Below are 57,671 nucleotides of genomic sequence, written 5' to 3' on the forward strand. Positions count from 1 at the left end.
CAGTGTCCGCCCGGCCCGGCCACAAAATAAGTCCGGTGGCCGCATGGGACAGCCCCATATAGCGCAGCAACTGGTCATTGATCTCGCGTTGCTGCTGGGGATTTAGGCGGTCAAGGGGGCGGTATTTGACATCGGCCACCAGCGCCCGCCCATCATCGAACACGGCCAGCAGATCGGGGCGCAGCAACTGCAAGCCTTGTCCGATGCCCCGGAAACTGAGTTGAGGATTGAGGGTGACCGTGACGCCGTTGCCCCGAAACGTCCCGGTAAAAAGACCTGTGCTGTCTCGCTGGAATTCACCGCTGCTTGCGCCGAGGGCCTGCGTCAGGCGGGCCAGCGCCCAGAGTTCGTACAGTTCGGCCATGCGGGTGTGGCCGTCCGGAATGCCGGTGGCATGCGGCGACCACTGGCGCACCTGTTCGGCCAGCGACGCGGCTTGGCGGGCGAGTGGGTCGGGCAGTGTGGCAACGGTACGGCCTCCCAGAAGCCGAACAGCACCGTTGGGGGCAAGCTGCCCGCCCGCCCGTTTTCCGGCCAGGGTGGCTTTGGCCACAGCAAAACGCGTCAGCAGCAGTGTGCGCTCGGCGGGCTGGGGCAACCGCTGAGCCGCAGCACTCAGGGCGTCCCACAAGTCCAGCAGGGCAGAAGTAGCCGCTGGCGGCCAGGGCGGGGCAAGGTCGCGGGCCACATGACCGGGAAACCCGCCCCGGCCCCAATGCTCGAAGGTAAGATCCCAATCGACCCGGTCAGGCACGTGGCCATCTCCTTGCACGCGCTGTCCGTGCCCCTGCACCAGTTGGGGCCGCCGCCGCGCCAGTTGCCACAGCTGCCACGCCTGCCCCGCCCACTCCAGCAATTTCGGGGCTTCCGGGCCTGAGCCTGTGGGGGTTGTCAGTTGACTGCCAGCCGACAAGAGACCCTGCGGAAAATTAAGCCGCTGGCCCAGTTCCGGCAGGGCGTCGGCCATTCGGCCCAGCGCCGCAAAAGCCTGTTCCGGTTGTTCGTGCAATTTGGCCGGATACACCAATACCGGATGCCGCACCCGGCCCGCGTCCGACTCGGTGGTAAAGGTCAGGCGGCCCACCCAGTCGGTCAGGCGCACCTGCACGCCGTACGGCGTGAGACTTTCTATATAGGGCAGGCGTTGGCTGTTCTCGCTTTTGCCCGCGCCCGGCTTGTCCACCTGCGGCTTCTCCAAGGGCTGACCGTGCAGGCCCACAAAACTGATGTGGCCTCTGGTAGGCAAAAAGACCCCACGTTCTTCGGCAACGTAAGCTTCAGGGGTGGGCGGGGCAGGGGAGAGGGCGGCAGGCAAGCTCAATGAACCCACAGACTAGCGCACGGGGCTAGGGCAACGCCCACCGCTGACCGTTCGCCGCAGTGAAGGCACACACCTCAAAGCTTTAAGACGCGTCTCCAATCCGGCACTTGCCGTCTGATTTTCATCCAAAGTCAGCACCAGCGTTTGTTAAAGCTGGTGCTGGAGTCGCTGGTGCGAGGCATCGCCGCGACCTTGCTCTCCACTTTCCGCACGCCATTGGCCCAGTACAGCCCTTTGATCACGTATCCAAATTGAGCAGGCCGCCAAGTCATGTCCTTATGACATCTGAGGGGCTATTCATGTTTATCAGCAACATAAATGGGCTGCCAGAAGGCCCACGCTGAGCCGAGCGTGCTGCCAAAACATACTTTTACGTTTGAGTAACGAGCCAATAGGCAGCATGGCATTCATAAGGGCTTTGGACAACCCCCCGATTTGCCGGGCCATCCAAGTTGAGCTTGAGGAGCGATGAATGCCGAGCGACCCCAATACATTATTTTTCTACAGAGCGAGAGCCGTTGCAGACAGTGTTGCTGGCTTTTCCTACGCCGCCCCGCTGCCCACCCTGTGCCCTGGGTTTCTTTTGGTTTCCAGCAGGAGAACCCGATGGATATGAGGAACCATGAAGTGGGGAGTGCGCTGGGCCTGTCTACGGTTCGTAGCCTTGTCCGTCCGTTGGCCCTGATAGCCAAGCGGGCGCTGGATTTGGCCTGCGTGCTGATTACGGCACCGATGTGGCTGCCCCTCTGCGGCCTGGTTGCGGCCCTAATTTGGCTGGAAGACCGCGCCGACCCACTGTTTAAGCAAGACCGGGTGGGCCTGGGCGGCTCGCTGTTTCCCACTTGGAAGTTTAGAACCATGCGCCCCAACGCCGAACAGCTGCTCCAAGACACTCTGAACCAAAATCCAGAGCTGCGGGCCGAATGGGAGGCCAATCACAAGCTGCGGCACGACCCACGCATCACCCGAATTGGCCGCCTGCTCCGCAAGACCAGCCTTGATGAGCTGCCTCAATTGATCAACGTGTTGCAGGGCCAGATGTCGCTGGTCGGCCCCCGGCCCCTGCCCGTTTACCACGCCAAAGAACTTCCCCTCTATGTGCAGTTGACGCGCCAGCGGGTGCGCCCCGGCATGACCGGACTGTGGCAGGTGTCGGGGCGTTCGGCGTCAGGCAACCGGGGCATGGAACAGTGGGATCCCTATTACGTGCGGCATTGGTCGCTGAAGCTTGACCTGATTATTCTGGTCCGCACCGTCAAAGTCGTGTTGGGGAGTACTGGAGCTTATTAGCCGCTAGAAACGTTTAGAGGTCGCCCTGCAAGTCGGGCGACTTTTGTTTTGCGTTGCTGAGCCTCCCTTTCCACATTTAACCTGCAATGTGCAGAAGGCTGAACCGGCTGATAAATAGGCCACGGCCTTAATGATGTTCTTAAAACCGCCTTAATCAAACGCATTTGCCAGACGCCCGAAACGTTAGGTTAGCGCCCCTTTCGCCACACTCGCTCATGCATCCCCATGAGGGGAGTAAATGCTCTTGGAGGAACCTAAATGGGTCAACGAAATTCGACAGCGCACGGGCCTGTGGCGCAACAGTTAACGGACGAGTCTCCATCCGTCTCAAATCCATTGGCTCAGCACTCACCGCGCCGATTCTCTTCCCGCAGGGCAGCGCGGTTCGGTCTGCTCTGGCTCATCGGGGCCACGTTGGTCGCGTGTTCTTCGCAGCCTTCCACTGGCACTGGAACTACAGGCCCAGATGCCACTTATCCCTACGCCAGCGGCACCGACTATTCCTGGTCTGACGAGTCCGATGCCAATGACCCCTATCCTGGCGGCTTCGGTTATCCCTGGCGCGGCGTGGGCCTGTCGGCACTCGATACCCCCACCGATACGCAGCTCAGCGACATGACGTGGACTTCAGCCACCAACGGGTACGGGCCAGTAGAAATCGACAAGAGCAACAACACCAATACGCCTGGCGACGGCCTGACCCTCACCATCGGCGGCAAAACCTTTGCCAAAGGTCTGGGTGCGCATGCCAAATCAGACGTGCGGTACGCGCTGGGCGGAGCCTGCACAGTCTTTACCGCTCAAATAGGTCTGGACGACGAAGTGGGCGACCGGGGCAGCGTGGCCTTTCAGGTCTGGAACGGAGTGTCCACCCTGCTCTACGATTCCGGCACCATGCGCGGCATAGACGCGGCCAAGCCCATCAGTGTGAATGTCAGCGGTGTGCAGAGCCTCCGTATTGTGGTAACTGACGCGGGCGACGGAATCGACTACGATCATGCCGACTGGGCCGACGCCAAAGTGACGTGCAGCACGGCTCAGCCTTCCGGCGACAAGCTGTTGAGCGAGTTGACGCCCCTGTCGGCCACCAACGGCTACGGGCCAGTGGAAATGAATGCCAGCAACGGCGAACGTCCGGCAGGCGATGGCCGTCCTCTGACCATTGGCGGCACGGTGTACCCCAAAGGCGTTGGCGTTCATGCGGCTTCGCAGTTGGTTTACGCCCTGGGCGGCACCTGTTCCACCTTTAGCGCCGAAGTGGGCGTCGACGATGAAGTGGGCGACCGGGGTAGCATTGTGTTTCAGGTCTTGGCCGATGGAGCCTTGCTGTTCGATAGCGGCGTGATGACCGGCAAAGACCCGGCACGTTCGGTGGATGTGAACGTGGCAGGCAAGCAGCAACTCACCTTGCGTGTGACTGACGGCGGCAACGGCGTCGATTTCGACCACGGGAATTGGGCTGCTGCGAAAATCAATTGCTCCACCGTGCAGCCTGCGGTCAGCAGCGTCACTGTCAGCCCAGCCCCCGTCAACGTGAACGTGAACGGAACCCAGCAACTCAGCGCCGAAGTCAGTGGACAGGGCAGCTACAACCCCGGCGTCACCTGGGCCAGCACCAACACTGCCGTCGTCGCGGTCAGCCAAACCGGTCTGATCACGGGGGTCACTGCAGGCACGGCCACCGTCACGGCCACCTCCACCTTCGATCCCAGTAAGTCGGGCAGCGCCCAAATTACAGTCAACGCGGCCCAAGCTCTGCCTGCGGGCGGCATTCAGGTCAACTTCCAGCCCGCCAACGCCATCAAGCCCGTGGGCTACACCGCCGATGCAGGCGCGGCCTACGACGCGGCACGCGGCTTTGGCTGGATTACACAGGCCAGCGTAGGCACAGGCGCGGGCGTCCCCATCGACATCACGCCCAATTCACGCGACCGCGCCCTCGTGGGCGTAGATGCCCGCCTGAATACGATGATGCACATGCAGTTTCCGGACAGTGTCACCAACGCGACGGCGGTTCGCACGCCCGCCGCGTGGGAATACGCGCTGCCCAACGGCGTCTACAGCGTCACCGTCAGCGTAGGCGACGCCAGCAACAGCTTCGACAGTGCCCACCAGATCAACATCGAAGGCAAGCTCGCCATTGCCCGTTTCGTGCCCATTGCCGCCCGCAAATTCACGTCCAGCACGCTGCTGGCCACCGTGACCGACGGACGGTTGACCATTGACGCGACCGGCGGCTCCAACACCAAGCTGAACTACGTGGTCATTCAGCCCGGAGACCGTCCCAGCGTGCGCGGCTACTCTCCGCAAGATCACCAGACCATGGTCGACCCCGGCGTGTCGGTCACCGCCGACGTGAACTTGCCCAACAATGCCATCGACCTGAACACCCTCACCTCTGCAGCGGTGCACCTGATCGATCCGGGCACCAGCCAGATCATTCCCGCGACTGTCAACACATCGGGCGGCGGCGACGCGGTGGTCATCAAGCCCACCTCCGCGCTTCAGGCCAACTCCCGCTACATCTTCGAGATCACCTCTGAGCTCAAAGACCTCAATGGCGCGGCCTTCTTGCCCCTGCGTTCCTCCTTCGTGACCGGGGCGACGTCTACCGACACCAGCGGCGTGGCCTTCGAGCAAATCGCGCTGCCCAACGTACCTGTCATGCCCTACACCACCGTCGAAATGGGACCGGACGGCAAGCTGTACGCCGCCACCCTGACCGGAGAAATCCTGCGTTTCGGCGTTCAACCGGACGGCACAGTTACTGCGCCGCAGGTTATTACGTCCGTACAAACGGCCAACGGTGGGCCGCGTACCATCATCGGCGTGAAGTTTGACCCGGCGGCCACTGCCGACAACCTGATCATGTGGATCAGCAACAACCACTTCTGGGATGGTGGAGCCAATTCGCCCGACTGGAGCGGCAAGATCACCAAGCTCAGCGGCCCCAATCTGGAAAACGTGCAGGACTACGTGGTGGGCCTGCCCCGTTCTATCCGCGACCACCAGACCAACAGCATCTCGTTCCGTCCCAACGATGCAGGCGCGTTGTACGTGCTTCAGGGCAGCAACACGGCTATGGGCGCACCCGACAACGCTTGGGGCAACCGCCCCGAACGCCTGCTCAGCGGCGCGTTGTTGCGCGTCGACCTGAACAAGATTCCTTCGCCGCCCATCAGCGTCAAGACTTCGGACGGCGGCCTGTACAACCCTTACGCTGGTGGCGCACCTGTCACCATCTATGCCAGCGGCATCCGCAACGCCTACGACATGGTGTGGCATACCAACGGTCAACTGTACGTGCCCACCAACGGCTCGGCGGCAGGCGGCAACACCCCGGCCACTCCAGCCACCTTGCCCGCCGCCTGTAATACCCGCTCCGACGGCCCTTACACTGGCCCTGCCGTCCCCGGCCTGACCAGCGTAACCGTGCAGCACGACTTCCTGTTCCGGGTTCTGCCTGGCGGCTACTACGGCCATCCCAACCCTCTGCGCTGCGAGTGGGTGCAAAACGGTGGCAACCCCACGGCAGGCACCGACAAGGCCGAAGTCGCTGCCTACCCGGTGGGTACCATGCCTGACCGCAACTGGCGCGGCTTCGCCTACGACTTTGGCGAGCATGCTTCGGCCAACGGCGTGATCGAGGAATATACCAACGCCCCTACATCCGCCCTGCGGAACAAGCTGCTGGTCGTGAGATACAGTGCGGGCAAAGACATCGTGGTGCTGACGCCCGGTGGCCCCAATCTGGACATCATCACCGCCCAGACCTTCGTGACCGGCCTGAACAACTTCACGCCCAACCCACTTGACCTGGCCGAAAACCGGTCGACCGGACACCTGTACGTCGCCCAACTCGACGAGCAGACGGGCGTAGGCAAGTTGACCTTGGTGCGGGTCAAATAACCTGACCTGACCGCCTCCCTCTCGCCCCGCCCACCGCGCCGCCACTCACCTTCTCGGGAGTCGCGGCGCGGGTTTTTACAGCAGTGAACTGCGCATGGGTTGCTTATACCCTGGACCCTTAGACAGACCCCTGTACACGTAAGGAGGTTTCCCCTATGTCAACCCTTCGCAACACTTGGCCCAAACTGCTGTGTCTCACGCTGATGCTGGGCGCGGGCTGTGCTCCAGCAGCTCTGAACGTGGCGCAGGTCGCCTCACCATCGGCCACGCTGCCCCAAGTCCTCCACCTCGGCAGTGCGGCTCTGGCCCTCGCGTACTCTCCGGATGGGCAACTGCTCGCCACAGGAAACGGCGCGGGTCAGATCAGGCTGCGGCCTCAAGCTTCAGGAGTGGCCCCCCGCACTCTCCCGAACCAGAGTGCAGTGACAGCCCTCGCCTTTAGCCCCAACAGCCAACTGTTGGCCTCGGCAGGCAGCGATGGCCGTATCCGCATTTGGGATATAGGCACAGGCCGCTTGCGCTTTACGCTCAACCCAGACACCTATTACGTCACGTCGCTCGCCTTCAGCCCCGATGGACAGCAGCTTGCCAGCGGCAGCGGCGACAATACGGCCTTGTCGGGCGCGGGCAACAGCGTGAAGCTATGGGATGTGGGCAGTGGCCGCTTGCAATCCTCCCTCCTGGGCCACACCGACGTTGTCACTGCCGTCGCCTACAGTCCCGACGGAACCGTGTTGGCGAGTGCCAGCCGCGACAACACTGCCCGGCTGTGGAATGTGGCTGCCCGCCGCGAAACTCGCACCCTGCGGGGCCACACCGATGACCTGACGGCGGTCGCGTTCGCGCCCAGTGGCAAACAGCTCGTCACGGGCAGCGCAGACACCACCCTCAACGTGTGGACGCTGCCGGGCGGCGAGTTGGCCCGCACCCTGCCGAGTGCCGCTCCCATTGCCGCCCTCGCGTTCGCGCCCGGTGGAACCGCCATCGCCGCGGCAGGAGAAGACCGTGTGATCCGGCTCTGGAATGCCAGCACTGGAGTCGGCATGCGGGTTTTCCTCGGCCATACGGCCCCCATCCGGGCGCTGACGTTTGCACCGGGCGGCGCAGTCTTGGCGTCGGGTGGCGGGTTGGATAAAACAGTGAGGGTCTGGCAGTGGAGTGGAGGAGAGTAGACGTGCGAAAGTTGCTGATACTGCCGTCCCACGATGAATCTTCCCAGCAACGTGCCAACTCAATCTTTTGAGGCCGGGATGAAGACTTGGGCGATCATCAAGAAGCTGAAATGAATAAGCTTCACGGACAGCTCAACGAATACTGAAAGTCCAACAATCAGAAAAGAGGCGTCTGGGAGCAACTCCCAGACGCCTCTTTTTGTCCTGCTCTAAGCTCCTGCACTATTGCGTGATGGTCTCTCCACCAACCCGTTCGCGGGGCAGCGCTGCGGGAGCCGGAGCCACCGCTGCCCTACCCAGCCGGGGCCGAGTATTCAGCAGCACGCCCAGGACACGGGCACGGGCTGTCCGGGCAGCGTCAAAGGCGGCAGACACGTCGTCCAGAGACGTAGAGCCGGGAACCACAATGAACACCAAGCCGTCGGCAGCCGCAGCCAACGCCACCGCGTCGGGCGAGGTCAGAAGGGGTGGGGTGTCAAAGAGAATGGTGTCGTACTGGGTACCAACGCCGTCCAGCAAGTGGTGCAGGCGGGTCTGATCCAGCGAACCGTCGGGACGCCCAGTGACGCTGGCAGGCAACAGGTCGATCTGTTCGGTCACGGCTACCGGGCGGTCTGCTTCTCCGGCCAGAGTTGGCCGCTGGGCCGACTGGTTCTGAAGACTCTGCCACAGCCCAGCTTGTGCGGCGCGGCGGCTGTCAGCGTCGACCACCAGCACGCGCTCGCCACTCTGGGCAAGGCTGAGGGCCAGAGCCACGGTGACGCTGCTGCGCCCCTCGGCTGGCCCGGCGCTCGCCACGACTAAGCGGCGAGGTTTCCCGGTGCTAGCGCCCAACTGCGACAGCACATTCACGCGCAAAAAGTTGATGCCGGTTCGCCAGCCGCCCGAATGCAGCGCGGTCAAGAGGCCTGAGCCAGTTGAGGCTCCCGGTACACTGGGCAAGCGCCCCAGCACCGGAACACCCCAGCCCAGCAGGTCTTGTTCGCTGTACACGGTGCGCCGACGTCCAGCCCACAGCAGCGCCGCGCCGCCCACCAACAGGGAGGTGAGCAAGGCGGCCAGTGCCGCACTCCTTGCCGGACGAGGTGAGGCGGCCTGGCGGGGAAGTTCCGCACTTGCCAGCGGCGCGAGGCTGCCCGTCGTGGACTGTTCCAGTGCCGTGACCTGTGCCAGATTTTGCAGCACCTGTGCCCGCGCTGCCCTCAGCGTTTGGCGTTCCAGCGCGGCTCGGCGGGTGTTGCCAACAGTGGCAGGGGCGGCCTGCAACTGGGTATCGAGGGCCTCGAATTGGCTCTCGAAGCTGGTTCGCAACTGGTTCAGGCGTTGCTGGGCGCGGCCTGCATCCCAGCCCAACAGGGCGGCGGCTCCGGCATTGGCCAGGATCTGTGCGGACTGCGGGGTGGTCGCCGACGCCTCTACTTCAAACACGCCGTCTAATTGTCCGGTGCCCTGCGCCTTCACACTCAAGACTTTGCCAAGGTCGCCGCGCACCTGTGAAGTCAGAACATTCAACGTGCTGGGTGGAAGGGTTTTGCCCCGCGCCCGTAGCTCGTTCAGCAACCGCTGACGGACGTTACTTCCTAACAGAGCTTCTTGCAGCGCGCCTCTCGGAAGCGATGGGGCCACGAACACGCTGGGATTCAGCAAGCTGCTGCCGCCGTCGTCTCTGACCGTAATGAGGCTGGCGCTGGACTCGTAGACAGGCGTTTGTTGAGCCGCCAGCAGGTAGGCTGTGCCTGCGGCGAGGGCGGCGCTGGTTGCAATAATCCCTGCACTGCGCCTCAAGATCGTGCCCAAGCGCCGGAAATCGTTGTCGGTGTTCAGGGGCGCTGTCTGAGGAACAAGCGTTTGGTCTGCAGAGAATTGCGGTAAAGAGGTCTGCTTTGAAGGAGTCAAGTCGCTCACCTCAGCACCCCAATTCCAAGCTGCTGGCATCCGACAGCACGAAGCGGTGAATACGCGGAATGGCTCCGTGACCGATCACGCGGGCCTTCACTCCGATCAGGCACTCTTGCAGGCGCACACTCATGTTGCAAATCTCGGCATCTTCGTCAATCACACTGTACTCCACTTCGGCATTGCGAATCAGGCTGCCGCGTCCCACGCTCGTGTACGGCCCCAGATATGCGTTTTCAATTCTGGCCCCAGCCGCAATGGTCACTGGCCCCATGATGACGCTGTTGATGACTTCTGCGCCGGGTTCCACGACCACCGCTCCGGTCAGGCGCGAGTCGGTGACTGTGCCCAGCACGCAGCCCTTTAAGCCGCGCAGCAGCAGACGGTTGGCGTCCAGCAGGTCTTCGGGCTTGCCGGTGTCTTTCCACCAGCCCTGCACGCACTCGCCCAGCACATTGCCGCGCTCTTGTATCAGTTCGGCAATCGCGTCGGTAATTTCGTACTCGCCGCGTGCGCTGGGTTTCAGCGTTTCCAGCACATCAAAAATCACGGGCGAGAAGCAGTACAGGCCTGCTACCGCCAACTTGCTGGGCGGCACTTTGGGTTTTTCCACCAGTTTCGTAATATGGCCGTTTTCGCCCATCACGGCGACCCCGAAAGCGGTGGGATCGTCCACTTCCACGAGCGCGACCACCGCGTCGGCGTTGCGGCGGTGAAACAGTTCGATAAAGCGCCCCACACCCTGCTCAAAGAGGTTATCTCCGAGGTACACGCAAAAGTTGCTGTCTCCGATCCACTCGCGGCAGACCTTCACAGCGTGCCCCAGCCCCAGCATTTCATTCTGGTAAATGAAGGTGATGTTCACGCCCTCCAGGTCGCGCACCGCACCCTCAATGGCCTTGCGGGTCAGGTCGGACACCACGATGCCGATATCCCGGATGCCCGCTTCCGACAGCGTAGAAATGGCGTGGCAGATGATGGGCTTGTTGGCGACCTTTAGCACGGGTTTGGGCCGGGCGTAGGTCAGCGGGCGAAGGCGCGTGCCCAATCCAGCGGCAGGAATAATGGCCTTCATGGGGAGGGCGGAACGGCGGCCTCCCGCTAAAGCAGTAGGGTCTGAATAAGCAATGTTTGACATAAGTCCTCCGGAAACGCGGCAAGTTCGCCTGAGTAGGATTGCCTGAATTGGATTGAAGGATTCGGGCGGGAATGCAGGAACAAAAGAGACTGCCGCGCCCGGTGACGGACTGCGGCAAGTTCTGATTCCGCTTGGTTGTAGTGTGCCCCTCTGGGCGTTACGGCATCGACAAAGAAAAGATTTTTCTAAAGATTTGCTCTACAACAGCGGGGATGCCGCTCACTGCTGGCTCAGCGTGCGCGGGACGAATTCACTGTTGTCTCCAACAGTTTTGGCTATGCCTCCAGAAACGCCGCCTCTAGCAACGTCCCGCAGTACAGCTTCCCACTGCGGCACACTCTGGGCTGGCGCAAAAGCCTCGGCACGGCGCAGGCCCAGCACCGTAAAATGGTGCCGCACGGCAGGCTGGGTCAACATCCGGCCCAAGGCTCCAGCCAGCGCGATGGCGTCGTCGACGGGTACCAGCAGGCCGTTCCAGCCACCCTCTAGAAGCTCGCCGGGGCCAGAGGGACAGTCGGTGGCGACCACGGGTGTGCCGCACGCCATCGCCTCCACGATCACGCCGCCCAGCCCTTCGTAGCGGCTCGAGAGGGCAAAGACCGAAGCGTGCCCCAGCAGTGGATAAGGATTGGGCAGATACCCTGGTAAATGCACGCTGTCCTGCACGCCTAATTCTTCAATCAAGCGTTCAAGAGCCGAGCGTTCCTCGCCCTCGCCTGCAATGACCAGGTCGTGCGCCACGCCCTGCCGAAGCAGGTGAGCGTGGGCACGAATCAGGGTGTCAAAGCCCTTTTGGGCGGTCAGGCGGCCCAGCCCCAGCACGGTAGGCCGAGTTCGCATAAACGCGGCCCAGTCGGGTAAGGGATGATCCTTGTAGGCCCGGACGCGCTCTAAATCTATAGGGTTGTACACCACGCTCAAGCGTTCGGAGCGCAAGGGTTGCAACCGGGCCAGCGTCTCCCGCGTGCCCTGCGACACAAACACCAGCCGGGGCAGTCGTGTATAGATCAGGCGCGAGAGGACACGGTGCCAAGCGGGTTGCTCGGAAAAGGTGTGACTGAGGTCGTTGCGAACCCAGGCCAGCGCGGGCGTGCGGGTCAGCAGACTTGCCAGCCCCGCAAAATAAGTAGGCATCAATTCCACCGCGCCCACGATCACGTCTGCCCCCCGCGCCGCTGCCAGGAGCGTAGTCGGAACCTGCGTCACCGCGTGCCGAATGCGCTGCCCCGGCCCCAGCGCCACCGTCACCGGCACGCCGGGCGGCAACTCGCTTTTTAACGCATCCTCAGAGCGCAAAATCCAAATTGACGGTTCGAAGTGCTGGCGGTCTAGTCGGGAAATCAGCCCCAACGTCACCCGTTCTGCGCCGCGCCCATACAGTCCCTCCAGCACAAACAGCACCCTGATTTTGGAGGAGGGAGGACGGTGCACAGCGGGCGATACGACGGACGGCACAGCAAAAGACGCGGTTGCTTGCTGCGCCTGCTCGGTCATGGGCGGATGCCCGTCCAGGTCGTCGCGTAGGCACCGGACGGCAGCGCTCCTGTAGCCACCACCAGTTGCCCATTGATCACGTCGGCCACAGGCGATTGCCGGGGCGCGGGCAGCGGCGTCAGGGCAGTCCAAGTATTGGCTGCCGGATCGTACTCGCTGATATTCGACACCTCTGCCGAGTTCTGGGTCACGCCAGAAATGACCACGATTCGGCCATTCATGACCACTGTAGACGCGTTGATATGGCCAATTGCCAAAGGCAGGCTGGCCCGCGCCGTCCAGGTATTGGTGGCAGGGTCGTACATATGCACGGCGCTCTGGTTGCCTCCGTACTCGTCGCCTAGATGCTGGCCGCCCAGTGCGTAGATTTTGCCGTTCAGCACGGCCCCGGCAAGGTGGTTGCGTGGGTTGGGCAAGGGCGCAGCCGCCGTCCAAGCTGTGCCGCCATCCAGTTGCAGCACCCAGTGTTCAGGCGAGTCGCGCCGATACAGGTCGCCGTTGGTCACGTCACGCTCGGTACCGCCAAAAAAGTGCAGGGTACGCCCCAGCCTGACCAGTGCGCCGCCGCCCCGTGCGCCGGGCAAATTCGGGCCTGCGCTCCAAGTGTCGGTGCTCACGTCGTATTTCCAGACATGCGCCGTTTGTGGGCCGGGGTGATTGCCCACGAAGCCGCCCGCCACATAGATCGTTTGACCGTCTACAGCCACCGCCCCGTGTGTAATTGGTTCGGGGATATAGCGGGCGCTACTCCATGTATTGGTTGCCGGGTCGTACGCCTGCACTCTGGAATTGGTCTGCAAATTGCTGTCGAAGCCGCCGAAAATATACAGTTTGCCGTTCACAGCGGCCCCCTGCGCTTCCGATACTGCTTTGAGGGCGTCGGCCTTCTGTGTCCAGCTCACGGCGGTCGCCGATTGCGGGCGCACATTGCTGATCACGAACACGTAATCCTGATAATCGCCGTTGACGGCAGGTTCCATGGCCACCAAATAAGAGTTGGACACAGGCTGTCCAGCCCTGTTTTTGAGTGGGTACACCCGCACGGCGTGCTTGAGTGGCCCCATGTTGAGGTTGTCTTGGGTGTACGTCGTTTGAGGCGCGTAACTGGTGCGGCCTGCAAACAGCCCGAAGGTCGCGTCGCCCGGATCGAAGCTGGCCAGCGTGCCCGACGTGAGCGCCGGATTCAAGGTCTGCTCCTGCCCGGTGGCAATTGTGCCCACCGTGTTCAGGGCCGTACTGCCCGACACCACGTAGCCGAACGGCAACAAGTCGTCCGGCGAGTAACGGGCTACCGCTTTCATGGTCACGGGGCCAGTGCCGGCTTTGCGGAACAGTTGCGCGGCCACTTCATCACCGATCAGATTGCTGCCCGTGCCCAACAGCAGGGCCGAACTGCCAATATTGATGCTGTAGCCGAGCGTGTTGACCACTTGCTGCAAGGGGGGTTCCAGATCGCCCTGCAGGCCAGATGCGCTCAGGCCGTACAGACTGACCGCAGTGGGCGCATTGCCCTCAGAGGCCACTTGCAGCGAGGCGCTCAGCGATCCCACGCTGCTCAGGGGCGCAAAGCGGACGCCCACGTTGACATTCTGGCCTGCCGCCAACGTAAGGGGCAGGACGGGTGCGTCTACCACGCCAAAGGCGGCGGCATCCTGGCCCGCCACCGTCAAGGCCGTGATTGTGACTGCCGCCGTGCCCGTATTGCTGAGCGTGACCCGCTGTGCCGCGGAGGTGGCGTTGCGCGTCGTGCTGAACACAAGTTCGCTGAGGTTGGAAGATACGGTGCCGACAGTGGTCGGCACCGGAATAATTTCGAGGGCGCTGATCTTGGCGTTTTCGATCTGCCGCACGAAGGCCAGATTCAGAACCCCGTCGGTGACGGTAGAAGGCAGGCTTTTAATCAGTGCCCGGCCCGCGCCGCCCGCTTCGGCAAAAATATCAAAACGGTTCAGAACCGTCTGACCTTCCACCTTCACGTCGAAGACCCGCTGACCCGCTGCCGTTTTGTTCAGTTCTGCAAAATGCAGGCGCACCTGATACTTGCCGTTTGCCACCGGAACTTTGTACTCGAACGCAGTTTCTCCAGCAGGAACGCCGTCGGTCAAGCCGCCTGTCCATTCGGTCTGGTACAGGGCGGCATTGGCCGGGGCCACGACGCCCGCAATGGTGTCAGACTCGCTGTAGGCGAATCCGCCCGTCACGAGGCCGCCGCATGAGGTCACGGCGTTGCAGGCCTGCCACTCCACGCCGTCCACCGTTTGGGCTGGGCCGCCCGCATTGATCCGGACAACGCCGGACTCCGAGCCGCACGCCACCACTGGATTGCCCCAGTCGGCGTGATCGTAGTCGAGGCCGTCGCCTGCGTCGGTGACCACCAGCCGCAGGTCTTGAACCCCAGACACAGCCACACTAATAGTTTTGGCCGCGTCTGCGCCGCGCATGGTGCCGGAATCGTAGAGTTTGGTCGCCGTGCCGCTCGCCGCGGAGCCGCTCCATATCTGGAAGACCACGCTGCCTCTGTCGCCCACCTCATCGTCTAGGCCTATGCCCGCCGTAAAGGTGCTGCACTGACCGCCCAGCGCAAAAGTGACGCTGGAATTGGCGTGTACGCCCAGCCCACGCGTATAGGTTTTGCCCGCGATGGTCAGGGGACGCCCGTCGCTTGACAGTTTCTCGCCGTTGCTCTGGTCGCGCTCTATTGGCCCCCACCCGCTGTTGGCCGCCGTCCAAGGCTGGCCGCTCAGGTTATTGTCGCCTGCGCCGAGGGCCAAGGCCTGCACCCCGGCAGGGGCCGGGTCTGTCCAGGAGTGGTCTTGGCCGTCGTACACGAAGTCTACGGGGGTTGCTGCCGTAGCTGGGGTGCCCGTTCCGCCGCTCGAAACTGGCCCAGACTGCGTACAGGCGGACAGCGATAATAGGCCGCCCAGCAACCAACGCCGCCAGTTGCGGGAGGTCAGGGTGGTAGAAGCACGGAAGACTTTGGAACGGTCAGCAATCGCGTGGTCAGGAGAGAATGGGGTCATTGAAAAAGCCTCCAGAAAATAGTGAACTCGGCGTGTGGTGAGGGAGCAATAACGAGGGTAAGGGGGGGGTCATTAAGACAAGTCCGAATTAGGTGCGCCAAAGTTAATCCAGTAGCCTACCCAGCGCAGCAACGCAGAGCTGCATCTAGCGCCCCAGAGTGGGTTGAATTTCGCCCGCCCTTGCCCGCGCTTGCCACTGCGCCCGGCTATAGATGTCAAGTAGCAATTGGCCATTGCGCTCGGCGGTGTACTCATTCAGGTAGGTTTGCCGGGCCACATGGCCCATCTCGGCGCGGGCTTCGGGGTGATCCAGCATCCAACGCACCTGCGTAGCCAAATCCTGTGGGTCACCGGGGCTAAAGTGGCGGCCCGTGCGGTCATGCTCTACGATTTCGGCCATTGCACCGATTCTGCTCGCGACCACCGGGAGCCCCGTCGCAAGAGCTTCTAGCAGCGTAATGGGATAGCCTTCATACCACTCGGAAGGAAAGACCAACATAGTGGCATCTTGCATCAGTTGAACCACACTCGCTTTTTCTTGCCTGCCCAGATAGGTCACGCCCTCGTAGGCATCGGCGGCAGCCTGGACTTCGGGAGCCAGTGGCCCGTCGCCCACGATGATGAGGGGCAAGCGGGTGTGCAGCGTCTTCCATGCTTCTAGGAGCGTCAGCACACCTTTTTCGGGAGGTAAGCGGCCCACGAACAGCGCGTAGCCCCCGCCGTGCATGCCTACTCCTGGATCATCGGCCAAGAAGTTGGGCTTGACTAGAACCCGCGATTCGGGCAGGCCGCCTTGTACGTGTAGCCCCCGCGAAAATTCGGTCAGTGCTATGTAGACGTCCACCATCCGGCGGTAGGTACCCAGCATGCGGTGGGTGGTCAGCATGCCCGCCGCCACACCAGAGGCGGCGCGGCTGCCCCGGTAACAGGCATGCTTGACGCCGGGCCAGGGCAGCGTTTTACCCAGACAGTCGTGACAGGTTTTCCCGTCCCGGTGAAAGTTGTAATTGACGCACATTAGACGGAAGTTGTGGAGGTGCTGCACCACTGCCGCGCCGCTCGACTTTACGCCCCAGTAAGCGGCAGGCGAAATGATTGGAAACGTGTTGTGGAAATGCACAACGTCGATGCCCTGATCCCTGACGATTCCAGCCAAAGCGCGGGCTGATGCCGGATTCCAAACCGTGTGCAAGGCGGCACGAGCCGCCGAAACGCCTTTGAGGTCGTCGTTATGGACGCTATATCGGGTGACCTCTATGCCGAGGCGTTCCAGCTGCTTAGTTTCGGCCCGGAAAACTTCATCCTCACCGCCTGCCTGCTGATAAAAGTTGTGAGCGACAAGAACTTTCATATGGTGCCTCCAGTGACGACTTCTTGGCGGTATAGATCTAAATAAGCCTTGGTCATCCGATCCATACTGAAGCGGGCGGCGGTGGGGGCGATCAGGGCGAAGGCCCGCTCGCGGTACTGGGCCGGTGCCTCAATGACTCGTGCCAGCGTGCGGGCAAATCCTTCTACGTCCTCGGCGCTGACAAGCAAATCGTGATGAGGTGGAAATAATTCTTGCAGACCGTTAATGCGGGCAGCTACCAGGGGAGTTCCCGCCAACACGACTTCTATTCCGAGGAGTGACAACCCCTCATGGCGCGAAGGCATCAGCACTACGTCGTAGTCGGCGAGCAGAGCTGAAAGCTGCGGTATAGGAGGAGACACCTTCACGGGCCAACGCCCCTCTTGCCGCTCTGCCCAATGGTGTAGTACAGGTGCAAATGTGCCCTGTCCATACATCTGTATTTCGGCGGCAGCAGTTGTCAGTTCGGCGGCGCGTTCCAAAATAGCGGGCAGCAAGTCAGTTCCTTTTTGAGCCTCAAACCGCCCTGCAAACAGCACCCGCGCTGGCCCTGGAAGGCGCTGGGCGGGTGCTTTGGCCCGCTCCATCACGCCATTGTAAATGACGCCAGTTTGCGCTTCTGGCAATAGCCCCAGTCCATGCCTGGCCCGAAAGTCGTGCAGTCCCTCAAGGCTGGCAGGCGACACGCCTACCGATTCGGCATGTTCGAGACGGCGTTCCACCCATTGACCGATCCGCACCCATTTGGGCCAAAGGACCGTGTTGTGAATCGTGCGGATCACGCGTAGACCTGGATTCTCTGATCCGAACAGCAAGCTGGCCGCGTAGGCGGCGTCCGGAATATCGGTGTGCAGATGCACGATGTCGGGCCGCACCCGCCGTAGCAAGCGTCTCAGAGCCAGCCCAGCGTGAATCATACCGCCGCGTTTCATGTCCAAAGTGGTGCCGCTATAAACCGGAATCTGTAACTGCTCCAGCCGGGTTTGCATTGCTCGACCCACAGGTGTCTTGGTAATGCCCCTCACCGCAAAGACCGAGAAGTCGCAATGCCCACTCAATTGTTCGGCCAGTGTGAGGGCGACTTCTTCCGAGCCACCTAAATCTAGGTGGTGCACGATATGCATGATGTGGAGCCTTCTCACCGCAGGATCCCGCTGGGGCTGAGTATTGACGGCATGCTGACTGGTCATATGAACCTACTCTGCACAGGGAGTGTCTGCACCGTTTGTGCTGCCCACTGCGGCCTCAATCGCCGCTGCGTTTCGAGAAGTGCAAGGCCAAATCCGAATAAACTCCAAAACCAGATGCCCCCTTGCGGCCCTTCCAAGTAGACGTCGAAGCTAGCATTGACCATAAACGCGGCCCAGTACGCTAAGACCCACACATTCAGGCGCACCCACAGGTCTTGTCCGGCCCGCTTGGCCAATTGGTACGCCCGCAGCAGCGCGGCCATGAAAGCCAGTTGCAGCAGCGCCCACACCACCACGCCCGGCACCCCGGAACGCGCCAAAATATTCAGGTGGCCGTTGTGCGGACTACGCAGCGTGTTGCCCTCCAGTTGGTAGCCGTCGTCGTCGGCCAAGTTGATGCCGTAGCCTTTCCCCGTCCAGAAATAGGGGCCGTTTGCTGTGTAATTCACGATATCTGTCCACCACTTAAGTCGCCAGCCGCGTGAGCCGTCACGGTCTCCATCTCCAGTTTGTCCCGTGATGCCTTGTAGGTTGAGGAGCAAGGCTTCGGCGGAGATGGTATTGCGCTCTTCGCCTAGGTTGATGCGCCCCCCAAAGGTAAGAAGTGCGGTGAGCGCCAAAGTGAACAGCAGGGCAGGCTTGCCCCAGCGAGCCTTCACGCGCGCACCGAAGCGCAGCACGAGCACAATCAATACCGCTGCCGCAATCGCCACGATGCCTGCCCGTACCCGGAACAAGGGAATCAGGGCCGCCGCTAGCCAGAGCATCCACCACAGCCATTCTTGCCGCGTGCTGGTCACTGCGTTTAGCCGAGCTGTGACGGGCCGGAGCAGTTGCGGCAGTCCCAGCATCATTAGAGTGGCAATGCCAGCCAAATGCACAGCGATGTCACCGCCCTTTAAGTCAATCAGGAGCGCTTGACTTCCGGGAATGCGGGGCAACGCCCTAGGAAACAGTTCGAATATAAACGTAGCTATAGGCGTCCAGACCAGAAATACGGGTATGAACCTCAAGTACGTGCGGGCCGCATTCAAGGTTAGACCCGTGTGAAGAAGCAGGGCAGCCACCGCTAGCCCAAACAGGCCGTAGCCCCACAACACGGCGTCGCGCAGGGCGTCTAGGGCGTACGTTCCAACCTGCGTCACGGTGGCGGCCAGTCCGATTAATAAAAAGGCCACCAGAACGTACGTGATTTTGGACTGGACAAGCTGCTTGCCACTCAACGACACCAACGTCGCCACAATACAGACGGCCAAAATCATTTCTCCGACAAACAGTGGGGCCACGCCCAAATAAGCAAAGCCGCGGCCCATCATCGCGTATCCCAAAAGGCACACGCCCAGCCAAGTTAGTGCCAGCCGGGGCAACTGTGCCCGCACTGCCAACGCTGCGGCGAAGGCAAACACCAGCAGCGCGGCGAGAAAGGCCAGCAGAGGATTCCAAACGGCCAACGTACCAACTGCCGCTGCGCCCAACATCAGGCCTAAACCTCCCAAAACCAGCAGCAGAGGGGAAGCAGAGTTGAAAGACGAGTAGAGGCCTGTGTACAGCTGGGTTGACGAAGCGTCACGGGCTGAAGGCAATGGGCGTAGGCGCAAAACGGGGCACTCCTTTAGAGCTAATGTGTGGGAACGATTGGCGAAGCTGCGTCTAGGACCATGAGGTGCGCTGACACAGGACACGCTCAGAAACTACCGCTCAAGGGTAATCAGAGTGCGCTAACGAAAAATAAAAGAAGTGATCTTGATGAAGAGCAAAACAAGGTTCGCAGGCGTCTCTGCAACGAAACATTGACGCTTGTTGTTTCAGTCTGGGCTGTCCAACACTCTGGGTCTGGGTGCCAGTCTCATTTGCACAGCCCACAGCGCTGGGTAGAGGTAGTGGAACGCGCACAGGTCGGTTAAATCGACGCAGTACCTCTACAGCCGATAACTGCTGTGAGGCATAAAAAGAAGGAAGGGGGAGACGATGGCGGGAGTGAAAGAAAGGTTGGCGGGGGAACGGAGGGCTGTAAGACGGCGCATGGGGGCCGGAGCCATGGGGTTGGCATTGGCGCTGATGGCCTGTTCGCAAAACACGCCGCAGACTCAGCTGGGGCAAGACGACCCTTATGCGGGGGGCAAGAGTTATCCGTGGAGTGACCGTCTGGATCTGCCGAGCGCAGATCCGTATGCAGACGGCAAGAGTTACCCGTGGACGGGTATCCGCACGTCTGCTGCCGGGGTGCAAGCTCAGGCGTTGGGGAGTGGTGACAATTTCCTCTCCGACCTGACCTGGACGAGTGCCACCAACGCTTGGGGGCCGATCGAACAAGACCGGAGCAACGCCGAGCAGGCTGCGGGCGATGGGCGGCCCCTGACCATCGGCGGACAAGTCTTTGCCAAGGGGCTGGGGGTGCATGCGGCGTCTGAAGTCAGCTATACGCTGGGTGGGATGTGCAATACCTTCACGGCATCGGTGGGCATAGATGACGAGGTCGGCGACCGGGGCAGTGTCGTCTTTCAAGTCTGGAACGGCACGGCCACCAAACTGTACGACTCTGGGACGGTGCGCGGCACCGACCCGGCCAAGCCGGTCAGCGTGAACGTGGCGGGTGTTCAGAACTTACGTCTGGTGGTGACCGATGGCAGTGACGGCATCAGTTACGATCACGGGGATTGGGCGAATGCCAAAGTCAGTTGCTCGGCCGAGGAGTCCAGCGGCGTCAAGCAGCTCTCTGACCTGACGTGGACAAGCGCCACCAATGCTTGGGGACCAGTAGAGCGCGACCAGAGCAACGGCGACCAGGGGGGAGGGGACGGCAAGGTCTTAACGGTAGGCGGTGTCACGTTCGCCAAAGGGCTGGGCGTGCATGCCAGTTCGACCTTAACGTATGGGTTGGCCGCGCGCTGCACTACATTCACAGCCCAAGTTGGCCTAGACGACGAAGTCGGTGACCGGGGAAGCGTAGTTTTCCAGATTTACGGCGACGGCGTTAAACTTTATGAAAGCCCCGTCCGGCGCGGCATTGATCCGGCCCTGCCCATCAGCGTTGCGGTGGGCGGCGTGAGCGATCTGCGTTTGGTGGCCACCGACGCAGGCGACGGCATCTACTATGACCACGCCGACTGGGCCGAAGCCAAAGTCAGTTGCACCGACGACACCACGCCGCCAGCCGTGCCCAGCACCCTCACCGCTTCACCTCAAGTGGGCGGCATCGTTCTGGACTGGGCCGACAACACTGAACCAGATCTCGCCGGCTACCGCGTTTACCGCTCACCCTCGGCCAACGGGCCGTTCGGTCTGCTCACGCCCCAACCCATCATGCCTTCAACCTATAGTGACCCTGCGCCAGAGGGCGTGCGATCATTTTATCAGGTGGTTTCGGTTGACAAGGCGGGGAATATGTCGCCTCCGGCCAGCACCGATGCCACGCGCCCCAGTAGTGGCGGCAGTCCTGTGCTGACCGTCGAAAATTTAGATGCCGTTCCCTTCTTTAACCGCCTCGTGTTTAGCCGGATTGGCAGCCTGATGGCTCCGCCCAGCAACGGCGTACATGACCGCGTGACTTTGCGCCTGAAAAACACTGGAAGTTCTGTGCTTCGTGTATCCGATTTGCCGATCTCTGGGGCTTGGGCGCTCGACCCAGCTCCGACCCTGCCTGCCGACCTCGGGCCCGGCAGCTTCCTTGATGTGCGGCTGCGTTTTGTGGCCGAATCTATCAAATACCAAACCGGCACCCTGACCGTAACCTCCAACGACGCGAGTAAGCCTGCCCTGCCCGTTCAGCTCGTGGGCCTGTGGCAAAGCGTGTCCGAGGGCGACCAAGAACCCAATGTGTTCCAGATTCGGGATGCTCTCGGCTACAGCCTAAGCTTTGTGGGTGGAGAACCCACTGTTGACCAAAAAGGACTGGTGCGGGCGCAGGGCGACGAAGTGCTCTCGGCCTACTGGCAACGGGCCGATGAAACCCAGCCGGTCAATGTGCGCCAGCTGGCGGCTTACCACACACAGGGCAACACGGCGTCCCTGTTCTGGCACGACAAGCGCGACAGCACTTCTAATGTCGTCCTGACCCACGCGGGAATAGACGGCCAGACCGTACTGCCCCGCCTGAATGGGTCGTTGGCCCCTGGCGGCGCTTCTTTTAGCCCGGCTGCTGGCACCACCTTTGGCCTACGGGTCGACGATGAGTGGAGCGATTCCCGCCGCAACAGCCAAACGGCTGACCGCAACAACGGCTGCGCCCGCCCCTGCGGTCAGCACATCCGCCTGTGGCCCACCAAAGACCGCGCTGGCGTGCCGATTCCCAACACCTACCTCTTGATCATGGATTACGCGGGCATCAACTACGACTACAACGACAACATGTACCTCGTGAGCAATATCAAGCCCGCACCGATCCTGTTAAACGTAGGCGGCGCGACCTTCACCGATCCTCTGACCGGCAACGTCTGGTTGTCTGACCGCGACCAGAATGGCGACGCGCCCTTTACGCCTTCCACGGCCATTGATGAGGGCAGCGCCAGCAGCACTTACGACGTTGCAGGCACCAACAACGATCTGCTGTACCGCACCTACCGGGGCAATGTGGGCAGCGCTACCCCGCAGCAATCGCGCCAGATCAGCTTTGACATTCCGGTCAACAACGGCACCTATGTTGTCAAGCTGCACTTTGCTGACCTGTTCTGGACGACTCCCGGCAACCGCATCTTTGACGTGAGCGCCGAAGGCGTGCTGCGCGTATCCAATCTGGACATTGTGGCTCAAAGTGGCGGCGGCAAAACCGCACTGGTGGTGCCGCTCAACAACGTGCAGATCACCGATGGCAAGCTGACACTCAACCTGAAAGCCAGCGTCGATTTCCCGGCCATTTCCGGTATCGAAATCGTTCGTTAAAGGCGTGGGGCGGGGCTGCTGAATTCTTGGGCAGCCCTGCCCTGCCTTTTCGTCTCTGCTGTGACCCGATAAGGAGCCGTATGAGCAACAAAGTTGTGCTGGGCACATTGGCTACGCTGACCGTGCTGATGGCTTGCTCACGCCCAGATGGAAGCCAGTCTCAAGTGCCCGACCCTTATGCGGGGGGCAAGAGTTATCCGTGGAGTGACCGTCTGGATCTGCCGAGCGCAGATCCGTATGCAGACGGCAAGAGTTACCCGTGGACGGGTATCCGCACGTCTGCTGCCGGGGTGCAAGCTCAGGCGTTGGGGAGTGGTGACAATTTCCTCTCCGACCTGACCTGGACGAGTGCCACCAACGCTTGGGGGCCGATCGAACAAGACCGGAGCAACGCCGAGCAGGCTGCGGGCGATGGGCGGCCCCTGACCATCGGCGGACAAGTCTTTGCCAAGGGGCTGGGGGTGCATGCGGCGTCTGAAGTCAGCTATACGCTGGGTGGGATGTGCAATACCTTCACGGCATCGGTGGGCATAGATGACGAGGTCGGCGACCGGGGCAGTGTCGTCTTTCAAGTCTGGAACGGCACGGCCACCAAACTGTACGACTCTGGGACGGTGCGCGGCACCGACCCGGCCAAGCCGGTCAGCGTGAACGTGGCGGGTGTTCAGAACTTACGTCTGGTGGTGACCGATGGCAGTGACGGCATCAGTTACGATCACGGGGATTGGGCGAATGCCAAAGTCAGTTGCTCGGCCGAGGAGTCCAGCGGCGTCAAGCAGCTCTCTGACCTGACGTGGACAAGCGCCACCAATGCTTGGGGGCCAGTAGAGCGCGACCAGAGCAACGGCGAGCAGGGGGCGGGAGATGGTCGGCCCCTTACCATCGGCGGGCAGGTCTTTACGACGGGACTGGGCGTGCATGCCAGTTCGACCTTAACGTATGGGTTGGCGGGGCACTGCACGGTGTTTACGGCTCAGGTGGGCATAGATGACGAGGTCAGCGACCGGGGCAGTGTCGTCTTTCAGGTCTGGAACGGCACAGCGGCCAAGCTGTATGACTCTGGCACGGTGCGCGGCATAGACGCGGCCAAGCCGGTCAGCGTGAATCTGGCAGGCGTGCAAAGCCTGCGCCTCGTGGTCACCGATGCAGCCAACGGCATCGACTATGACCATGCGGACTGGGCCGATGCCCGCCTGACCTGTGGGGGGGACAGTACCGCTCCGGCTGCTCCGAGCGGTCTCAGCGCGTCGCCGCAAGCAGGCGGTACGGCGGTGGGCGGCATCATGCTGGACTGGGCCGACAACACCGAACCTGATCTGGCTGGCTACCGCGTTTACAGGGCCGCGCAACCCGGTGGACTGTACAGCCTGATCACCCCCCAAGGCCTCACCGCATCCTCTTTTACCGACGCCTACGCCCCCGAAAACGCGGCTTCGTACTACCGGGTCGTCGCCACAGATACGAGCGGCAACGCTTCAGGAGCGGCTCTGGCCAATGCTTTGCGCCCCCCGGCTCCTGTCACCAGTACCTACACTTATTCCGCGCTTGCCAACCAGCCCTACAGTGTGGCGGAATCTCAGGGACGGATGCTGAATGGCAGGCTGTACACCTTTGGCGGTTTCGACAGCTTGAAGGGATGCTGCACCCCCACCAACCGTGCTTACCTGTATGATCCGGCTACCTCCCTCTGGACGCCGCTGGCCCCCATGCCCGACAAAGGAGCCACGCACGCGGGCCTGACCACCGATGGAACCAGTCTCTATTACGCGGGTGGCTACCTCGCCGACAGCGCTTGGAGCGGTCAGATTTTTGGTAGCAAAGCCGTGTGGCGCTACGATCCGGCCAGCAATACCTACACCCATCTGCCCGATTTGCCCCTAGAGCGGGCGGCCGGACAGCTGGAATATCTGGACGGCAAGCTGCACTACTTCGGCGGCACCAACCTTGCCCGCACCCAAAATGTGGGCGACCACTACGTGCTAGACCTGACAGGCGCGGCCTCGTCGTGGACAGTGTCGGCCCCCTTGCCCAATCCGCGCCACCACATGGGGTCTACCGTGCTGGGCGGCAAAATCTATGCGGTGGGCGGCCAGCACGGACACGATCAGGCGTCGGTGACGCAGGCGTCGCTGCATGCCTACGACCCGGCCACCAACACCTGGACAGCCCTGCAGAGCTTGCCCCGCGCCCGCAGCCACATCTCCAACACCACCTTTGTGCTGGCTGGGCGGTTGGTCGTTGCTGGCGGAGAATCCGCGCACGACCGCCCCATTTCGGATGTCAGCGCCTACAATCCGGCCACCGACACCTGGACGGCCCTCACACCCCTTCCGGTGCCCCGTTCCTCCAGCGTGGCTGGCCCAGCCGGACAGGGCTTTGTGTACACCGGCGGCAATACGCAAGGCGGTTGGCTGGTCCTGCCCTGAACCAAAGCATGGGCCAGAGCACCAACTAAGAACATTAACAGGAAGGAGTCGTCACCTTGGACTCCTTCCTGTTTCTTTCCTGCCCACAAGCCCGGTTTACAAATTGCCCCTCAGCCACACCAGCGTGGTTGCCCAAGCGTTCTCAGCGGCGTCGCGTTTGTAGTTGGCTCCGGTGTCGTTGTGAAAGGCGTGATTGGCCCCCGGATAGATCAGGAACTGGTGCTTCACGCCTGCTGCGGTCAGTGCAGCTTGGGTGGCCGCCGCGTTATTGGTGATTCGAGGGTCGTTTTTGCCGTAAATGCCCAGTACCGCCGCCTTGATTTTGGGCACTTCTGCAAATGAAGGAGAGGGGCCGTAAAACGGAATCGCGGCTTTCAGGTCGGGCAGTTTGGTCGAGAGCAGCCACGTCATGCCGCCGCCCCAGCAAAAGCCCAACATTCCGAAACGGTCGACCTGTGCGCCCGGCTGCGTTTTCAGAAATTCCACGGCGGCTAGGCCATGCGCCGCATGCGTTTCGGCAGGCGTGCGCGCAATAAAGGCCGAGATCTGGGCCGTGTCGGTAAACTTGGCCGTGCCACCTTCCGAAGAAATAAAGTCGGGGGCCAAGGCAATAAATCCTGCTTTGGCCGCACGCCGGGCCACGTCCTGAATATGTGGCTGGAGTCCCCGGTTCTCGTGAATCACCATGACGATGGGAGCAGAGGTCACGCCCTTAGGCCGGGCGAGGTAGGCAAAATTGGTGCGGCCCAACGCCTCGTAGGTGACCGGGCCAGCGTCCAGCGAGGCGTCATCAGGAGCCACTTGATACGTGTTCTTGGCAGGTTCATTTTGCGGCGGGGCCGTTTGTGCGGCCGCCAACTCAGCGGCGCTGACCCCCGCTACGCCCAGTGAGGCCAGCAGCGTGCGTGCGCCCACAACCGACCCGCCCAAGAGCACGCTGCGGCGCAGGAACTCTCGGCGCTCCAGCTCGCCCTCACGGTAATCCTCTGTAAATTCCTCGGCCACATATCGGAACAGGTCTTGCTTGTAGTCGCTCATGCCACACTCCTTTTGAGTCCCCTCGCTTGAAATTTGTTCAGAACACTTTTCAATGTAAGCGGCGAGTCACTCTGTCAGGTGTATTGGCTACCACTAACTCCTCAAGCATATTGCACTTGGTTCCCAAGATGTGTGTATGATGACAAATAACCGTCAGAACTCATCCTAAAAAACTCTGTATTTGCAGCTACCGTTAACGAATCTGTTGCGTTGATTGCAGCAGACTTTGGCCATGAAAGAGAACGTCAGGCTTGTCTCAGCCTCTAGAGCACGCTTCGGTCTATCTGGACTCGCCATGCTGTGTACTGCGCTGTTGGGCGCTTCTGCACAGGCTCAAATAACCTATAGCGCTCCCATTACCATCACCAAAGGCGGCGTGTATTCGGGCAACTGGCAAAGCCTGAATCCAGACCAGCCTGCCGTGACCGTTTCCACAAGTGAAGCTGTCATCATTGAGAATTCCAATATTCAGAGTCGTGGCCCTCTGATTCGCAGCCGGTATGTCAAGGCCAACCTCACTGTTCGTAATTCGCGGGGTGTGGCATTAAATCCCGGTTTGGCCGCTAGCTTTCGGCGTACACCCGGCTATTTCGTTCATCTCGAAGACTTTCAAAATGCCCGAATTGAGAACAACGAATTGATCGGTACATCGGGCATGTACTTTTATAAGTTTCTGGGTGATTCGACCATTGGCCATACCATCAAAATTTTACGCAACAAGGCCCTAAATATAGATGGCCGATATAGCAGTGGCCCTGACACATTCTCGCCGACAGGCTTCTACCGTGTTCAGTTCACCCAATTCAACGATGTCAAAAATATTTCCAATGCTGAGATTGCTTGGAACCAAATCATTAACGAGCCGGGCAAGAGCCGCGTTGAAGAAAACATTAATATGTATGTCAGCAGCGGTACGCCTAATAGTCCAATCATAATTCACAACAATTACATCCAGGGTGCTTATCCAACCAACCCAGCAACTGACACGTACGGGGGTGGTGGCATCATGTTGGGCGACGGTCAGGGCAGCACCGTGGGCAAGGCTTCAGCATTTTTGCGGGCTTACAACAATCAGATCATCAGTACGTCAAATCAGGGCATCGCTATTTCCGCAGGCCATAACAATGAGGCCTACAACAACCGCGTTATCTCTAGCGGCCTCCTCCCTGATGGCCGCCGCATCGCTTCTCAGAACGTGGGCATCTACATCTGGGATCTGCACGGCGACAAGGCCCGCAATACCTTCTTCAACAACGTGATGTACGGCAACGTCGTGGCCTGGGCGCAGCCTGCGAAATCAGCCACGGCTCAAAACCCGTTCTGGTTCCCCAATTGCGATGCAGAGGCCCGCAGTCCCAAGAGTTGCAAGAACAATACGACCATCGCTGGAGTCGTTACCCGCGCGATGGAAGCACAGGAATTTGACCGCTGGCAGGCCAAACTCCGGGCGTCGAACGTGACGATTGGCCCTAAACAGTAACGCCGTTGGGCAGTGGCCGGGACGCCTGTGCCATTACCCCACCCTGTACGCCTGAAGCAGTGAAATCTAGTTCGCCGTGCTCTCCTTTGTGGGGAAGGCACGGCGAACTTTTGTCCTGTCCTAATCGCAGGCTTCGGCGGTGATTTCGGGAAAGGTCAAGCGCAGGTGGCCACCGTCGAGTTGAAGGGGTAAAAAGTGCAGCGCCCGGCGGCCTTTGGGGTAGCCGCAACGTCCGGTTTCCCACGCATGGTAGGCCAATTGCCAGTGCCCCGCAGCAGTGCGGAAAGCGTGACTGTGGCCCGGCCCGGCCAGCCGCCCGTGGGAGGCCAACACCGGGGCGTTGCGGGTTTTGTGAAAAGGGCCGAGTGGCGTGGGCCCGGACGCGTCGCCCACCGCGTACGTCTCATCTCCGAAGTCGGCGCAGGAATACAGCAGATGGAACACGCCGTCGCCTTCAATGACCTGCGGCGCTTCTACAAGTTCACGCTCCCAGGGCTCGGTGGCCGTTAAGAGAGCCACGGGGTCACTGATGAGGCTGAGGCCGTCGTCACTGAGGGCCGCGCCCCACAACTGAGTGGCCTGCCCTACTGCGTTGCCGTCGTTTTTCCAGTACAAGTACCGCTTTCTGCCAGCCGTGATCAACACATTGGCGTCAATTGCGCCGCCGAGTTCCAGCATGGTTATCAGCGGGCGGTCTGCGGCCACAAACGGGCCTTCTGGACGCTCGCTGGTGGCCACGCCGATGACTTGGCGTCCGCTGCGGCGTAGGCGGGCTGTAAAGTACAGCACGTAACGCCCGCCCATTTCGGCCACGTCAGGTGCCCAGGTAAAGCCGCGCCGCACCCAACGGGGCAACACGGGCATGGCGTCCCCCAAGAGGCTAAAACCCTGCAAATCGGCGCTGAAGACCACAGGCACATTAATCCCCGGCGTATTGGTAGCGTATACGTAATAGCCGTCTGGGGCCAGCAATACGTTGGGATCCGGCAGGTCTTCTGCAGCCGTATGGAACTCTCTGGGAAACACTTTTTTGGCCGACAAGTTGCGGGCAAACACTTTGGGAAGAAGCGCCGTGAGCGGTTTCATAAGGTCATGTTAATTTAACTCTGTTTCACTGACGCTTTTCTGACATGAATTTTTCTACCCTTATCTGCATAAGCCCGATCTGATAAGGCCAGAGCGTGCGGAATTTTTTTTCTCATACGCGTCTAGAACGGCAGTTTTTATGAGTCGGCAAGGCAGAGCCGCCCTCATGCTGCAAATGAGGCCGGCACACTGACTCCGTGATAGTTTTGAAATATCAAATTGAGGAAATATTCACTCTAGCCTTCATGCTCTCACTTTACCGTCAGTCTCATTCTCGGTCGGTAATGGCAAAAAAGTCGTCATCCGCCCGTTTGACCCAGCGGGCGGCGTGTCCGTACGGATTCATAACCGGATCAATCGTCATTTCCCGCGCCGTGCGCGTGCCCTGTGTGCTGCGTGCCAGTTCCACCAGACCCGCTTTGGGCGTGCGGTCTTCGTACAGCAGGCCGTTTTTCTCCTGAAAAGTGTCGGTCAGCTGCGTGTAACAAAACCCCGACAACCCGTGACAATCATGGATGGCCGCGAGCAATGCCGCGTAATCCTGCACGAAATCGGCCTCGTTCTGGGACTGACTATAGCCCCAGCCACTGCTATGGTCGGGAATATAGGCGATGCCACCAAATTCCGAGATCATCACGGGCTGCCCCACCGCCTGAAAGCCCATCAGCGTGAGGGCGCGGTCAGCGGGCTGCTGATGTTCCAGCGACAGCCGGGTGGATTCCAGCGTGCCGTAGCGCCGCCGCAAGATTTCGGGGTCGTCAGCATAATCGTGAATAGTCAGGATATCGGTGGCAACATGTTCCCAGCCGTCGTTCCCGATGACCGGGCGGGTGGGATCAAGGGTTTTGGTCAGGTGATACAGGGTACGCACATAGTCGCGGTGCGCGGGGTTGGTGGGCAAATCGGGCACGCCCCAAGACTCGTTGAACGGCACCCATGCCACGATGCACGGATGCGAGCGGTCACGTTCTATCACCTCTGTCCATTCGCGGATCAGGCAATGCACGGCCTGCGCCGTAAAGCGGTAGGGGCTAGGCATTTCTTCCCACACCAGCAGGCCCAGCACGTCGCACCAGTACAGCCAGCGCGGCGACTCTATTTTTTGGTGCTTACGTGCACCGTTAAATCCCAATTGGCGGGTCAATTCCACATCTCGGCGCAGTTCGGCGTCAGTGGCGGTCATCAGGCTGTCCGGCCAGTAGCCCTGATCCAACACCATTTTCAGGTAATAGGGCCGCCCATTCAGCAAAAACCGGTTGCCCGTAACCCCCACGAACCGCAGCGCCGTATAGCTCCGCACTCGGTCAAGTACTGTGTCCCCCAGCATCAACTCCACCAGGGCGTCTATCAGTTGGGGATGGTTCGGGCTCCACAGCAGTTCGTTTCGGAAATCGTCTATTCCGGGGTCGGAGAGGGCAATCTGACGCGACAATTCCGCTTGGGCCAGCCCGTAGCGGTCATCGGCCAGCAGCGTCTCATTGCGGTACAGGCGCACACGCACGCTCAGGCCCGGCAAGACTGGCCCGGCCACCTCCAGCTCCATGCCAATTTGCCACCGCAGCGGATCGGACGACCACCGCAGCGCCTGTAGATAAGTGCTGGGCACGCATTCCAGCCACACGGTTTGCCAAATGCCGGTGGTGCGCGGGTACCAGATGGAATGCGGCTCGCGTTGCCAGTCTTGTTTGCCGCGCGGTTTGGCCAAGTCATGCGGGTTGTCCTGCGCCCGCACCACGATCTCCACACTCTCGCCCGCCCGCGCCTGCTGGGTAATATCGGCAAAAAAGGGCGTATGGCCGCCGCTGTGCTGGGCCACCAAACGCCCATTGGCCCATACGGTGGCGCTGTAATCGACTGCTCCAAAATGCAGCAGCAACCTGCCTGCGCGCTCCTCGGGTGTGGGCGTCAGCGTCAGCCCGTACCACACCACCGAATGAAAGCCCTGATCATGAATCCCGCTCCGCACGCTTTCGGGAGCGTAGGGAACCTCGATTTCGCGGTCAAAGATCACTTCACTGGGGTGCTGCCAAACTCCGGCATCTTCAAAACAAAAGCGCCAAGTGCCGCTGAGATCGCGCCAATGCTCGCGCTCCAGCAGCGGGGTGGGGTGGTTGGAATACGGCACGGAGGCTCCTGCTGCCGGGCCAATTTGTCCGGCGGGTCAAAGAAAGTGGGGGAGAGGCGGCTTCAGAAGGCGGTTCCAGAAGGCAAAGATACGGACTCTGGATGACAAATAAACACGACCCGCTTTTCCAAATGTTCAGGAATTCGCCCACTTCCACTTAAGGTCAACAATTGTTATTGTACAGCAGATATTTTAATGAAATTTTGCAATACTATAGCAAAAGCTATATGGAGTATTGATACTTGTTGAAATTGCTATTTAAAGCACGCTTTGATCTAGAGTAGGCACTGATCAGCTTTCATTCATGAAGAATACGGGAGATAATTTGAGCTTGCCGACTTGAGTCCACTAGCAACAACAGTCAGACGAGTCAATCTGGCTTCACTGCTAAGGCGTCAGAGTTTCGTAAGAGACTGCCTGCGCATTGTACAAGCGTCAGGCAAGGACGCCTATCCTGTAATCCGGGCACCCCAAACAGGTTAAGCCAGTGGTGTGACCGTCTATCAGTCCCCGCGCTCTTTATTCGGAGCGTTGAGTCACTAGACCTCTTGCGAAAGTCAGGCGGGACGTGCGCGGGTGAGGTTACAGAGCGCAGCGATCAGCTGAACCCGGAGTGCAAACCGACGTCGCCGATGTCGGTACACGCCCTTCAACACGCGGAAGATTTTCATGCGACGGATGACATGCTCGATCCCCTGCCGGGTCTGCGCCAGCACACGATTATCCTGGCGCTGTTCGGCTGACAGAGGCGACGCTCGCGTCGCCTTATGGGTGGTGATGGCATGCCCGTGGCTCCGCCAGAGTCCCTGGTATCCAGCGTCCCCGATCAGCGCCGTCTCGTTGGGCAGCCGCACGCCAGACTGACGGAACAGCTTCAGATCATGAACGACCCCAGCACTCGTGGCGGTGCCCAATACGGCGCTGTGTCACCGTGCACATCAGCACCTGAAACTTCAGGGTATGGCGCTTCTTCTTCCCGCTGTACCAACCGCCCTGCTTTTTTTGGGCCGTTCACACGGGACCTCAGAAGCATCAACCGCGACAATGCTATAGACGAGCTGCGCTTCCTGAAATACGCGTTTCTTGGGCATCTGGAAGTGCGCACTGGCGATCAATGCCGCTTCCACGCGTTGCACCGTGCGGTGCACGGTGGTTTCATGCACACCCCAATCGTCACCCAGGTGTGCAAAGGTTCGATACTCACGCCAGAATTCTAGGGTCATCAGCAGCTGTTCAGCCACGCTCAGCGCGGCTGGGCGGCCAGATTTCTTCTTCCGTCCTTCGCCGAGGGTCAGCACTTCTTCCATCTCGGCAAAGGTTTCCGGGGAAACCCCGGTGCGTCGACGAAACTGCTTGCGGTTCATCTTCAGCGTGCGTGTCAGACGGTCTCGCTCCACGCTACCAGCTTAGCCCACGACTTTCGCAAGAGGTCTAATCTATTGCAATTTTTGCAAGCTCGGCACCGTTTTCCCCTTTGTTTTTCCCACAGTTCGTCTCAAGTTGCCGTGTTTAGGGCTGCCGCGAGCCGGATGGGATCACGCTGTGCCGTTTAGGAGTTTTCCCGTGCACATACGCCCGTTGCAAACCAAGTCCATGCTGGCCCTTGCCCCTACGCTGGCTTTCTGCGCTTCGGTGCCTGAACTGTTTAGTCCGGGCGCTGCTGGTTCGGAGGTGCAAACGCTTGATGACGGCGCTGCGACGGCCCACTCGTTGCTTGGTCTTAGCGCACAGCCCTTGGCCTTCCGGCACCTGCTGAGTGCCACCAGCGGTTGGGGGCCAATGGAATGTGACCTCAGCAATGGCGAGCAAACGGCCGCAGATGGGCAGGTGCTCTCCTTGAACGGCCAAATCTATGCGCGGGGGTCCGGCGTTCACGCCCCCTCCAGCCTCGTGTTCAGTGTGGGCGAGGGTTGCGAGACCTTGAGCGCCGACGTGGGAGTAGACGATGAAGTCAGCGGCGGCAGCGTGACCCTTGAGGTCTGGGCCGACGGCAAACTGGTGCACAATTCGGGCCTGATGAGCAGCGCTGAATCCGCCAAGAGCCTGGTGGTCGATGTGGCAGGGAAAAAGGAACTGCAATTGGTGGTCACCTCTTCCGGAGACGGGTCTTCTCAGGATCATGCGGACTAGGGGGCTCCGACCCTGCACGGGTGCGCCCCTGGCGATACTGCCGAAGCAAATACCGAAAACGCCTTTGACGGCCCGCTGATCATCACGCGGGGCGGCACCTATTCAGGCCAGTGGGAGTCACTTGATCCGCGTGTGCCTGCCATCAAAATCACTACCAGCGCACCAGTCATCATCGGAAACAGCGTCATTCGTGGGCGCGGCAGTCTGATTCAGGGCCTCCGCAGCCGCCTCACCGTCCGCAATACTCGCGGCGTCGGTATATATCCTAACGTGGCAGGCCTCAGTCCCGGACGCTTTGCTAGCCTGGAAAAAGTGTACGACGTGCGGATGGAAAACAACCTGCTGGAAGGCACGGGCGGGATTTGTATTCGCCAGTACCGGGGCGACGCGGCGCGGGGCGAAACAATTACCGTGCGGCGCAATGTGGTCAAGAACATCGACGGACGCCAAAGTGACGGCAACGGCGGCTACTCCGACAAGGCGTTCAACTGAGCGCAGCTTGTGCAGTTCAACGACATGACCCGCATCGCTGGGGCCGAAATCGCCTGGAATCAGGTCGTCAACGAACCCGGCAAGAGCCGCGTCGAAGACAACATCAATCCTGTATATCAGCAGCGGCACGCCCACCAGCCCTATCAAAATCCACGACAACGATATTCATGGTGCCTACAACGCAGCCCCAGCCACCGACGGAGTGTTTTCGGGCGGCGGCATCATGATCGGTGACGGCAAAGTCAGTGACCCCACCAAGAACGGGTACGCGCACGTGTACCACAACCAAATTGTCAGCACCTCCAAGTACGGGATTGCCATCGCGGGCGGCATGGGCAGCATTCTGGAAAACAACCGCGTGCTGTCCAGTGGCCGCCTGCCCGACGGCTCGCCCGTGCCCGCCCAAATGTGGGGATGTACCTGTGGGACGCCCACCACGCCGCCGAGCTCAGCCCCTCGATTTTCGGCCAGAACATCGTGCGCGACAACGTCATCGGCTGGACAAGAGTGCGCGGCAGCGTCGTAGAAGGCAATCCACTCTGGTGGCCTGCCACAGGACTGAACGGCAGCGTCACCGGTTCGACCACCACCTTGGGGACAGCCGTGACCCTGGAGACTGAACGGCAGGAATTTGAGCGCTGGCAAGACAAACTCGCGCAGGCGGGCGTGCGGATCGGCGCACAGGAATAGCGCGTGGGTTGCTGTGGGGCGGGCCTGAAGGAGTTAATCAGAGCCTGCGCCCCTCCACGAACAAGCACAAGCTGAACCGGCGGCGGTCTAACGCTTTCTCCAGACGCCTTCCGCCGACCCGTGACGCTGTTCGGGGCTGTGTGGTACGGCAGGCCGCCCCGATTCTCCCCATACCGAATGAATCCCGTTGTTCTGGGATTCAGGCCGACCAGTCGCGGCCAGAAGATAGGACGGACTCTGTGGTCTGGACGCGCCGTTGGTGGGGTTCTTCGGCGGGCGGAAATGGAACGAAATCCCCCTCAGGTGTCACCTTCTGAGCGCACAAGCGGTATCGTGCGCCCTATAAGCGGTGATGGCCAGTCAGTCGGCCCGCCGAGTTCAGGAGGTTTCCCCCGTGAAGAATGCCCAAGCACACCTGCAATTCACTGACCCTGCCGCTGATATAGCCGAAATGGTGGCGCTGCTGCTGGCCCTGCCCAGCGGTGCAGAGGCCGTTGAGGAACTGCCTACTGACGACATCGTCGAACAGTTGGTGGCCCTCTCCGGCGAGCAACTCCGGCGCGTGATCGAGGCCGTGACCGCGCAGGCCCACGCTGACGCTGCCGATCCCTCGGTGCCCCCGCACAGTGACCCGGAACAAGTCATGACCGACAGTTGGCGCGAAGAACTGATGGCTTGCCGCGCCCGCACCTGGCCCTCGCCCGACCAAGCTGGGCTGCTGGTGGGGCCACACGTCCTGATTCTGACAGATGGGCAACAGGGCGTGATTTTGAGCGCGGCGGGTGTACGGGTGCTGAAGCCCAGCATAGGCGGCTCGCTGATGCTGCTGTGCCAAACTATCGTGATGGCCGAACACGCCGTGAATGCCCAAGACCTCGGCAACTTGCGTCAGCAGCGCATCGAGTCGGCGTCGACCACCTTGTCGGAAATCCAGCCGATTGAGTAGGGGCTGATTGAATAGGGTGGGCTGACGGCCTGACACAATTTATGAGGGAGAGCGAAATCTGAGCACCCAGCCGCCTTCTAAAGCGTCCACAGAACTGACATGCGATTTCTTGCGACGTCCGGGAGGCGCCGGATCGGCGCCTCCTTGGAGCGTCAGGCGGTTGAGTACTGCCTGCCCCCGGCTCAGCGCGAAGTGGACGCCGCGTAAACCAAGTTTCAAATAGCTCAGGGCGCGGTTCCAATGGGGATCAATGGTTCTGCGCACACCCTGCTGCACGAGCTGGAGTCCTTCGGAGACGAGCAGGAGCGTGGCCACAGAGATCACCAGGATCAGGCGTTCGAGGCTGGCGGCATCACGCAGTTTGGAGTCCTCCAGACCGAAGAGGCCACTCTTATCATCCAAGAATCCTTCCTCTATTTGGAAGCGCTCGCCGTACTCAGCAAACGTTGCACGACTGGTGGGTTCATCGCTCACCACCTGCCACTGCTCTGGGCCGTCCGTGGGACGGCCAGAAACATCCACCGGCCCAAATCGGTGTCCGGTGATCGTGACGTTGTGGAAGCAGCGCGTTTCGCGCGCTGCGAGTTTGATTTCCCCGATGGTGCAGACCCGTTGCCCGTCTGGAGCGGCCAGAATCAGGCTCGATTTGATGCGGATGCGGAAGTGCCATCCGCAGACGCGGAGCCAGCCCATCAAGGCCGTGTCGCAAAAACCCCGATCCGCCAGGAGTCGAACATCGTGCAGCCCAAGAAAATCCAGCAGGCCTTTGACCTCGGCGAGGACAGGCAGGAGTTGTTCGGTGCCGACCTGAGCACTGGCATGCTCTAGGACGCGGGAGACGAGCGGTACCGCGCGTCCCCGGTAGAGGACGGCCACCCGGATCAGACAGAAGCGTCCGAACAGGATGCTGGTGTCCAGCGCCAGCGTCAGGGAATGCGGGCCCCAATCCCGCAAGGCTCGGGTAATCAGGGGGCCATACACACTGCCAGGGGCGATGGCTGGATTCTCCAGCCACCGTCGGCAGCGACGTTCGGTGCTCTGGGCGACCGTGGCCTGGGAGTGGATGTGCGGCAGCCAGGAGGGAATGGAAACGCTCTGGGACAGCACCAAGCCGCTGACCATCCAGGCCAGCGTACGGGCGTTGCGGACGTCGTTCCACAGGGCGGGGTGGAGGTGGGGCAGGATCGCTTGGTACAGTCGGGGGGCGTCCCCGGTGGCATTTTCGGTCTTCACAAACAGAAAGTGTCCCCTACCGGGGACGCTTTCTCATAAATTGTGTCAGGCCATCAGATAGGGTGGGTCAAGATCGGCAAACGCAGGCTTGACCGCCCGCTGAAACTCTCCTGATAGACCGGGCTGCATGAGACTTTCTGCTCCTGCGCGGCTGGCTTTGGCGACCCTAACCCTCAGCGCTGCCCTGACCGCCTGCATGCAACCGAACACGCCCGATTTCCCGCTGGTCACGACCCTCGGCTTTGAAGGCTTCGATGCCCAGCAGTCCACGCTGAAGCTGCGCGGCGGCACACCCAGCGCCCTGCTGTCCACAGACGCCGAACCCGAATACATCACGGTTGCGCCGGACGGCAAGGCGGCTTACATCACCGTGCAGGAGAGCAACGCGGTAGCCACCCTCGACCTGACCACCGGAACCTGGGCGGGCCTGAAATCGCTGGGCTTCAAAGACCACTCGGCGGCGGGCATGGGCCTGGATGCCAGTGACCGGGACGGCGGCATCAACATTCAGAATTGGCCTGTGCAGGGCGCGTATATGCCCGATGCTATCGCCAGCTTTGCCAGCGGAGGCCAAACGTACCTGCTGACCGCCAACGAGGGCGATACCCGTGAGTACACGGCCTTTGCCGACGCCACCAAAGTGTCTGACCTGAAGCTGGACGCGGCCACCTTTCCGAACGCTGCCGATCTGCAAAAAGATGCCGCGCTGGGCCGACTGCTGGTCAGCCGAGTCGATGCCGACACCGATGGAGACGGCGACGCTGACCGTTTGGTGTCGTTTGGGGGCCGCAGCATGACGGTCTGGAAGTCCGACCTGACCCGCGTGGCCGACACGGGCGACCTGTTCGAACGCAAAACGGCGGAACTGACGCCTTCCAGCTTCAATTCCAATGGCACGGGCAGCACCCGCGACACCCGCAGTGACAACAAAGGCCCGGAAGCCGAAGGCGTCACGGTGGGCCAAGTGGCCGGGAAGACCTTGGCATTTGTGGGCTTGGAGCGCACCGGCGGCGTGATGGTGCTGGACGTGAGTACGCCCGCAGCCCCAGCGTTTGTGGCCTATGCCAATACCGTAACGACCACCGCCACCCCGAACAGTGGTTTGGCAGGCGACCTCGGCCCCGAAGGGTTGCTGTTTATTCCCGCCGCCGAGAGTCCCAACGGCACCAACATGTTGGTCGTCGCCAACGAGGTCAGCGGTTCCACGACCCTCTACAGCGTGGCCGATTCGGGCAACCTGACGTTGCTGGGGCGCCACCAGGTCACGCCTTTCGCGTTCGACAGGGGTGCAGCCGAGATTCCCGCCTACGATCCGGCCAGCAAGCGCCTGTTCGTCGTGAACGGGGCGACGGGTGGGCTGGATATTCTGACGATTGTCGACCCCGCCAAGCCTGCACTCGTGGGCGCGGCCGATCTGAGCAAATACGGATCCAGTGCCAATAGCGTCACGGTGCACAATGGTGTGGTGGCCGTCGCCGTGCAAGACGCCGTGAAAACCAACCCCGGCAAAGTGGCCTTCCTGAACAGCGACGGCACCGAACGCGCCCCCGCCGTCACTGTGGGAGCGCTGCCCGACATGCTCACGTTTACGCCCAACGGCTCGCTCTTGCTGGTCGCCAACGAGGGCGAGCCGAACGACGCTTACACGGTGGACCCCGCAGGATCGGTCAGCCTGATCAACGTGGGTAAGGCGCTTCAGAGCAAGTGAAGTAAAGCAGTAGGCTGGAACTGCAACGGCCCCATCCCGCGCCGAATAGCCGCAGGGTGGGCCGTTTTGGCTGGCTTCGGCGGACGAATGCGGAATCATGTGGCCCACCCTGTCTGCCGCGCTTTACCCCACCGGCACCGTCTGTCTGTTCTCGCTCGCCCAGCGACTCGCCCCCAGTCAGGAATTAGAGCATTGAGAGAATCAGGCTTCAGGAGGCTTTGTACCGACGCTGTAATTCGGACGACTGCTCCAAGTGGGCATCTATGAACCAGACTGGGCTGCGCAGCCCGTTAACGGCGCGGGCGGTAACGCCACGACATGAGGCCTTGTCGGGGCGGTCTATGATTACGTTTGACACAAAATGTTAAGGTGGGCTACGTCAAAAACCTACTAGCTCAGCATGGATTTCTTTTGGCGGATAACCTTTGAGAGGCATCACAAGGAGAGCGTCACATGAACCGACTGACCGAGCAACGCGCCCACTTGATCGACCTGACCCATACCCTGCGCGACACTGTTTTCGGTGAAATCACGGACGCTAATCTGGACTTCAGTCCCGGCGGGACTGCCCTGACCTTGCGCCGCCTGTTGCTGGAACAGGCCGAAATTCAGGCGGCCTACGCCGAGTCGTTCCGAACGCTTAAACTGAAATTTGATGTGGTGGCCCCCGAAGAAATCCGAACCACCGCGCAGATTCAGGAGTGGTTTGCCCAGCTGGACACCGAAATGTTTGAAGCGCTGGACGCCCTGAGTAATGAAGACCTGTCGCGGCCCCACGAGCCACGCGGGCAGATGTCGCCGCGCTACACGGTGGAAATCAGCTTTCACACCTACCGCGAATCGGTGCTGATTTTCGCTGCCAAAGCCAGCGTGTACCTGCGGGCCCTGGGCCGCACTCTCCCCAAGCTGATGAAGAGCTTCGTGGGCTAAGCCAGAGTACGAACAGTATGGAAATCCTGGCATGGGTGACGCAGTCAACACGGAATTTCCCTCGGCCTTCAGCCGTACAGATCATTGGCGGTGTCTGGCGACGCCCGTTCAGAACCGTTGTGGCTCTGTTGTCGCCTATGCAGGGCAGCCCCTTGACATCTCGGCACATGTAAGTAAAATAGTGACAAGGCAAGTGGAGGGCCACCCAGTGAACAGTCAATATTCCATTGCCGTCCATATCCTGACCCTCCTCGACTCCTCGTCTGGGGCGGGGGCTTCAGCCGAAATTGCCGGGAGCGTGGGCGTCAATCCCGTGGTGATCCGTAGCGTTACGGGGCTGTTGCGAAAGGCCGGACTCCTGACCACTCAGCGTGGAGTTTCGGGGGCACAGCTGACCCGGCCCGCCCACCAGATCAGCCTGCTGGACGTGTACCGCGCCGTAAACGCACCCGACTCGGTGCTGAAGGTACACGCACATCCCAATCTGGCTTGCCCAGTGGGAGCAGGTATTCAGCGCGCGTTAGAGGAAGTGTACGGGCAGGCGCAGGCCGCCCTCGAATCCCGGTTGGCCGAAGTCATGCTCTCCGACATCACCCGCGCCGTGCATCAGCAAGCCAGTTGATTTTTTTTCGGCAAGATGTAAGTAATTTATCTACACCTTTCTGCCGCCCTCTCTCTGCCCTGCATTGGGTCCAACAGGAGTTTTTATGATTGCCACTACTGGAGCCACCGGACACCTCGGTCAACTGACCGTTTACGCTCTGCTCGATCAGGGCATTGCCCCTCAGGACATCGTGGCCTTGGTGCGCGATCCGCAGAAGGCCGCTTCGCTTTCGGCTCTTGGCGTGCAGGTGCGCCGGGCGGATTACACCCAGCCAGAGACTCTGAAGACCGCGCTAGAAGGCGTTGAAAAAGTGCTCTTGGTGTCGTCCAGCGACTTTGCCGACCGTGTGGGCCAGCACCGCCACGTCATAGAAGCTGCCAAGCAGGCCGGAGTGAAACTGTTGGCCTACACCAGCATTTTGCGGGCCGATACGTCCAGACTCTCTCTGGCTGCCGACCACAAAGCCACCGAAGAACTGGTTCGGGCATCGGGCTTGACATTCGTGTTCTTGCGGAACAGCTGGTACATGGAAAACTACAATCCAGCGCAGGCCGTGCAACACGGAGCCGTTGCCGGAAGTGCCGGAAAAGGCCGCGTGAGTGCCGCCGCCCGCGCCGATTACGCCGCCGCTGCCGCCGCCGTGCTGACCCAACCGGGCCACGATAACGCTGTGTACGAACTGGGCGGAGACGAGGCCTTCACGCTGACCGAACTGGCCGCCGAAGTGCAGGCCCAGAGTGGCCGCCCCGTGACCTACCAAGACATGCCGCAGGAGACCTACGCCCAGATGCTGCGCGGTGTGGGATTGCCCGGCGTGGTGGCCGACATGCTGGCCAACTCCGACGTTTGTCTGGCACAGGGCGATCTGTACACCGAGAGCCGCGACCTGAGCCGCTTGATCGGACGCCCGACCACGACATTGAAAGAAGCGGTGAAAGCAGCATTGGCTTAAGCCGTTGATGTTGGAGCAACGCTAAATACTAAAAAGAACCCGGAATCTGTGTCAAAGATTCTGGGTTCCTTAGTACTGCAGTTGCAATTAAGAGCGTGAGGGATGTCGAGCTCTTCTCCTCTGGCTCAACCCCATCACTGGTGGGCTGACCTCCACGTGCTCCACCAGCGGATTGCGCCCCGTTTCACCCGCAGCGAACAACGCCAGCGTGCTCTGGCGGACCTGCAAGCGCTCCTCAGCCCGGTCGAGCGCAAGAACGGCTGGCAAATTGCGGAGCAGATCGGTGAGCGCACGCCCTTTGGCGTCCAACGCTTGTTGTCCACGGCGCAGAGGGATGCGGAGGTCGTTCGTGACGATCTTTGCGAGTACGTCCTTGAGCACCTTCAGACCCCCGAAGCCGTGCTGATCCTCGACGAAACGGGCTTTCTCACGAAAGGCACCCAATCCGCCGGTGCCCAGCGGCACTGCGGGGCGAGTTGAACACTGTCAAATCGGGGTCTTCCTCGCCTACGCCACGCCTCATGGCACTGCCCTGATCGACCGCGAGCTCTTTTTGCCCAAGAGCTGGACCCTCAATCCTACCCGGTGTGCCGCAGCTCAGATTCCCGAGACCGTTCCGGCCGCCACCACACCACAACTCGCGCAAGCCATGCTGAAGGTGGCGTGCACGCTGCCTGGGTCACCGGCGACGCAGGGTACTCGGCCTCCAACGTCCGCACTTTCCTGGAACAGCGTCAACACCCGTATGTCCTGGCGACCGCTTCGAATCCTCACGTGTGGGTCTGGAACCAGAACGGGCCTGCACAACTCCAGGTCGCCGACGTCGCCCAACGGTTGTGTTGCCTCAACTGGTCTCACGGCAGACTGATGACAGGGGTGGTCTGAGACTCAGACCACCCCTGTCGCGACCGTGAACCACGTCTGGAACGCTTGATTTTGGTTGCTTCTTCGGGTTGTGGCGGGAACGCTGGTGCGGGAATGATGGTGAAGATTGGTGATCCGGGCGTGCAAGCGCAGAAATTCCTGCGCTCGTTTTCTCCTCTTGAAGCCCTGCTGGCTTCGCTCATGACGTCGTGTAGAGCGATGTTCTTGCAAGGTGACGTTGTTGCACCGGGCCGTGGACATCACCTGCTGGTGGTCGACGTCAGCCAAGCTCGGGATCTCCCGGATCAAGGCTCCGTCACTCCTGAGCTGGTCCGTATGAATGACCTCTGGGACGTCATACTCACCCAGGAGTCGGGTCAGGAAGGTCTTCGCAGCTTCCGTGTCCCGATGTCGCTGAAGGAGAATGCCCTGCACGAAACCGTGCTCGTCGACGGCCCGCCATAACCAATGCCGGACGCCGTCAACGCTCGTACAGACCTCATCCAGATGCCAGCGGGAACCCCGCCGGGGTTCCCGCTGGCGCAGGCCTTCTGCGAAGAGCGGGCCGAATTTGATCCACCATTCGCGCAGCGTCTCATGACTGACCCCGATGCCGCGCCCGTGCAGCAATTCTTGAACAGCTCTGTCGCTGAGCGGAAAGCGGTGGTAGAGCCAAACTGTGTGCTGGATGATCACCCTGAAACGGTGTCGGTCGGGCTTGGCATCGGTCACGGATGGTCACCCTACCCCAGTCCGGTTAAGGCAACACAACCTGCCAGAATCCTCCACAGCAACGCCGTCCATAAGGTGAAACGTCAAGCTTGGGACAAAGCGGTCAGCCAACCCTGGCTGCCGACTTCAATTGCCCAGATTGATCTTGAAGATCCGCTCATCGCTGTTGCTGGCGATGCTGTCCTTGTCACCTGTATTGGATGTGCTCATCCACAGGCCGCCGTCAAGCGTGGGTTCGACGGTGCGCAGGCGTCCGTAGGTATCCGAGAACAGTTGTTGCGTGTTGGTCAGACTGTCTCCGCTGATGACATGGCGGTACACGCGCTTGCCGCGCAGGCAAGCCACGTAAAGCACATCGCGGACAATCGCGATGCCGCTGCACGAGGCCTCAGCGGTAGGATAGGTATATTTTGGTGCGACAAAGCCTGCCGTCGCGCAGCCTTCGCCCCCTTGCGAGACGGTACCTTCGCAGGTGGGCCAGCCGTGGTTGCCACCTTTTTTGATCATGTTGGTCTCGTCCTGCGCGCTATTGCCGAACTCCTGCGCCCACAGGCGGCCCCTCGAATCGAAGGCCAAGCCCTGCGGGTTGCGGTGGCCATAGCTCCAGACATAGCTGTTGGCAAAGGGGTTATCCGAGGGAACGCTGCCATCCGGATTGAGCCGCAGTACCTTGCCGGCCAGGTTATTCAGGTCTTGCGCGAACTGAGCGTTCTGCGCGTCGCCTGTGGTGGCATAGAGCTTGCCGTCCGGCCCGTACCTCAAACGACCACCGTTGTGAAACTTATTGCGTCCAATGCCCTTGATCAGCACCTGTAGGCTGTTGGTGTCTAAACTGCCGTTCACGTACCTGATGCGAACGATCCGGTTGTCGCTTGCACTGGTGTGGTAGATGTAGAGCCACTGATCGGTGCCTGGGAAGTTGGGCGACACCGCTAGGCCAAGCAGGCCGCCTTCGCCATCAGTGAGATCGACGTTCGGCACCGTGCCGACGATGGTCTTGCTGCCATTGGTCGGATTGAGCCGCACAATATCTTTGGCGTCGCGGCGGCTGTAGAGGATGCTTCCGTCGGTCAGGCTGGCGATGCCCCAAGGCAGGTCTGTGTCCCTGGCCACCTCGACCATCAAGCACACCGCGCTGGTGCATGAGCTGCCGGTTGTTACGCTGGTGATTGTGCTGAGCGCCGACACGTTGTTTTGAGCGTCGCGCGCCGCCACAGCGTAGCGGTAGGTTGTATTGGCGGCCAGACCGCTGTCGGTAAACAGCAGGTTAGCCGTACTGCCGACTTTGTTGTTGTTGCGGTAGATATCGTAGGCCGCGACAGCCAAATTGTCGGTGGACGCAGTCCAACTCAACGCCACCGTGGTACCCGTGGCCACGCCTCTCAAGCCGGTCGGCACCGTGGGGGCCTGGTTGTCCAACACGCACGGCGGTACCGAGACTGGCAGCGTCAAGCTGGCCTGCGACACGTTGCCCGCAGCGTCGCGCGCATTGACGTATAGCCCCACCTGGCTGCCCTCCCTTAAGCCAAGCGTGGTGCTGAGCGTGGAGCCGCCGACCGTTTTCAGCAATTGTCCGTTGTTGTAGATGTCGTAGAAAGCGATGCCAACGTTGTCGGATGAAGCCGCCCACGACAAGGTCACGGCGTTGCAGCTCAAGCCGGACGCCTTCAACCCGCTCGGCGGCGCCGGTGCCTGCGTATCAGTGTTGACACCCTGAAGCGACCATTTCTGGTGGGCAATGCCTGAGGAGCAAGGCCACGTGTCGGTCCCGGTGCCCGGTGCTGTACCGCCGCCAAGGACGGTTAGGCACAGCCCCGATTGAACGCTCACGACCGTGCCGTCGGGTTTGAAGGACCACTGCTGATTGGCACCGCCATTGCAGGAGTAGGACTGCACGATCGCCTGCGGCTGAGTACTCGCGCCGCGCACATCCAGGCAGCGGCTACCGCCAAATGTGCGCAACTCGCGCGCCGCAGTGAATTCCCACTGCTGGCCCGGGCTGCTGTCGCAGGTCTGAATCTGAGTAGGGGTGCGCACCTGGGTGCTGCCGTTGGCAACCCCCAGGCACAAGTTGGTCGGGCCGCTGCGCAGGGTAGCCGCCAACGCCGCCGCCTGTATCTGCGCCGAGTTGCTTTGCGCGGCAGGGGTACTGCTGCTAGGATCGGCAGTGGAGTCGCTGCGTTCACCGCCGCACGAGGCCAATAGCGGTGCTAAGAATAGCAATGTTGCCAAATTTTTCAAGGCACCAGACTGACTCAACATGTTGCACTCTCCTTGTGTGGACAACAGGTGATTGCACCCGTCAGCGGCCTATGCGGCGCTGACGAATCAGGCGCTTTTACTCTACTTTTCCCGAGCCTTGCGTGATAGGGTTACCTGCTGAGGTTCTGTTGTGCTGGCCACAAACGTAAGAGTATCAGAGGTTCTGGCAAGTTGTCGGTGTGGGGTGAAGCCGTGCTGACCGACCAAAAGCTTCCAGAGTACCGATTCCCGCTTTTAGTCATTGGCCACGCCGTTTGGCTCTCCCATCGGTACACCTTAAGTTATCGGGACGGAGAAGAACTGCTCTTCGAGCGTGGCATCGAGGTTTCCCGCGAATCTATCCGCACCTGGTGCATCAATTTCAGGAGCGAGTTCGCCCAGAACTTGCGCCACCAGGGTTTCCGGTGGCATCTGGACAACATGCATGTCGTCGGTGGGGTCACTCACTGGCTCTGGTGGACCATTGACGAATACGGAGCTGCACTTGACGTGTTCCTCTAGCGGCACCGAGACACCTCGGCAGCGATGTCATTCTTCAAACGTCTGTTAACGGTTCTGGCAACTTATTGGTAGTCCGTTGACTCTTGAGAAGAATGCCCTTGTGGACGGCATTTAGGTAACGTAGAGAGAGAGGGGCTGCCCTTGCGCCACAGACCTGAGCAACGCGAGCAGGATCTTGGGTGGCTCAGCTGTGGTGAAGGCACGCCACGCTCGCCAGATCCAGACAAAGGGTTCCAAATAACAACGGACACGACGTAGAGCGGCACTCCAAGTCGGCGGCTGAACAGCCGCCGCTGAGGGTGGGTGATCGTCGTGCGGCCCTATCGTGGGATCTTCATCTATTAGCTGTGACGCTTCCCAATACAAGAAACAGAACGCGACGCAGACGAGGTTCCAGTGGCGTCGGAGGGCTAAGTCTGAGCGTGCCTGACAGTGTGTCCAGCCTCCATGCTGCTTGACCTCGCGGTAGGCCTGTTCAATTCGAGGCCGCCGGGCGTACAGCAAGGCAATCTCCAACAGCGTCGCTGGCGTCTTGGCGTGCCACACCATCGTGTCTTGGTCATCCGTACGTAGATTAGAAATCAGGTATTCCGTGCGCTCTTCCGGCAACTTCACCGGATCCGGCGTGACCACCATCAGCCGAAAGGTCTGGAGCGGCCCAAAGGGGCCGCCCTGAAGCTCGGCGACCCATTTGACCTCTTGATGTCCATCGGCATACGTGCGCAGGAGAGGCTGCCAGGCCTCTGGCGCTGCGTGCAGCGCCAGTTCCTCAACACTCCCCGGCTGGTCTGCGGTATGCCACCACGTATGGGATGCGGGCAGGGCCAGCACGAAGGGAATGAACTGACGGATCAAGTGGGTCTGGAAGACCTCGTTGCGCCCGTAGAAGCTATCCGCAACTACAGCCCGATACGGCCAATCGGCCCGGATCGCATCAATCAGGTCAATGGCAAGTTGGGGTTCGGTTTTAAATGCCGGATCATTGGTCTTGCGTTCAAAATGATGCGCTGGTATATACGGCACAAATTTGAGGGGGACATACGCATGTGGCGTGTCATACAGCACATGGACGGTCACGATGCCTGAGTCGACCTGACCCAAACTTCCCAAGTACTGCCGACCCACATGCGCGGTGTGCGTCCCGTATTTCCGGTCGCCTGTCTCGTCAATCACCAGCACCGCGCCGTCACACGGCGCGGTGCTGGTCAGCGTTCGCAGCAGGGCTAAGCGCATGTTATTCAACTCTTCCGGATCCCAGGTGCTCTCAGACAAAAACCACTGAACACGCTGGGCGTCTTTGTGTCGGCTGCCTGGTTGACCCGGTTCAGTATTCGCGAGTCCCGTCGCCGTTTTGTGACGTTCCGTTCCCAACAGTAGACCTTGCAGATACGTTCGAAACGTGGCTTGCTGTGTGGGACGCGTAAACGCCGCGTCGAACAACTGGCAATACTGCTCCAACGGTTCAGGAATGAGCTGCTGGGTGTCCATTCCCTAGCTTGCACCCGTTCCATGAGTCAACGGAGTACCATTATTGACTTCGGCTGAAGTTTACGATGGAAGGTAGCTGTGAAGCAGCTGTTTTGGCAGCCGGATATACCGGACGCGCTGCCAACCGACCCGAAGGCGTGCCTTCAATGCCTTCAAGGGGTTGTGTTGCCTTAACCGGACTGGGGTAGGGTGACCATCCGTGACCGATGCCAAGCCCGACCGACACCGTTTCAGGGTGATCATCATCCAGCATGCTGCTGTACCACCGCTTCCTGCTCAGCGACAGAGCTGTTCAAGAATTGCTGCACGGGCGCGGCATCAGGGTCAGCCATGAGACGCTGCGCGAATGGTGGATCAAATTCGGCCCGCTCTTCGCAGAAGGCCTGCGCCAGCGGGAACCCCGCCGGGGTTCCCGCTGGCATCTGGATGAGGTCTGTACGAGCGTTGACGGCGTCCGGCATTGGTTATGGCGGGCCGTCGACGAGCACGGTTTCGTGCAGGGCATTCTCCTTCAGCGACATCGGGACACGGAAGCTGCGAAGACCTTCCTGACCCGACTCCTGGGTGAGTATGACGTCCCAGAGGTCATTCATACGGACCAGCTCAGGAGTGACGGAGCCTTGATCCGGGAGATCCCGAGCTTGGCTGACGTCGACCACCAGCAGGTGATGTCCACGGCCCGGTGCAACAACGTCACCTTGCAAGAACATCGCTCTACACGACGTCATGAGCGAAGCCAGCAGGGCTTCAAGAGGAGAAAACGAGCGCAGGAATTTCTGCGCTTGCACGCCCGGATCACCAATCTTCACCATCATTCCCGCACCAGCGTTCTCGCCACAACCCGAAGAAGCAACCAAAATCAAGCGTTCCAGACGTGGTTCACGGTCGCGACAGGGGTGGTCTGAGTCTCAGACCACCCCTGTCATCAGTCTGCCGTGAGACCAGTTAAGGCAACACAACCCGTGAAAACCTTCCGGAAAGTAGCTGATCCAGCCGCCGACCGCGCCCTGCAGCGCACTCAGCCGCTCATCCCCTCCCGGTAGGCGCACCTGCTCTTTGCGCCCGTCTGGGTGAATGGCGAGGGCGATCAGCGCTAGGACTTCAACCTGATTTTTCCGGTACTCCAGGAAGTGTGCGGCGACACAACGCGCAAGGGATTGCAGGGCAACAGGAGACGCGCTCTGTTCTGCCGTGTAGGGCGCGGGTTTTCAAGCCCCCTAAAACTGTCTGTATGTCAAAAATAAGGTGAGGAGAGAGCGTCGCCCTCAAAGTGTCTGCGCTGAGCGCTTGTACCCGAATTGCGCGTTCTCTTTCTCAACGGCACGACACCACGGCTCTTCGCTTGATATCAGGCTGCCTCCGAGCCCCATCCAGAACAGACCTGCGCGGGTGGTGGTGAAACGCCAAAATCTGCTGGAGGACGCCATGATCATCCTTGGACTTGATCCCCACCCATCCACCCACACGGCCGTCGCTCTCGATTCGCGTGGTGTCGTTCTGGACAGCCTCAGCGTCCAGAACGACTTTGATGGTCTCCACCAGTTGTGGCTGTGGTCCGTGCAGTTCGAAGAGCACTGCTGGGCGATTGAAGGCGCAGGCAACCGGGATGTGGCTCCCCTGCTGGCCCTGCTCTTCGCCAGGAATCAGTTGGTGTATCACATTCATCCCAGCTTGACCAGTCAGTACCGTGCACGGCGGGGCAAGAAAAAGAACGACTTGGTTGATGCCGAGAACGTCGCTCGGGTGCTGCTGGCCAATCCAGAACTTCCGCCTTATCAGCTCAGCACGCAGCGCACCCGGTTGCAGGAATGGTCCCGCACGCGGGACAAGCTCGCTCAGTAGCGCAAGGCCAACCAGATGATGCTCGAAGCGCTCCCAGACACGACGACCGCCTCGCTCAGCACGGCCCTGCAGGCCGTGCTGACCTCGCTCGAAGCAGCGTTGAAAGAGCTGGAACACGTCATGGCAACCTTGGTCGCTCAGGTGGCCCCTACCCTCTTGACGTTGCAGGGGATCGGTGTCGTGCTGGCAGGCACTGTGCTCGCCGAAGTCGGTGACATCCAGCAGTTTGGGAATGTCAATCATTTCGCCAGTTATTGCGGTGCTGCCCCAGTTGAACGAGGCAGCGGGAAGAACACGCGTTGGTGCGTGAACGTCGGTGGCAACCGACAGCTCAACAGGGTGCTTCATCTGATGGCCTTGACGCGCCTGCGCTGTGACGAACGAACCAAAACATTCGTGGCCAAGAAGGAACAAGACGGAAAAACGAAACGAGCGGCACTTCGAGCATTTAAGACTCACCTAGCTCGCGAGTTATACCGAACATTGCAGGCCAGCCATGTTGGCGGCCCCATCCCAGCCCCCTCTGAGGATCTTTTTCCCCGCCGACTTGACATACCAGGTTCGGGTACTGAGCCCCTTAACCTAGCTGCCGGAAAAGAAGGTAGGATTCAGGCGAGCGCTAAGCTTGTGGAAGACCATGAGTTTGGGCGGTCAACAGTCAGGTGCAGTAAATCTTAGGATCAGCCCAATTTGCATGGTCATAGTCGATGCTGTCATCAGATGACTGCACGATCAGGGTTAACTCCTGACCACCGCTGATGTCGATTCCAATCGACGGGCTGAGATCATTCCCTGTCAGTGGGCTCGTTTGCAATCTGAGTTGGCCGTCGAGCAGGACTTTAAAGATAACGCTGCCCCTGCCTCCCACTTCGTCATCAATGCCTACGTCTGCCGTGAATTCCGTACATTGTGCGCCATCTGTGCCTTTGAGGTTGAAGCGCAGTTCGCTGCCCGCATGAACGCCGTATCCCTGAGCGTAGACCCGGCCATTTAGGCTGAGGGGCCGCCCATCGCCTGCCTGTTGCTCGCCATTGCTGCGGTTGCGTTCTATCGGCCCCCAACCATTGCGGGCGAAGGTGGCCGTCTCGTATTGCAAGGTATTGATCCCTGGGGTAAGCGATTGTGGGGCCAGCGCACCAGTCTGCGACCATGGATAACTTTGACCGTTGTCGTAGGACTCTAGCTCTTTGGGACTAGTGGGCTGACCGCAGCCCCACAACAGGAGTGGAACGCTTAGACCGATCAGCAGACGAGGCAGGGTATACGGCATAGCGGCTCCAAATCCAGCACAGTGAGGAATGAGGGAACGAACCAGCGGGAACGATTCAGGATAAAGTCTGGCAACCCCCAGTCCAGTTCAAAAGTGTGAATAAATACACATGTTTTTCTCATATGGGTTCCCTCTGATCCCCGTACAGTCACAACCCCACAATCTGTACGTCTATTGCTCGGAATTCATACGTTTCCCTCTCTATTGGGCAGCTTTACGAGTTTTTTCGATGTGATTGCCCTCAGTACCCGAACCTGGTATGTCAAGTCGACGGGGAAAAAGATCCTCAGAGGGGGCTGGGATGGGGCCGCCAACATGGCTGGCCTGCAAGGTTCGATACAACTCGCGAGCCAAGTGGGTCTTGAGTGCGCGAAGTGCCGCGCGTTTCGTTTTTCCCTCTTGTTCCTTCTTGGCCACGAATGTTTTCGTTCGTTCATCACAGCGCAGGCGCGTCAAGGCCATCAGATGGAGCACCCTGTTGAGCTGTCGGTTGCCACCGACGTTCACGCACCAGCGCGTATTCTTCCCACTCCCTCGCTCGACTGGCGCCGCGCCGCAATCACTTGCAAAGTGATGGACGGTCTCAAACCGCTTGATGTCACCCATTTCGGCCAGTACGGTACCGGCCATCACCACGCCGATCCCCTGCAAGGTTAACAGGGTGGGGGCGACCTGAGCGACCAGGATCGCCATGGCGTGTTCCAGCTCTTTCAATGCGGCTTCGAGAGAGGTCAGCACCGCCCTTCAGGCGGTGCTCAGCGAGGCAGCAGTGGTGTCAGGGAGCGCTTCGAGCATCATTTGATTCGCCTTGCGCTGCTGAGCGAGCTTGTCCCGCGTGCGGGACAACTCTTGCAAGCGGGTGCGCTGCGTACTGAGCTGGTAGCGCGGAAGTTCTGGATTGGCCAGCAGCACCCGAGCAACGTTCTCGGCATCGACCAGGTCGTTCTTCTTCCCCCGACGCGCTCGGTACTGGCTGGTCAGGCTGGGATGAATGTGATACACCAACTGATTCCTGGCGAAGAGCAGGGCCAGCAGGGGAGCCACATCCCGGTTGCCTGCGCCCTCAATCGCCCAACAATGCGGTTCAAAACGAGCAGACCAAGCACATAACTGGTGGAGACCGTCGGAGTCGTTCTTGACGCTGAGGCTGTCAAGCGTAACTCCACGCGAATCGAGAGCGACGGCGGTATGGGTCGTTGGGTGGGGATCAAGTCCAAGAATGATCATGAGGCCCTCCAGCAGATATCTGGCGCCGAACCACCACCCGCAAAGTTGAAGATCAGGGCTGCTTGGCGAAGAAGGCGAATGCTTTTTTCAGATATCCCGTTCCTGCCGTACAGTTTCCAGCTCCCGTTCCAGTTCTTTAGGACGAGCCTCCTGTGGTGAAAGGGCGGGATCCCCCGCCCAGTGAAAGCAGGGCGGCCAGCGGCGGTCTGGTGGTCCTGCTGTTGCTTCCACCGGACGACGTAGTGAGAGGGAACGCCAAGGTCGCGGGCAATCTGAGCGCAACTCTTTCCAGTCGTGCGAACCAGCCGGACCGCTTCGTTCTTGAGCTCAGCGGTGGATTTCTGCTTGGGTACGGACATACTGTCCTCCAGTGTGGATCACACTGAACTTACCCTTCACCAACCCCTACAAACATCAGACGCGGCCAGCAGAGAAAAACCGATCAGGGTACGCTTCATGGTGCTCCTTAAAACGCGGAATTAGGGGCGGAATGCCGGGAGCGAACAGGGCAAATGTGCCGGTGGAAGTGGGTGTGGGTGGTGTCAGTCTGCCGAGGAGTGGACAAGCGGAGGCGCAACCTGTTCGGCGTGCTGGCGTTTCTTGCGCCATACGGAGTCGTAGCCCATATCGTCCAGCTGCCCTTCTTTCTCCACGTCCAAGGCGCTGCGCTCGCCCCGATTGGCAGCGGCCAGCACCCGCATATCGGCTTTGGGCGTGCGGTCTTCGTAGAGCAGGCCGTTTTTTTCCTGAAAGGTGTCGGTCAGTTGGGTGTAGCAAAAGCCCACCAGTCCGGTGCATTCGTGAACGGCAGCCAGCAGGCCCGTGTACTCGTTCAGAAAACTCTGTGCGTCGGTTTTGCGGTTGTACCCCCAGCCGAGGTCGTCGTCCTCCCGCGTAAAGGCGATGCCGCCAAACTCGGTCAGCATGGCCGGAGCCTTGATCCGGGTGTCGTCCAGCGCGATCAGGCGCTTGTGCGGCCGCACCTGATTCAGGCTGGCCTGCAGGGCTTCGGGCGTTCCGTACCGGTTCAGCAGTTTCTGAGGCACGTGCGAGTAATCGTGAATATTCAGAATGTCCGTGACCACGTATTCCCAGCCGTCGTTGCCGATGACCGGGCGGGTCGGATCCAGCGCTTTGGTCAGGTGGTACAGCGCCCGCACGAGGTCGCGCTGGGCCGGTACGAGGGGCAAGTCGGGCACGCCCCACGATTCGTTGAACGGAACCCAGGCCACGATGCAGGGGTGAGAGCGGTCTCGCTCGATGGCTTCCACCCATTCCTGCGTCAGGCGGCGGGAGGCCTCAGCAGTAAAAATGTAGGCGCTGGGCAGTTCTTCCCAGACCAGCAGGCCCAGTACGTCGCACCAGTACAGGTAGCGCGGGTCTTCTATTTTCTGATGCTTGCGTGCGCCGTTGAACCCCAGCAGCCGCGTCAGTTCCACGTCGCGGCGCAGTTGCTCGTCGGTGGCGCTCATCAGGCCTTCGGGCCAGTAGCCCTGATCCAGCACCATCTTCAGGGGGTAAGGCCGCCCGTTCAGCAGGAAGTGTTGGGCGTCCACCGCCACCGAGCGCATCGCCGTATAGCTCTGCACACGGTCTACCACTTCGCCGTTCTGCACGACTTCCAGCGTGGCCCCGATCAACTGAGGATGTTCCGGCGTCCACAGCAGGAAGCGGCGTGCGGCATCAATACCGAAATCCCGCAGCGTCAGCGTGCGCGACACGTCGGCGTGTAGCACTTCGTAGTCGTCGTTGGCGATGACTTTCCCGTCTACTTCCAGGCGTACCCGTAGCCGCGTCTCGGCCGTGATCGGCCCCTGAATACGGGCTTGCAGCGCCACTTCCCAGCGTTCGACGTTGCTCGTCCAGACCAGCGAAGACACCGACGTCTGGGGCCGGAATTCCAGCCAGACGGTCTGCCAGATACCGCTGGTGCGCGGATACCAGATCTCGTGCGGTTCGGCTTCCCAGTCCTGCTTGCCGCGCGGCTTGGCGAGGTCTTGGGGGTCGTCGATGGCCCGCACCACGATCTCGGCGGGTTGGCCGGGCACCCATACGCCCGTCAGATCGGCGCTGAACGGCGTGTGCCCGCCCTCGTGCGTGGCGACCAATTGCCCGTTGACCCACACCGCCGCCTGATAATCCACCGCGCCAAAGTGCAGCCACAGGCGCTGGCTGGCCGCGTCTACACCCGCCGGAAGCTCAGGCGTGACGTTCAGGCGGTACCAGAGGGTGTGGTGAAAGCTGGGATCATGAATGCCGCTGGCGGAGCTTTCAGGAGGGAAGGGCACCTGAATGGTCTGGTCGAAAGTGACTTGCTGGGGCGTCTGCCACTGCCCGCCGTCGTCGAATGCAAATTGCCAGACCCCATTCAGGCTGTGCCAGTGGGCACGTTCGAGCATGGGCCGAGGATGAAACGATGGGTGCATAGACCTCCAGAACCCAGGACAGGGTGAAAGGCTGGACGGCCAGAATGTTAGCACATTCTGAAAGTCCCGAAATTTGCGAAAGCCAATTTGGACTTCTGAAGCGTACTCTTCCCTCTGGTATAAGTCAATTGAACCGGATGTAAATAACGCGCATGATCCAGATGACGCTCCTCTAGACCCGCCAGCACGCTATATTTCTGTTATGCTCTTTGGGTCAAACTGTCTAGAGAAATGGATGTAAACGAAGGAGTGGTATGGCTGTCTCTGGAAAACGTGTGTTGGAGGTGGAGTCCGAATCGGCCACAAGGCTGTTCCGGGTACTGAGTTCAGAAACGCGGGTGATGATCCTGAGCCTGCTCTCCCATAACGTGATGAACGTGGCCGAACTGACGGCGGCGCTGGATTTGCCGCATTCCACGGTCAGCCTGAATATCAAGCAGTTGGTAGAGGCTGGGCTGCTGCAAGTAGAGTATGTGCCGGGATCGCACGGCACGCAGAAGCTGGTGTCCAAACGCTACGATGAGGTGCTGGTTCGCCTGCCGGGAGTGGCGGTAGAGGCCGCCGCCGCCGAAGATATGGTGGAAATCCGGATGCCCATCGGCAACTACCGCCATCTGGAAGCGGTGGCGACCTGCGGTATTGCCTCTGATACGCGCTATATCGGCATGATTGACGACCCGCGCAGCTTTTTTGAGCCGGATCACGTGTTTGCTCAGATTCTGTGGTTCAAAAGAGGTTTCGTAGAATACGCCTTCCCCAATAATGTGCCGTTCGGAAGCCGCCTCACCCGCGTGGAATTTTCTGCCGAGCTGTGTTCGGAAGCGCCCAACTACGACCTCGACTGGCCTTCGGACATCACGCTCTGGATCAACGACGTGGAAGTCGGCACCTTTACCAGCCCCGCCGATTTTGGCGGCGTGCCCGCCCGCTTTATGCCGCCCTGGTGGGACGTAGACCAGACCACGCACGGGCAACTGAAAAAATGGACGGTCAGCTCGGAAGGCAGCTTTATAGATGGGCAGCCGCTTTCGGGCGTGGTGGTGAGACAGATCGAGGTACCGGGCCGCACCCACCTGACGGTTCGGCTAGGCGTGAAACCGGACGCACAGAACTTGGGCGGCATGAACCTGTTTGGGCGCAAATTCGGCAACCACCCGCAAGACCTGCTGATGCGCCTGCATTACGCCTTCCCCGACGGCGAACGTGCAGCCCTACTGCGGTAAGCGCCTTCGCCGCCCCAACTGAAGACCACCCCACTATCCCCACCCCCACCCAAGCGCCACACTCGCCCCAGATGACTGCCCCGCCCCGTTTCGATTTCCGCCCGCCCCCTGCGCCGCCTTCCGGGGAAGCAGTGGCACTCAGTAAACGCACCGCCGACCTGCTGCATACCCTGCGCCTGGTGTGGCAGGCCAGCCCGCGCCACAGCACCATTTTTGCGCTGACCACCTTACTCAGCAGTGTGCTGCCTGCCGCCAACCTGTATATCGGCAAACTGCTGCTCGATGAAGTCGCGCAGGCTTCAGGCGGCGGCGTGACCTTTCAAGCCCTGCTGACGCTGCTGGCGGTGCAGGTGGGCCTGGTGGTGCTCGGCAGCCTGCTGTCTACCGTGCAAAACGCCTCTCAGCAACTCCTGGGCGACAGCCTGCAACATGCGGTGAGCCGTCAGATTCTGGACAAAGCGGCGGGCCTGAGCGTGGAAGCCTTCGAGAACGCCGAGACCTACGACAAGTTGCAGCAGGCGTACCGTGAAGTTGGCTCGCGCCCGCTGGGGGTAGCGACCCAGTTGGTGGGCCTCGCTGGAGCCGCCGTGACGCTGGCGTCGGTGGGGGCGCTGCTGGCGAGTCTGGGGCTGTGGGTGCTCCCGCTGGTGCTGCTGGCGAGCCTACCCGGCGTGATTATCAGTAACCGATTCGGCGTGGCGGGTTATCAGATGCTGCGCCGCCAGACCCACGACGCCCGCGTGCAAAATTACCTCGGCAGCCTGCTGACCTCCGATACCCTGGTCAAAGAAGTGAGGCTGTTCGGCTTCGAACCCTACTTGCTCAGGCGCTGGCGTGAGTACTATCTGGGCTTCCGTGTGCAACTGGAAACGTTAGTACGCCGCCGTTCCGCGTGGGGATTTGCCGCCTCGCTGGGGTCGGCCCTGCTGATCGGGCTGGCGAGTGCGCTGGTGCTGCGCCGCGCCGCTGCCGGGCAAATCACGGTGGGCGATTTCAGCATTTTCGTGCTGGGCATCGCGCAGGTGCAGTCCACGGTGGCGGGCCTGCTGAACGGCGTCAGCGGCATCTATCAGAACCTGCTGTACATGCGTAACCTCTTCGATTTTCTGGAACTTCCAGACCGTGATCTCTCGGCGGGCGAGGTCTGGCAGGGCGACATCGACACCATCGAGTTTCAGGAGGTGGGCTTCCGCTACCCACTCACCGACCGCGACGTGCTGCGCGGCGTGAACTTTACCGTGCGGCGCGGCGAGGCGCTGGCCTTGGTGGGCGAAAACGGGGCAGGGAAGACCACGCTGGTCAAGCTGCTCACGCGCCTGTTCGAGCCGTCCGGGGGCCGCATTCTCCTCAACGGCCAGGACGCCGCCCGCTTTTCGCCGCGCAGCGTGCAGCAGCAGATGAGCATTATTTTTCAGGATTTTGGGCAGTACCAGATGAGTGCCCGCGAAAACGTGGCGATTGCCGAAGTGAGCCGCCTGGGGGACGCCGCCGGGGTTGAACGGGCGGTGGAGCAGGCGGGGGCGGGCTACGTCGACACGCTGCCGCAAGGGCTGGACACGCCGCTGGGACGGCTGTTCCAGGGCGGGCGGCAACTGTCGGGCGGGCAGTGGCAACGGCTGGCACTGGCACGGCTGTATTTCCGGGCCGCGTCCGTGCTGGTCTTCGATGAACCCACCGCCGCCTTAGATGCCCGCGCTGAATTTGAAACCATCGAGGCGCTGCGGGCCGAGGCTGGAGACCGCATCACCCTGCTGATTTCCCACCGCTTTTCCACCGTGCGTCTGGCCGATAAAATCATCGTGCTGGAAGGAGGCGTGATCGTCGAATCAGGCAGCCACGAGGAATTATTGGCGCTGGGCGGCAAGTACGCGGCGCTGTATGACCTTCAGGCGCGGGGCTACGCGGCCAGCGAGCCGGAACCCGTGCCGAGCGTCTGAGGCTTTACCTTCCCAGGCTCACCCGTAAGCCGCGAATTTCGTAGCCCTTCACCACCTCGTTGACCTTGACGGTGGGCGGCGCAACGATCCGGAGATCTTTCCAGATCAGCAGGCGGCGCAGGAACACGTCGCTTTCCTTGATCGCCAGAAACGCGCCGGGGCAGCGGTGGTGGCCGTCGCCAAAGGCCAGGCCCTGCGCCTGCACGCCGCGTGGCAGGGTGCGGCCTGGACACAGCGTTTCCGGCGCGTCTCCGATCACGCCCGCGTCGAGGTTGGCGGTCTGCACGTTCAGGGCCAGCAGGCTGCCTCTGGGTACGGCCTGTTCACCCACCATCAGGTCGGTTTCGGCGCGGCGGTAGAGGGTGCTGACCACCGGTTCCAGCCGCAGGATTTCGTGCAAAATGGCGTGCCGTTCCTTCTCGGTGCCGTGAACATAGTCGGCCCGCAAGACCTCATCTTGCAGCAGGTGCCACGCCGCTACGCTGATAAATTCGCGGGTCGTGACCATGCCCGCCGTGCCGTAGGTCAGGCATTCGGTCAGAATATCGAGGTCGTTGTAATCGCGGTCAAGTAGGTGACTGATCAGGTCGTCCTGGCGCTCTTTGCGACGGGCCCGAATTGCGGGCTTGACGTCCAGCAAGAAAAACAGGGCCATGTTGGCCTGCTGTTTCAGCCCCTGGATGCGGCCCCGCTCCTGCGCTTTGCCCGGTTCGCTGTCGCCGCCGCCCTCCACAAAGGCCATGACGCGGCGCTCCAGGCCGGGCGCGCGGCTGCTGGTCAGGCCCACCACGCGGGCAGCCACCTGCACGGCCAATTTCAGACTCAGGTCGTCCAGATTCAGCTCGCCAGCACGGGCCAGTTCTGCCATCAGGGCGTCGGCCTGCCGCGCGATCATCGGCTGGTACTCGGCCACCTGCGTGGGCGTAAAGTAGCGGGCCGTATCGCGGCGCATCGCGTGATGCTCCTCGCCCTCGGCAAACAGCACGGGCTGGTTCTTAAGAAGCCCGGTGTCCCTGACCGTTTCGGCCATGAAGCCAGCCTGCCGCACGCCCTCCGCCCGCAATACTTCCCGCGCCGCCAGGAAGCCCTGCACGCGGTATACGCCACCTTCGTCTATTTGAATCTCGGCTGCTGGGGCAGGGGCTTTGTTGGTCAACGCAGGCGACGAGCCTTGATGAAACGGGCAACCGCCGCCCGAATTCGGGCCGTTTAAATCGGTGTGGGTCATAGAGGCTCCTCTGAAAAACCGCTGTTTGGGCCGGAGCCAGAGCGGTCAGCGTCCCCAGAGTAGTGGGGCCGATCATGGTGGGGATGAACGTTTGCTCAGGAAAGGTCTGCTCAGGGCGGCCAAGGGGGTATCTTGAGCCGGATGAGCCGGAGCATTGATCTGAACGCCG

At 60.8% G+C, this 57,671-nt stretch carries 45 protein-coding genes and 2 pseudogenes (2 of these 47 cut by a window edge); 23 read left to right on the plus strand and 24 right to left on the minus strand.

What is annotated here, in order from left to right; all coding sequences use genetic code 11:
- Both M1R55_RS25065 and M1R55_RS25070 read right to left on the minus strand, forming a co-directional pair.
- Positions 1–1,321, minus strand: partial view of a hypothetical protein gene (locus M1R55_RS25065; RefSeq protein ID WP_249396024.1) — the 5' portion only. The gene continues 200 nt to the left of window position 1, outside the view; only the first 1,321 of its 1,521 coding nucleotides appear in the window; its start codon is at positions 1,319–1,321; the stop codon falls past the left edge of the window.
- Between the two features lie 131 nt (positions 1,322–1,452).
- Positions 1,453–1,593, minus strand: coding sequence for a hypothetical protein (locus M1R55_RS25070; protein WP_249396025.1), 141 nt, complete (start codon positions 1,591–1,593; stop codon positions 1,453–1,455).
- A 340-nt stretch (positions 1,594–1,933) separates the two neighbouring features.
- On the opposite strand from M1R55_RS25070, the gene M1R55_RS25075 reads away from it, so the two are divergent.
- The 3 genes from M1R55_RS25075 to M1R55_RS25085 all read left to right on the plus strand — a co-directional run bounded on the left by M1R55_RS25075 (position 1,934) and on the right by M1R55_RS25085 (position 7,692).
- Positions 1,934–2,611: a sugar transferase gene (locus tag M1R55_RS25075; protein ID WP_371827317.1), complete on the plus strand. Its 678-nt coding sequence runs from the start codon at positions 1,934–1,936 to the stop codon at positions 2,609–2,611.
- A gap of 258 nt (positions 2,612–2,869) precedes the next feature.
- Complete coding sequence (locus tag M1R55_RS25080) at positions 2,870–6,520, plus strand: NPCBM/NEW2 domain-containing protein (RefSeq protein WP_249396026.1); 3,651 nt, start codon at positions 2,870–2,872, stop codon at positions 6,518–6,520.
- Positions 6,521–6,675: 155 nt separating this feature from the next.
- The gene (locus tag M1R55_RS25085; protein ID WP_249396027.1) at positions 6,676–7,692 is read left to right on the plus strand and encodes a WD40 repeat domain-containing protein; all 1,017 of its coding nucleotides are present in this window, start codon (positions 6,676–6,678) and stop codon (positions 7,690–7,692) included.
- A 222-nt stretch (positions 7,693–7,914) separates the two neighbouring features.
- Here the strand turns inward: M1R55_RS25085 and M1R55_RS25090 are convergent, their stop codons facing one another.
- The 7 genes from M1R55_RS25090 to M1R55_RS25120 all read right to left on the minus strand — a co-directional run bounded on the left by M1R55_RS25090 (position 7,915) and on the right by M1R55_RS25120 (position 19,262).
- A complete protein-coding gene (locus tag M1R55_RS25090; RefSeq protein ID WP_249396028.1) occupies positions 7,915–9,588 on the minus strand; it encodes an AAA family ATPase in 1,674 nt (557 codons plus the stop codon).
- 10 nt (positions 9,589–9,598) lie between these two features.
- Positions 9,599–10,663 carry a glucose-1-phosphate thymidylyltransferase gene (locus M1R55_RS25095; RefSeq protein WP_249396125.1) on the minus strand — a complete coding sequence of 355 codons (1,065 nt, stop codon included), beginning with the start codon at positions 10,661–10,663 and terminating at the stop codon, positions 9,599–9,601.
- Between the two features lie 282 nt (positions 10,664–10,945).
- On the minus strand, positions 10,946–12,220 hold the full coding sequence (locus M1R55_RS25100) for a glycosyltransferase (protein WP_249396029.1): 1,275 nt from the start codon (positions 12,218–12,220) through the stop codon (positions 10,946–10,948).
- Complete coding sequence (locus tag M1R55_RS25105; RefSeq protein ID WP_249396030.1) at positions 12,217–15,243, minus strand: NPCBM/NEW2 domain-containing protein; 3,027 nt, start codon at positions 15,241–15,243, stop codon at positions 12,217–12,219. The genes M1R55_RS25100 and M1R55_RS25105 overlap by 4 nt, the downstream gene beginning before the upstream one ends.
- 145 nt (positions 15,244–15,388) lie before the next feature.
- Entirely contained in the window at positions 15,389–16,594 is a 1,206-nt protein-coding gene (locus tag M1R55_RS25110) for a glycosyltransferase family 4 protein (protein ID WP_249396031.1), read from the minus strand.
- Positions 16,591–17,784 (minus strand): glycosyltransferase, encoded by a 1,194-nt coding sequence (locus M1R55_RS25115; protein ID WP_249396032.1) that lies wholly within the window; start codon positions 17,782–17,784, stop codon positions 16,591–16,593. Before M1R55_RS25115 ends, M1R55_RS25110 begins: the two co-directional genes overlap by 4 nt.
- Positions 17,781–19,262, minus strand: coding sequence for an O-antigen ligase family protein (locus M1R55_RS25120; protein ID WP_249396033.1), 1,482 nt, complete (start codon positions 19,260–19,262; stop codon positions 17,781–17,783). Before M1R55_RS25120 ends, M1R55_RS25115 begins: the two co-directional genes overlap by 4 nt.
- A 544-nt stretch (positions 19,263–19,806) precedes the next feature.
- On the opposite strand from M1R55_RS25120, the gene M1R55_RS25125 reads away from it, so the two are divergent.
- Positions 19,807–22,662 (plus strand): NPCBM/NEW2 domain-containing protein, encoded by a 2,856-nt coding sequence (locus M1R55_RS25125; protein WP_249396034.1) that lies wholly within the window; start codon positions 19,807–19,809, stop codon positions 22,660–22,662.
- Between the two features lie 80 nt (positions 22,663–22,742).
- The gene (locus M1R55_RS25130; RefSeq protein ID WP_249396035.1) at positions 22,743–25,088 is read left to right on the plus strand and encodes an NPCBM/NEW2 domain-containing protein; all 2,346 of its coding nucleotides are present in this window, start codon (positions 22,743–22,745) and stop codon (positions 25,086–25,088) included.
- 96 nt (positions 25,089–25,184) lie between these two features.
- Here M1R55_RS25130 and M1R55_RS25135 read toward each other — a convergent pair whose 3' ends face one another.
- A complete protein-coding gene (locus M1R55_RS25135; RefSeq protein WP_249396036.1) occupies positions 25,185–26,126 on the minus strand; it encodes a dienelactone hydrolase family protein in 942 nt (313 codons plus the stop codon).
- Positions 26,127–26,358: 232 nt separating this feature from the next.
- Here M1R55_RS25135 and M1R55_RS25140 point away from each other — a divergent pair, with 232 nt between their 5' ends.
- The gene (locus M1R55_RS25140; protein WP_249396037.1) at positions 26,359–27,606 is read left to right on the plus strand and encodes a hypothetical protein; all 1,248 of its coding nucleotides are present in this window, start codon (positions 26,359–26,361) and stop codon (positions 27,604–27,606) included.
- Between the two features lie 120 nt (positions 27,607–27,726).
- Here the strand turns inward: M1R55_RS25140 and M1R55_RS25145 are convergent, their stop codons facing one another.
- The 4 genes from M1R55_RS25145 to M1R55_RS25160 all read right to left on the minus strand — a co-directional run bounded on the left by M1R55_RS25145 (position 27,727) and on the right by M1R55_RS25160 (position 32,181).
- The gene (locus M1R55_RS25145) at positions 27,727–28,692 is read right to left on the minus strand and encodes a glycoside hydrolase family 43 protein (RefSeq protein ID WP_249396038.1); all 966 of its coding nucleotides are present in this window, start codon (positions 28,690–28,692) and stop codon (positions 27,727–27,729) included.
- Between the two features lie 268 nt (positions 28,693–28,960).
- Positions 28,961–30,817, minus strand: coding sequence for a glycoside hydrolase family 2 protein (locus tag M1R55_RS25150; RefSeq protein ID WP_249396039.1), 1,857 nt, complete (start codon positions 30,815–30,817; stop codon positions 28,961–28,963).
- Between the two features lie 557 nt (positions 30,818–31,374).
- Positions 31,375–31,731, minus strand: coding sequence for a transposase family protein (locus tag M1R55_RS25155; RefSeq protein ID WP_249396040.1), 357 nt, complete (start codon positions 31,729–31,731; stop codon positions 31,375–31,377).
- Positions 31,732–31,770: 39 nt separating this feature from the next.
- The gene (locus M1R55_RS25160; RefSeq protein ID WP_249396041.1) at positions 31,771–32,181 is read right to left on the minus strand and encodes a transposase family protein; all 411 of its coding nucleotides are present in this window, start codon (positions 32,179–32,181) and stop codon (positions 31,771–31,773) included.
- Positions 32,182–32,380: 199 nt separating this feature from the next.
- Here M1R55_RS25160 and M1R55_RS25165 point away from each other — a divergent pair, with 199 nt between their 5' ends.
- From M1R55_RS25165 to M1R55_RS25185, 5 genes are all read left to right on the plus strand, one after another.
- On the plus strand, positions 32,381–32,947 hold the full coding sequence (locus M1R55_RS25165; protein WP_249396042.1) for an NPCBM/NEW2 domain-containing protein: 567 nt from the start codon (positions 32,381–32,383) through the stop codon (positions 32,945–32,947).
- 132 nt (positions 32,948–33,079) lie between these two features.
- Positions 33,080–33,439 (plus strand): hypothetical protein, encoded by a 360-nt coding sequence (locus M1R55_RS25170; protein WP_249396043.1) that lies wholly within the window; start codon positions 33,080–33,082, stop codon positions 33,437–33,439.
- A gap of 24 nt (positions 33,440–33,463) precedes the next feature.
- Positions 33,464–33,673: a hypothetical protein gene (locus M1R55_RS25175; protein ID WP_249396044.1), complete on the plus strand. Its 210-nt coding sequence runs from the start codon at positions 33,464–33,466 to the stop codon at positions 33,671–33,673.
- Positions 33,674–33,853: 180 nt separating this feature from the next.
- Positions 33,854–34,129, plus strand: coding sequence for a hypothetical protein (locus tag M1R55_RS25180; RefSeq protein ID WP_249396045.1), 276 nt, complete (start codon positions 33,854–33,856; stop codon positions 34,127–34,129).
- A 394-nt stretch (positions 34,130–34,523) separates the two neighbouring features.
- Positions 34,524–35,075 (plus strand): hypothetical protein, encoded by a 552-nt coding sequence (locus M1R55_RS25185; protein ID WP_249396046.1) that lies wholly within the window; start codon positions 34,524–34,526, stop codon positions 35,073–35,075.
- A gap of 39 nt (positions 35,076–35,114) precedes the next feature.
- On the opposite strand, the gene M1R55_RS25190 is transcribed toward M1R55_RS25185, so the two are convergent.
- Positions 35,115–36,308, minus strand: a complete 1,194-nt coding sequence (locus M1R55_RS25190) for a transposase (RefSeq protein ID WP_249396047.1) — start codon at positions 36,306–36,308, stop codon at positions 35,115–35,117.
- A 127-nt stretch (positions 36,309–36,435) separates the two neighbouring features.
- Between M1R55_RS25190 and M1R55_RS25195 the strand changes: the two genes are divergently transcribed.
- From M1R55_RS25195 to M1R55_RS25215, 5 genes and pseudogenes are all read left to right on the plus strand, one after another.
- Complete coding sequence (locus M1R55_RS25195; RefSeq protein WP_249396048.1) at positions 36,436–38,016, plus strand: choice-of-anchor I family protein; 1,581 nt, start codon at positions 36,436–36,438, stop codon at positions 38,014–38,016.
- A 453-nt stretch (positions 38,017–38,469) separates the two neighbouring features.
- Complete coding sequence (locus M1R55_RS25200; RefSeq protein ID WP_249396049.1) at positions 38,470–38,946, plus strand: hypothetical protein; 477 nt, start codon at positions 38,470–38,472, stop codon at positions 38,944–38,946.
- 208 nt (positions 38,947–39,154) lie between these two features.
- Positions 39,155–39,568, plus strand: coding sequence for an Rrf2 family transcriptional regulator (locus M1R55_RS25205; RefSeq protein WP_249396050.1), 414 nt, complete (start codon positions 39,155–39,157; stop codon positions 39,566–39,568).
- Between the two features lie 85 nt (positions 39,569–39,653).
- The gene (locus M1R55_RS25210; protein WP_249396051.1) at positions 39,654–40,502 is read left to right on the plus strand and encodes an SDR family oxidoreductase; all 849 of its coding nucleotides are present in this window, start codon (positions 39,654–39,656) and stop codon (positions 40,500–40,502) included.
- A gap of 102 nt (positions 40,503–40,604) precedes the next feature.
- Positions 40,605–41,354, plus strand: a pseudogene (locus tag M1R55_RS25215) (IS701 family transposase); the annotation flags it as partial.
- A 36-nt stretch (positions 41,355–41,390) separates the two neighbouring features.
- Here the strand turns inward: M1R55_RS25215 and M1R55_RS25220 are convergent.
- Together M1R55_RS25220 and M1R55_RS25225 are read right to left on the minus strand one after the other, a co-directional pair.
- On the minus strand, positions 41,391–42,098 hold the full coding sequence (locus tag M1R55_RS25220; RefSeq protein WP_249396052.1) for an IS6 family transposase: 708 nt from the start codon (positions 42,096–42,098) through the stop codon (positions 41,391–41,393).
- A 126-nt stretch (positions 42,099–42,224) separates the two neighbouring features.
- A complete protein-coding gene (locus M1R55_RS25225; RefSeq protein ID WP_249396053.1) occupies positions 42,225–44,360 on the minus strand; it encodes a PQQ-dependent sugar dehydrogenase in 2,136 nt (711 codons plus the stop codon).
- A gap of 192 nt (positions 44,361–44,552) precedes the next feature.
- Between M1R55_RS25225 and M1R55_RS32450 the strand changes: the two genes are divergently transcribed.
- Positions 44,553–44,861 carry a hypothetical protein gene (locus M1R55_RS32450; RefSeq protein WP_371827318.1) on the plus strand — a complete coding sequence of 103 codons (309 nt, stop codon included), beginning with the start codon at positions 44,553–44,555 and terminating at the stop codon, positions 44,859–44,861.
- Positions 44,862–44,972: 111 nt separating this feature from the next.
- On the opposite strand, the gene M1R55_RS25235 is transcribed toward M1R55_RS32450, so the two are convergent.
- Entirely contained in the window at positions 44,973–46,349 is a 1,377-nt protein-coding gene (locus tag M1R55_RS25235) for an IS701 family transposase (protein WP_249396054.1), read from the minus strand.
- A 199-nt stretch (positions 46,350–46,548) separates the two neighbouring features.
- On the opposite strand from M1R55_RS25235, the pseudogene M1R55_RS25240 reads away from it, so the two are divergent.
- The 3 genes and pseudogenes from M1R55_RS25240 (at position 46,549) to M1R55_RS25250 (ending at position 48,869) form a co-directional block, all read left to right on the plus strand.
- Positions 46,549–47,254: pseudogene (locus M1R55_RS25240) on the plus strand (IS6 family transposase).
- Positions 47,255–47,774: 520 nt separating this feature from the next.
- Positions 47,775–48,191: an IS110 family transposase gene (locus M1R55_RS25245; protein ID WP_249396055.1), complete on the plus strand. Its 417-nt coding sequence runs from the start codon at positions 47,775–47,777 to the stop codon at positions 48,189–48,191.
- Positions 48,192–48,206: 15 nt separating this feature from the next.
- Positions 48,207–48,869: a transposase gene (locus M1R55_RS25250; RefSeq protein WP_249396056.1), complete on the plus strand. Its 663-nt coding sequence runs from the start codon at positions 48,207–48,209 to the stop codon at positions 48,867–48,869.
- Here the strand turns inward: M1R55_RS25250 and M1R55_RS25255 are convergent.
- From M1R55_RS25255 to M1R55_RS25270, 5 genes are all read right to left on the minus strand, one after another.
- Complete coding sequence (locus M1R55_RS25255) at positions 48,850–49,461, minus strand: NPCBM/NEW2 domain-containing protein (RefSeq protein ID WP_249396057.1); 612 nt, start codon at positions 49,459–49,461, stop codon at positions 48,850–48,852. The genes M1R55_RS25250 and M1R55_RS25255 overlap by 20 nt on opposite strands.
- A 201-nt stretch (positions 49,462–49,662) precedes the next feature.
- Positions 49,663–50,199, minus strand: coding sequence for a transposase (locus tag M1R55_RS25260; protein WP_249396058.1), 537 nt, complete (start codon positions 50,197–50,199; stop codon positions 49,663–49,665).
- Between the two features lie 6 nt (positions 50,200–50,205).
- The gene (locus M1R55_RS25265; protein ID WP_249396059.1) at positions 50,206–50,688 is read right to left on the minus strand and encodes an IS110 family transposase; all 483 of its coding nucleotides are present in this window, start codon (positions 50,686–50,688) and stop codon (positions 50,206–50,208) included.
- Complete coding sequence (locus M1R55_RS32455) at positions 50,685–51,047, minus strand: transposase (protein ID WP_371827319.1); 363 nt, start codon at positions 51,045–51,047, stop codon at positions 50,685–50,687. The genes M1R55_RS25265 and M1R55_RS32455 overlap by 4 nt, the downstream gene beginning before the upstream one ends.
- A 183-nt stretch (positions 51,048–51,230) precedes the next feature.
- Positions 51,231–53,087 carry a glycoside hydrolase family 2 protein gene (locus M1R55_RS25270; protein WP_249396060.1) on the minus strand — a complete coding sequence of 619 codons (1,857 nt, stop codon included), beginning with the start codon at positions 53,085–53,087 and terminating at the stop codon, positions 51,231–51,233.
- 281 nt (positions 53,088–53,368) lie between these two features.
- Here M1R55_RS25270 and M1R55_RS25275 point away from each other — a divergent pair, with 281 nt between their 5' ends.
- Both M1R55_RS25275 and M1R55_RS25280 read left to right on the plus strand, forming a co-directional pair.
- Positions 53,369–54,337, plus strand: a complete 969-nt coding sequence (locus M1R55_RS25275; protein ID WP_249396061.1) for a transcriptional regulator — start codon at positions 53,369–53,371, stop codon at positions 54,335–54,337.
- 71 nt (positions 54,338–54,408) lie between these two features.
- Positions 54,409–56,274 carry an ABC transporter ATP-binding protein gene (locus M1R55_RS25280; protein ID WP_249396062.1) on the plus strand — a complete coding sequence of 622 codons (1,866 nt, stop codon included), beginning with the start codon at positions 54,409–54,411 and terminating at the stop codon, positions 56,272–56,274.
- A 4-nt stretch (positions 56,275–56,278) separates the two neighbouring features.
- Here the strand turns inward: M1R55_RS25280 and M1R55_RS25285 are convergent, their stop codons facing one another.
- On the minus strand, positions 56,279–57,502 hold the full coding sequence (locus M1R55_RS25285) for a cytochrome P450 (RefSeq protein WP_249396063.1): 1,224 nt from the start codon (positions 57,500–57,502) through the stop codon (positions 56,279–56,281).
- 141 nt (positions 57,503–57,643) lie between these two features.
- Here M1R55_RS25285 and M1R55_RS25290 point away from each other — a divergent pair, with 141 nt between their 5' ends.
- Positions 57,644–57,671: the beginning of a LamB/YcsF family protein gene (locus tag M1R55_RS25290; RefSeq protein ID WP_249396064.1), read on the plus strand. Its footprint extends 752 nt past the window's final position; 28 of the gene's 780 nt are visible here — the first part of the coding sequence; the start codon lies at positions 57,644–57,646; the stop codon falls past the right edge of the window.

The organism is Deinococcus sp. QL22 (assembly GCF_023370075.1).
Lineage (GTDB): Bacteria > Deinococcota > Deinococci > Deinococcales > Deinococcaceae > Deinococcus.

Bases quoted from the DNA above. Each gene is read 5' to 3' on its own strand.
- M1R55_RS25070 (WP_249396025.1), bottom strand. From the start codon at position 1,593: ATGACTTGGCGGCCTGCTCAATTTGGATACGTGATCAAAGGGCTGTAC.
- M1R55_RS25075 (WP_371827317.1), top strand. From the start codon at position 1,934: ATGAGGAACCATGAAGTGGGGAGTGCGCTGGGCCTGTCTACGGTTCGT.
- M1R55_RS25080 (WP_249396026.1), top strand. From the start codon at position 2,870: ATGGGTCAACGAAATTCGACAGCGCACGGGCCTGTGGCGCAACAGTTA.
- M1R55_RS25085 (WP_249396027.1), top strand. From the start codon at position 6,676: ATGTCAACCCTTCGCAACACTTGGCCCAAACTGCTGTGTCTCACGCTG.
- M1R55_RS25095 (WP_249396125.1), bottom strand. From the start codon at position 10,663: ATGAAGGCCATTATTCCTGCCGCTGGATTGGGCACGCGCCTTCGCCCG.
- M1R55_RS25100 (WP_249396029.1), bottom strand. From the start codon at position 12,220: ATGACCGAGCAGGCGCAGCAAGCAACCGCGTCTTTTGCTGTGCCGTCC.
- M1R55_RS25105 (WP_249396030.1), bottom strand. From the start codon at position 15,243: ATGACCCCATTCTCTCCTGACCACGCGATTGCTGACCGTTCCAAAGTC.
- M1R55_RS25110 (WP_249396031.1), bottom strand. From the start codon at position 16,594: ATGAAAGTTCTTGTCGCTCACAACTTTTATCAGCAGGCAGGCGGTGAG.
- M1R55_RS25115 (WP_249396032.1), bottom strand. From the start codon at position 17,784: ATGACCAGTCAGCATGCCGTCAATACTCAGCCCCAGCGGGATCCTGCG.
- M1R55_RS25120 (WP_249396033.1), bottom strand. From the start codon at position 19,262: ATGTTGGGCGCAGCGGCAGTTGGTACGTTGGCCGTTTGGAATCCTCTG.
- M1R55_RS25125 (WP_249396034.1), top strand. From the start codon at position 19,807: ATGGGGGCCGGAGCCATGGGGTTGGCATTGGCGCTGATGGCCTGTTCG.
- M1R55_RS25130 (WP_249396035.1), top strand. From the start codon at position 22,743: ATGAGCAACAAAGTTGTGCTGGGCACATTGGCTACGCTGACCGTGCTG.
- M1R55_RS25135 (WP_249396036.1), bottom strand. From the start codon at position 26,126: ATGAGCGACTACAAGCAAGACCTGTTCCGATATGTGGCCGAGGAATTT.
- M1R55_RS25140 (WP_249396037.1), top strand. From the start codon at position 26,359: ATGAAAGAGAACGTCAGGCTTGTCTCAGCCTCTAGAGCACGCTTCGGT.
- M1R55_RS25145 (WP_249396038.1), bottom strand. From the start codon at position 28,692: ATGAAACCGCTCACGGCGCTTCTTCCCAAAGTGTTTGCCCGCAACTTG.
- M1R55_RS25160 (WP_249396041.1), bottom strand. From the start codon at position 32,181: ATGAACCGCAAGCAGTTTCGTCGACGCACCGGGGTTTCCCCGGAAACC.
- M1R55_RS25175 (WP_249396044.1), top strand. From the start codon at position 33,464: ATGACCCGCATCGCTGGGGCCGAAATCGCCTGGAATCAGGTCGTCAAC.
- M1R55_RS25180 (WP_249396045.1), top strand. From the start codon at position 33,854: ATGTACCTGTGGGACGCCCACCACGCCGCCGAGCTCAGCCCCTCGATT.
- M1R55_RS25195 (WP_249396048.1), top strand. From the start codon at position 36,436: ATGAGACTTTCTGCTCCTGCGCGGCTGGCTTTGGCGACCCTAACCCTC.
- M1R55_RS25200 (WP_249396049.1), top strand. From the start codon at position 38,470: ATGAACCGACTGACCGAGCAACGCGCCCACTTGATCGACCTGACCCAT.
- M1R55_RS25210 (WP_249396051.1), top strand. From the start codon at position 39,654: ATGATTGCCACTACTGGAGCCACCGGACACCTCGGTCAACTGACCGTT.
- M1R55_RS25225 (WP_249396053.1), bottom strand. From the start codon at position 44,360: ATGTTGAGTCAGTCTGGTGCCTTGAAAAATTTGGCAACATTGCTATTC.
- M1R55_RS25235 (WP_249396054.1), bottom strand. From the start codon at position 46,349: ATGGACACCCAGCAGCTCATTCCTGAACCGTTGGAGCAGTATTGCCAG.
- M1R55_RS25245 (WP_249396055.1), top strand. From the start codon at position 47,775: ATGATCATCCTTGGACTTGATCCCCACCCATCCACCCACACGGCCGTC.
- M1R55_RS25250 (WP_249396056.1), top strand. From the start codon at position 48,207: ATGATGCTCGAAGCGCTCCCAGACACGACGACCGCCTCGCTCAGCACG.
- M1R55_RS25255 (WP_249396057.1), bottom strand. From the start codon at position 49,461: ATGCCGTATACCCTGCCTCGTCTGCTGATCGGTCTAAGCGTTCCACTC.
- M1R55_RS25265 (WP_249396059.1), bottom strand. From the start codon at position 50,688: ATGATCATTCTTGGACTTGATCCCCACCCAACGACCCATACCGCCGTC.
- M1R55_RS32455 (WP_371827319.1), bottom strand. From the start codon at position 51,047: ATGTCCGTACCCAAGCAGAAATCCACCGCTGAGCTCAAGAACGAAGCG.
- M1R55_RS25270 (WP_249396060.1), bottom strand. From the start codon at position 53,087: ATGCTCGAACGTGCCCACTGGCACAGCCTGAATGGGGTCTGGCAATTT.
- M1R55_RS25275 (WP_249396061.1), top strand. From the start codon at position 53,369: ATGGCTGTCTCTGGAAAACGTGTGTTGGAGGTGGAGTCCGAATCGGCC.
- M1R55_RS25280 (WP_249396062.1), top strand. From the start codon at position 54,409: ATGACTGCCCCGCCCCGTTTCGATTTCCGCCCGCCCCCTGCGCCGCCT.
- M1R55_RS25285 (WP_249396063.1), bottom strand. From the start codon at position 57,502: ATGACCCACACCGATTTAAACGGCCCGAATTCGGGCGGCGGTTGCCCG.